This is a genomic window from Arenimonas sp. (assembly GCF_044353605.1).
Classification (GTDB): Bacteria; Pseudomonadota; Gammaproteobacteria; order Xanthomonadales; family Xanthomonadaceae; genus Arenimonas.
The window spans coordinates 1-56,724 of record NZ_JBILBO010000004.1 but is presented as its reverse complement, the minus strand read 5'-3'; the positions used below and the strand labels follow the sequence as shown (position 1 = coordinate 56,724).

Sequence of the window (56,724 nt, the reverse complement as noted above, 5' to 3'; positions counted from 1 at the left end):
TGGCCGGAGGCGGCACCCAACCCAAGCCCGGTGAAATCTCGCTCGCACATCAAGGCGTGCTGTTCCTCGATGAGTTGGCCGAGTGGGACCGCAAAAGCCTGGAAGTATTGCGGCAACCCTTGGAATCCGGCACGGTCAGCATCTCGCGGGCCGCCACCAGCGCAGACTTTCCGGCGCGCTTCCAGCTGGTCGCGGCCATGAATCCCTGCCCCTGCGGCTGGTTCGGCGACAGCTCGGGCCGCTGCCGCTGCAGCCCGGACGCCATCGAACGCTATCGCGGCAAGCTCTCCGGCCCTCTGCTCGACCGCATTGACATCCACTTGGCGATGACGCGCCTGAGCCACGAAGAGCTGCATCTGAACGCGCCCTTGGGTGAACCCAGTTCCACCATCCGTCAGCGAGTGATTGCGGCCCGCGCCCTGCAGATGCAACGCAGTGGCGTGTGCAATGCGCATCTGTCTCAGGCCGATCTGAAAACACACTGCCAACTGGATTCAGGCAATCAGGAGCTGCTCGACAAAGCCATGAATGCACTCCAGCTGTCGGCACGGGCGACCTATCGGATTCTGCGGGTGGCCCGCACCATCGCTGACCTGGCCGGCAGCACGGCCATCGAAACACCGCATCTGGCCGAAGCCATCCAGTATCGGCAACTGGACCGGGCATTGGCCGTTCCGAAGCGGCGGCCCTGACCGGAAGCCCTTCTATTGACTGGAAATTCCATGGAATTTGGCTAGAATAGTCTGATGAATAAGAATCATTCCCCTTTTGCCGCCGATGCCATGGTTGCCCAGTCGGAAGCCGCCGCCGAACTGTTGAAAGCCATCGCCAACGCGCAACGGTTGCGCATCCTGTGCATGCTGATCGAAGGCGAGATGAATGTGTCGCAGCTGAACCAGCGACTGGCCCTCAGTCAATCCGCGCTGTCGCAACATCTGGCAGTGCTGCGTGAAAAAAATCTGGTCAGTTACCGGAAAAATGCGCAAACTGTCATTTACCGCGTTGCCGAAGGGCCGGTCACGACCATCATCCAGACCCTTCACGACGTGTATTGTCCGCCCAAATAAATCCGCCACCTGGACATCATGTGATACCGAAATTTCTCAAAAGGATGTTCGCCATGCCGCTATCCGTCCCGGTAAAAGAAGCCGCTGAACGCCATCAGAATGGCGCCACGCTGGTCGATGTGCGGGAGATCGATGAGTTCGAAGCGGTGTCGGCACCCGGTGCCATCAACGTACCGCTTTCGCTGATCCAAAAGCATGGCAAAAAGGCGTTTACCAAAGCCGGTGTCGATCCCGATACGGACGGCCTGCTGGTCATCTGCCGCAGCGGCGGCCGTAGCGCCATGGCCTGCCAGATGCTCGGCGCCCATGCCATCAATGTCGATGGCGGCATGCTGGCTTGGGTCACTGCAGGGCTGCCGACTTCCTGATGACGCATGCGCACGGCACGTGTCTGTGCGGCGCATTGACGTTTTCCGCCGCAATGCCCACGCTGTGGGTTGCACACTGCCACTGCACGCTTTGCCAAAAAAACGCCGGCGCCGCTTTCGTCACTTGGGCCGGATTTTCCGAAGCGGATGTCACCATCGGCGATGACGCGGGCGTATTGCGCTGGTACAGCGCTACCGAAAACGCTTACCGCGGCTTCTGCGAAAACTGCGGAACGACGGTATTCTTCAAATCGGCGCGTTGGCCCGGAGAGCTGCACATCACGGTCGTCAATTTCTCCGAGGCGCTCGACCGTGAACCCCAGGCACACGTGAACTGGGAAACGCACCAACCTTGGTTGCATCTCGACGACGGCCTTCCTCGTCAGCAGGCATGAAAAAAGGGATGGCCGAAGCCATCCCTTTTTTTGGTACCGCAAAAGCCTTATTTCTTGGCCATCGACTTCTTGATGAAGCCGACGATGGCCAGCAGGATCGCGCCACCGGCTCCGCCGCCGACGATGTTGCCAATCATGCCTTCGAGCTGGCCGGATGCTGCCATCGAGCCGAGCAGGCCGCCGATGGCACCAACCACCGAATTGCCGGTATTGCCGAGCGACAGGTTTTTCAAGGCGGCGCCGGCGGCATTGCCGCCGACCGCGCCACTGACCAGCTGGATAATCATCGGAAGTAAACTTTCCATACCCTCTCCTCAATATTGTTGGATTTGTAATTTACGGAAGTTCAAACGACTACGGTACTACTCACCCAGTGCTTTACTGGGCAATCGGCACCAAGGTGATTTCCACCCGGCGATTGTTGGCACGTCCGGCATCGGTGTCGTTGGTATCCACCGGCTGGGTTTCGCCCCGACCCGAGACCACCAATCGCTGCGCGGCGACGCCGTGCGACTGCAGATAACCGGCCACACTGCGGGCACGGCGCTCCGACAGGGCCTGATTGGCGGCTTCACTGCCGATGCTGTCGGTATGTCCGACGACATTGACCGTGGTCTGGTTGTATTCACTCAGGGTTGCCGCGACCTTATCGAGCACCGGATAGAACTGGGCGTTGACATCCGAACTGTTGAAGCCGAAGGTGATGCCGCTGGGCATGTCGAGCGTGATGTTGTCGCCTTCGCGGACGACATCGACACCGGTTCCCTGCAGCTGCTTGCGCAACGCGGCTTCCTGCTTGTCCTGATAATGACCGACACCGGCACCGACGCCGGCACCGATGGCGGCACCGACCATGGCATGCTGACGGCGCTCGGTGGCGCTGTCGCCGGTCAACAGGCCGGCTGCCGTACCGATGGCGGCACCGATGGCCGCTTTCTGTTTGGCCTTGGCATTCGGATCGTCCGGGCTGGTGGCGCAACCGGCAACGAAAGCGGTCAGCGATGCGGTGATGAGTAGATGTTTGATTTTCATAATGTGGTCCTTGGAAACAATGATGGGCTTGCGCGGCCTGCTTACCCTGCGTACACAGAGCCTGTTGCCATTGAAACAGAATCCTCAGCGCGAATTGTGAATAATTTGTAATGCGTAAAACGGATAAACGCCGGCAAAGTCCGGCGTTTATCAGGGCATGCTAAACAGGGTTTCAGGCGGCCTGGGTGAACTGCTCTTCTTCGGTCGATCCTTTCAGGGCGGTGGTGGAACTGGTGCCGGCCTGGATGGTCTGGGTCACCGTATCGAAATAGCCGGTACCGACCTCGCGCTGATGCTTGACCGCGGTGAAGCCGCGGTCGGCTGCGGCGAACTCGCGCTCCTGCAGCTCAACGAAAGCGCTCATCTGACGGCGGGCATAGCCATGTGCCAGATCGAACATGCCGTAGTTCAGGGCATGGAAACCGGCCAGTGTGATGAATTGGAACTTGTAGCCCATGGCGCCGAGTTCTTTCTGGAATTTGGCGATGGTGGCATCGTCGAGATTCTTCTTCCAGTTGAAACTCGGCGAGCAGTTGTAGGCCAGCAGCTTGCCCGGATATTTGGCATGGATGGCTTCGGCAAATTGACGCGCAAACTCCAGATCAGGTTTGCCGGTTTCACACCAGACCAGATCGGCATAGGGCGCATAGGCCAGACCGCGGGAGATGGCTTGATCAATGCCCGGACGGGTTTTGTAGAATCCTTCAACGGTACGCTCGCCGGTGCAGAACGGTTTGTCGTTGTCATCGATGTCGGAAGTGATCAGATCGGCGGCTTCGGCATCGGTGCGCGCGACCAGAATCGTTGGCACGCCCATGACATCGGCAGCCAAACGTGCGGCGATGAGTTTCTGCACGGCTTCCTGGGTCGGTACCAGCACCTTGCCGCCCATGTGCCCGCATTTTTTCACCGAAGCCAACTGGTCTTCGAAATGCACGCCGGCGGCACCGGCCTCGATCATCGCTTTCATCAATTCGAAAGCGTTCAGCACACCGCCGAAGCCGGCTTCGGCGTCAGCCACAATGGGCTGCAGCCAATCGATATCATCCTTGCCTTCGGCATGGTGCAGTTGGTCGGCGCGCAGCAGGGTGTTGTTGATGCGTTTGACCACCAGCGGTACCGAGTTGGCCGGATACAAGGATTGATCGGGATACATTTCACCGGCGACATTGGCGTCAGCCGCCACCTGCCAGCCCGAGAGGTAAATGGCTTTCAGCCCGGCCTTGACCTGTTGCATGGCCTGATTGCCGGTCATCGCGCCGAGCGCGTTGACGAACTCGGTACTGTTGAGGCTGTTCCAGAGTTTGCCGGCACCGAGTCGCGCCAGACTGTGATCGATGGCGACTGTGCCGCGCAGACGCACCACTTCCTCGGCGCTGTAGCCGCGGGTGATTCCGGCCCAACGGGCGTCGGTTTGCCAGTGCTGTTTCAGTTGTTCGGTGCTGAGGGTCTGTGTGTTCATGGTGGCTCTCCTGGGGGAATGAAGGGGGGAATTAAAGACGGTCATACGCGGGAAGGGTGAGGAAATCGGCGAGTTCGGGTGATCGCACCAGGGACTCCAGCAGAGCGATGGCCTCATCGACCCGCTCGTGTCCGACCACGGCCTCTCGGTGCAATCGATTCGGCAGCGCCAGCAGCGCAGCATCGAATTGCGCCCAGCACAGGCGCGTGCCGTCACTGAGATGAAGGTCCTGTTTATTCAACCAGAGCCAGAGCTGGCTTCGGCAGATTTCAGCCGTTGCGGCATCTTCCATCAGGCCATGGATGGCCACGCAGCCGGCACCCGAAAGCCAGGCCGCGAGATAACGCACGCAGACTTCTACGGTGTCGTTGAATCCTTCCGGCGTGATGCTGCCATGACAGGGCTTGAGCAGATCACTCGCACCGATATCGGCCACGGGTAGAACCTGCAATTGATTCGGGCCCGGCATGACGGCATCGAATGCGCCGCGGGCGATGGGAATCAATCCCGGATGTGCGACCCAGGTGCCGTCATGGCCGAGCGCTGCTTCGCGTTGTTTGTCAGCGCGCACTTTCGCCAGCGCGCTTTCATTGGCGGCCGCATCGTGGCGGTTCGGAATCTGCGCCGCCATGCCGCCCATGGCCAGAATGCCGCGACGGTGGCAGGTTTGAATCAGGCGCGTGGCATAGCTGTTGAGGAAGGGCGTCGCCATGGTGATCTGGCTGCGCTCGGGCAACATGAAACCGGGCAGCCCGTACAGGGTTTTGATCGCCGAGAAGATGTAATCCCAGCGGCCGCAGTTCAGGCCAGCGATGCGTGTGCGCAGGGCATGGATGATTTCATCCATCTGGAAGGCGGCTGGCAGGGTTTCGATCAAGACAGTGACTTTGATCTGCCCCGCGGGCAAGCGAAGGGTGTTTTCGATTGAGGACAGCACCGCATCGATCCACTGCGCCTCTGCATACGATTGCAGTTTCGGAATGTAAAAAAACGGTCCGCGTTGCTGAGCAGCCAACACCCTGGCGTTATGGAACGCGAACAGGCCCAGATCGAACAGAAGGCCGGACATTGGTTCTCCGTCGATACGCAAGTGACGTTCCGGCAAATGCAGGCCGCGCGGCCGCACCATGAGCACGGTGCGTCGTTCCGGTTTCAGGCGATAGACCGGAGATTCCGAGTCCCCAGCACTGAACTGCAGGGTGCCCCGTACGGCAGCGTGCAACACCTGTTGCCCGGCGAGCACATTGCGCCACGTCGGGGCGGTCGAGTCCTCGAAGTCGGCCATGAACACTTCAGCCTCGGAATTGAGGGCGTTGATTACGGTCTTGGCATCGACCGGCCCGGTGATTTCCACCCGGCGGTTCAGCAAAATTTCCGGTAACGGCGCGGTCCGCCATTCAGAGTCACGCAGGTTTGCGGTATCCTCGTTGAAATGTGGCGCCACGGTTTCTTGCTGTGCGCGCGCGGTCAAAAGCTGCTGACGGGCGGGTTCGAAACGGGCATGCAGCTCCCCCAGAAAATCCAAGGCACCCTCTGTCAACACGCCGGTGCCGGCCAATTCCGGAAGCAGGTCATGGTCGATGCGGGGCAGGCTTGCAGGGGAGTGTTTTTGGGCGAGGGTCATGGCGATCTCCTTTGCCAAGACCGTAGACCTCCGGCAAATATTTGACAAACTAAATATTTCAATAAATAATATTAACAATTGTTATAGTTATGGAAATTACGGGGAAAATCATGACGAAAGCGCCGAAGAAAAAAGCCCAGCCCCGCTTTTACTACAAGGGTGATCGCCTCAAACCGCTGCGCGCCTTCTGCCAAACCGCCCGTCTGGGCTCGGTTTCGCGCGCGGCGGAATCCCTCTTTCTCAGCCAACCCGCGGTCACCCTGCAATTGCAGGCCTTGGAGCGCGAGTTCGGCACCCGTCTGTTCGAGCGCTTCGGCCGTCGCTGGACCCTGACCCAGGAGGGCGGCGCCCTGTATGATCTGGCGCGCCCGCTGGTGGAGGGCCTGGACCGGATCGACAAGGATTTTCACGAGAAAGTCGGCAACCAGGAAACTGCCGAGTTGCATATTGCCGCCGGGAGTTCGACGATTTTGTACCTTCTTCCTGAAATTGTGTCTAAATTCAGGGAAAAACACCCTAAAGTGCAGTTATTTCTGCATAACGTGACAGGCCAAGATGGCCTCGGATTGCTTCGCAATGACGGCTGCGACCTGGCCGTCGGATCCGTCTTGGACGTTCCCGGCGATCTGGTTTACAACCCCGCCTACAGCTTCGACCCGATGCTGATCATGGCCAAAGACCACCCCCTAGCCAAAAAAGACAATATCAAGCTTGCCGACCTGTCGCCCTATGGCCTGATTCTGCCGCCCAAGCGTTTGAGCACCTGGCGCTTGGTGGATCTGGTATTCCAGAAAAACCGCGTGCCGTATACGGTGGCGCTGGAGGTGGGCGGCTGGGAGGTGATCAAGCAATACGTGGCCATGGGCCTGGGCATTTCCATCGTCACCGGCATCTGTCTGAATGCACAGGACCAGGAGCGCCTGGTGGCGCGCAACATGAAGGAATATTTTCCCTCGCGCAGTTACGGTGTGGTCATGCGTAAGGGCAAGTTATTGTCACCGGCAGCGCAGGCTTTTGCGGAACTGGTCAAGCCAGGCACGATTCCGGCCCGCGGCTATTTCGAAACCGGGCACTCGGAACGCTGAGGTTTATTTTTCGGGCGCACACACCGGGTCACGCCCGAGCATTTTATCCATGCGGCTCTGCGGCTCACAAACCGGTGCGGGCGCCGGTTTCGGGCGCTTGGCTTCCTGCGCCGCCAATTGTGTTTTCTGCCATTCGGCGATGCGGGCGCGAATCTGTGGCAGTGCCGCCTGCGCCGCACGCTCGCCCTCCAAAATGGCCTGATGCCGTTGCTCGAATTCCGCCGGCCCGATGGCGGCAACACGCGGCCGGATGATAACCTCGGCACGCGCAAGTTCCTGCTCACCCAGCTTCTGACCCATGATTGCCACCGATTGATTGACGATGCCGAGCATGCCGTCCGGCGTCTTGCCATTGGCTTTGCTGGAGATATCGACGGCAATGACCACATCGGCACCGAGCTGGCGCGCGGCATCCACCGGCACCGGACTCACCACGCCGCCATCGACATAGGTTTTGCCGCCGATTTTGACCGGCTCGAACACGCCGGGAATGCTACTGGAGGCACGCACGGCCTGACCGGCGTTGCCGCGGTTGAATACCGTGCGCTGGCCGGTCTCCAGTTGCGTCGCCACCGCCGCGAAGGGTTTCGGAAGGCGCTCGATCGGCTTGCCCCCGATCTGGCCGTTCACGTAATCCTGGAGCTTCTGACCTTTGACCACGCCCCCGGAAAACAGACTGACATCGCGGATCTGGGATTCATCAAGCGCCACCGCGCGTTGTTGCAGACGGTAGGGATCCATGCCGCTGGCATACAGCACGCCGACCACGCTGCCGGCACTGGTGCCGGCTACCACTGTTGGCGTGATGCCATTGGCTTCCAGCATCTTGATGACGCCGATGTGGGCAAAGCCCTTGGCGGCGCCACCACCGAGGGCGAGCCCGATGCGGGGTTTCGGCAAGGGCGCCGGCTTCGGTGCCGTGACAACAGTGGCTGGTTCCGCTTTCGGCGGCGGCGTGCTGCTGCAGGCGGCCAAGAGCGCAAGTAGCACCGTCGCGGCGACACCGTGGGGGCGGAAGACGAATAGGGACATGCGCCGGAGTGTAGCACGCAGGCCGGTGCCATCTTTTCCCCAAACACGGGCGGCGGGCGTAAAATACAGCATCCATTCATCCAGAATCCCCGCCATGACCACTGATGCCCCGCCAGACCGTCTCGCCCTCGACAACCGTAGCCCTTATTTCAACGAGGCCGCGCTCGACCGCGGAATCGGCATACGCTTTAAAGGCGTGGAATACACCAATGTCGCGGAGTACTGCGTGTCGGAAGGCTGGATCCGGCTTCCGGTCGGCAAATCGCTCGATCGTCGCGGCAATGCGATGACCTTCAAACACATCGGCCCGGTGGAAGTCTGGTATCTGACCTGAGTGTGACGGCTTACTGAAAAAAACCGCCCTTCCGGGCGGTATTTTTTTGCGTCATCGGATTACTTCTGTTTGTCTATCCATTGCTGGACGCGGCGTTCAAGCAGGGCCATCGGCATGCTGCCGCCGGTCAACACCACGTCATGAAAAGCCTTCAGATCGAATTTCGGGCCGAGTTGCTTTTTGGCGCTCTCGCGCAGATCGAGAATTTTATTCATGCCGACCTTGTAGGCCAGCGCCTGTCCGGGCATCACCAGATAGCGTTCGATTTCAGCAACGACGTCGGTTTCCGGCATGCCGGTTTTTTCCAGCATGTAGGCAATGGCCTGTTCGCGGGTCCAGCGCTTTTCATGCATGCCGGTATCCACAACCAAACGCACGGCACGGAACATTTCCGCCTGCAGACGGCCGAGATTATCGAGCGGTGCTTTTTGGAAGCCGGCCTCCCAGGCCAAGCGCTCGGAATACAGGGCCCAGCCTTCGGCATAGGCTGTAAACGGCAGCACCTTGCGGAAAATCGGCACGCCGGACAGCTCCTGCTGGATGGCGATCTGGAAATGGTGTCCGGGAATGCCTTCATGATAGGCCAGCGTGCGCATTCCGAATTTGGCGACTTCACCGGTGTTGCGCAGGTTGATGTAGAAAACGCCGGGCCGCGAACCGTCGAACGCCGGCGGGTTGTAGTAGGCCCCGGGCGCGGTGGCTTCACGGAATGCCGGAACGCGTTCGACCTTGACACCGGATTTCGGACGCACGTTGAAATACGGTGTCAGTCCCTTATCGATGTCGTCAATGATGGTTTGGAAATCATCGATGATCTGCTGACGGCCGGCATCGGTATTGGCATAAAGCTGGTCGGGGCGCTTGGAGATGCCCTGCACGCGCGCGCCGACCGAACCCAGTGTCAGGCCTTCCGCCTGCAGGATGGTTTCCATTTCCGCTTCAATCCGCGCCACTTCGGAAAGACCGAGCTGATGCACTTCATCCGGCGTCATATCGGTGGTGGTATGCATCTTTACGGCATAGGCATAAAACGCCTTGCCATCCGGCAGCGCCCAAACGCCGTTATTGCCCGTGGTTTTCGGCAGCAACTGTTCATAATAGGCAATGAATTTGCCATACGCCGGATACACTTTGTCACGGATGGCGACTTCGGTTTCCGCCAGTATGGCTTTGCGCTGACCGGCGCTGATGGCTTTTTCTCCGGCCTTGTCGATTTTTTCGACCAACGAGGTATACAGGATGTTCTTGGACGGCTCGGCCGCCACGAACGCGCGCATTTCCTTCAAGACCTTTTCCACAACGAAGGTCGGCGGAATGATGTTTTCGCGTTCGCGCAGTAAAACGCCTTCCATAACCTGATCGACCATGACCGGGGCCTTGCCCAGACGCGCCATATAGTCTTCCGCTTCGGCCGGTGAAGCCACCGGATGCTGCGTGGCCATGAAGGTCGGGAATTCATTCTGGATGCCGAACAACTGGTTCAAGGGGTAATTGTGGTGCGCATACTTTTCGCCCTCGGCCTGCAAGGCCAGGAAATATTCGAGCATGTCGTAATTCAGGGCATCGGCTTCGTTCATGCCAGCACGGTCGTATTGGCGCAGCGTTTCCAGATCAGCGCGCAGTTTGTCCTGCAGTTTCTTTTCCTGCGCCAGACTCTGGTCGGTCAAATCATCGCTGTACCAATCCGCCCAGCTGGGCAGCATGCGCATCGAGCTCATCATTTGCGGGTCCTGGAACCCGTACTCCATGAAGACCCGGTCATAGAACCAATTCGGTTTGAGGGGCTTGAACCAGAGCGTATGGATGAGCAGCAGGGCCAAGACGGCAAGGAGCACAAGAATTAAACGGAAAGCCCAGCGGAATGCGGTGCGCATGATATGTCCTCGGAAACAAAGACCCATCCTAGCCCCCGCATACGACCCTGTAAAGGCGCAACCGGGCTTGATAGTGGCGATGAAAAGCGCGTGGGCGGCTCAGTCTACGGCCATCAGCTTGTGTAGAAGCCTGCGGCGCTTGTTCAAAGCTGCGGCAAGATAGGAAAAGCCGGAGAGCTTCTGGAACGGCATGTGGCCACCGGGGCCATCGGCAACGCGGCTGACGTAGAGGTGCGACGGCGCGGCCAGTGCGAACAAATCGGTCAGCATGTCGCGGTTCAACTTCTCTGCCGGAATGCCCGCCGCACGGGCATGTACATGGATCGGTCGCCCGCCCAAGTCCGGCACCTCGCTCACCGTGACGATTTCAGCGCGCTTGAACGTTTTCCTCGCCAAAGCGATCACTTCGGCGTTGTCACTACACACAAGGACACGGCGACCGGCAAGCGTGCCGGCCAGTGTGCCGAAAAAATGACCGACATCGGTAACGTAATCGGTATACCGGACATGGATGGCGTCATAATCGGCGCCAAGCTCGGCAATGCGTTCGCGGATGTACTTCGCCAAATCCGGCTGCAGACGCAAACGGCGCAGGGCATCCAATGACACGGTGCCGCCGCCATGCTGATGATGCAGCAGGCACACGTGGGGATAACGGCGCCCAGCATCGAAGCTCAGTGGTTCGTGACTGACGGCATCGACAAACCCCCAGGCATGATCGCTCCAGATTTTTTCGTAATCCGCCAGCCGGCCTTTTACCGCTTCGGGAAACGTAGTGGCCGCATTCAACTGCTGCAGGCGCTCCGGGCTAAGCTGCAGTTCAGCGTGCTGGCCATCGGCAAGACGGAAGTACCTGGCGAAATCATCGCCGAAGCCGGTCACCGCAGAATCCACGATCAGCATCCGTCCGTTCGCTTCGGCATAACGCCAGCACAGTTCAATCTGGCACAGCATGTCGTTGAAGCCGCCTTCCGGGCGGCACAGCAGATAGCGTTCAGACACCGCGGTGCTTGCCCTGATACGGTGCGTACCAGGCCTTGATGGCGGCGATGTCGGCGGCCATGTCATCGCTGAGATGGAACACCCGGCCGACGCCGATGGTTTTGCTCGGATAATCGAAGTACACGCAGACCACCGGCACATCGGCTTTTTTCGCGATTTTCCAAAACCCGGTTTTCCACTGCGTGACCGCGCGGCGGGTACCCTCTGGCGCGAGCACGAACCACATGCGCTCGGCCGCAATCATCTGCTCGGCGACCTGATCGGCGATGCCGCCGGGATTGGCACGGTTGACCGGTATGCCGCCCAGCCATTTCAACAGGCTACCCAACGGCCAGAAAAACACTTCCTGCTTGCCCATGAACACGATATGCAGATCCATCGCCACTTTCGCGATCAGGCCGTGGATGGCATCCCAGGCTGAGGAATGCGGCGCGCCGACAACGACCATCTTTTTCAGATCCGGCCATTCTCCGACCATTTTCCAGCCACTGATCGACAGCAGGCGTTCGGCCAGCCGACGCAACCAGGGTGGCGTATTGGCGGGCGGGGCATTGGGTGGCAGCGGCAGTACGTTCGACATCAATCCTCGCTGGCGCCGGGCGTTTGGCGCTGCTGCTTGAGTGTGCCATGCGCCCGCTTGTTTTCCAAGCGCCGGCGCTGCGAAGAGCGCGTCGGCTTTGTGGCCACGCGCGGTTTGGGTGGTTCCAGCGCCGAACGTATCAACACAGCCAAGCGCTGGCGGGCGTCGTCGCGGTTCTGTTCCTGACTGCGGAAGCGCTGGGCCTGGATAATGATTTCCCCAGACTCGGCGATGCGCTGGTCGCGCTTTTTTGCCAGCCGTTGTTTGACCGCATCCGGCAGAGCAGCGCAGCCCCAGATGAAGAAGCGCAGCTCGATGGCGGTCGACACCTTGTTGACGTTCTGCCCGCCCGGGCCGCTGGAGCGGATGGCGCGCTCGATGATGTCCTGCTCGGGAATGACGATGCGCTCGTTGACCGCAATCATGCCGGATCCGGAATATGGAAGAATGCGCGGGCGGTGGCGGTGCTGGCAGCGGCGGTCTGTTCCGGCGTTTCACCGCGGTCACGCGCCAGTTCTTCCACGATGTGTTGCAGGTACATCGGTTCGTTGCGGCGGTGCGAGGGCATCGGCCGGACCGTGCGCGGCAGCAGATACGGCGCGTCGGTTTCGATCATCAGGCGATCGGCCGGAATGTTCTTGACGATCTCGCGCAGATGGCCACCGCGGCGCTCGTCGCATAGCCAGCCGGTAATGCCGATGTAGAAATCGGCATCGAGGCAATCGAACAGTTCTTCCCGCGTTCCGGTGAAACAATGCACCACAGCCGGGCCGATGCGGCCTTCGAATTCCTTCATCACGCCCATGAAATCGGCATGGGCATCGCGCTGGTGCAGGAATAAAGGCTTGCCGAATTCGGCCGCCAGCTCAAGCTGCTGTTCGAACGCGCGGCGCTGCGCATGGCGCGGGGCCAGATCGCGGAAATAATCCAGACCGCACTCGCCGACCGCCAGCACCTCGGGATGCGCGTGCAAGGCGCGCAGTTCAGCCAAGCCCTCGGCAGTAACTTCCAGCGCGTGATGCGGATGCACGCCGGCGGTGGCGTACAGAAATCCGGGGTGCGCCTGTGCCAATGCCAACGCTTTCGGCGAACCCTCGCGGGAGGCGCCGGTCACGAGCATCTGCGAAATGCCGGCCGCACGCGCACGCGCCAGAACCGCGTCCAGATCGTGGTCGAAGCTTTCATGGCCGAGGTTGGCGCCGATGTCGATCAATTCCATGCCGCTATTGTACCGTTGCAGGCCGCGGCAAGCGGTCCAACGAGCGCATACAATAGCCGTATGCCTGATTTCCCGATCCAGACCCTGCTGCCGGACATTCTCGATGCACTGGCGAATCACCCGCGTCTGGTGTTGGAAGCGCCGCCCGGCGCGGGTAAAACCACGCAGGTACCGCTGGCCTTGCTGAGCGCACCCTGGCGTGAGGGCCGGAAAATCCTGATGCTGGAACCGCGTCGCGTCGCGGCACGTGCGGCTGCCGGCTTCATGGCCCAGCAGGTCGGCGAGGCGGTGGGGCAACGCGTCGGTTACCGCATCCGTTTCGAATCCAAGGTTTCCGCGGCCACCGAAATTGAAGTGCTGACCGAAGGCCTGCTGACCCGGCGCATTCAGGACGATCCGATGCTGGAGGATGTGGCGGCGATTCTGTTCGATGAATTCCACGAGCGCCATCTGGCCGGCGACCTGGGCCTGGCCATGGCGCGCGACATTCAACAACAGCTGCGTCCGGATCTGCGGCTTGTGGTGATGTCGGCCACGCTCGACGGCGAGCGTTTGGCGAAACAACTCGACGCACCGCGCCTGAGCAGCGAGGGTCGCAGCTTTCCGGTCGAGACCACACACTTTCCGGCGCGCAAGGATGAAGCCTTGATTGCGCAATGCCGGCGCGCCGTGGAACAGGCCCTGCAGCAGCATCCCGGCGATGTGCTGGTGTTTCTGCCTGGACGCCGTGAAATCCAAACCCTGCAGGATGCCTTGGCGCCACTGGCCTCGGCGCAGCTGGAGGTGCTCGCGCTGCATGGCGATCTGCCGGTTGAACAGCAGAGCCGCGTTCTGCTACCGGCCGGCAACGGCATCCGGCGCGTGGTGGTGGCCAGCAATGTCGCCGAATCCAGCGTGACCTTGCCCGGCGTGCGCGTGGTGATTGATTCCGGGTTGGCGCGCGAACCGCGTTTTGATCCGAGCTCGGGCTTTAGCCGTTTGCAGACCGTGAGCATTTCGCAGGCCTCGGCTGATCAACGCAGCGGCCGCGCCGGACGCGTCAGTAGCGGATGGAGTTATCGGCTATGGCCGGCCTCGCAACGCCTGGAACCGATGCGCCGCGCCGAAATTCAGCACAGCGAGCTGAGCCCGCTGGCGCTCGAACTGGCGGCCTGGGGCGGTACGGAACTGCCTTTCGTCGACCCGCCGCCGACCGGTGCCCTGCAGGCGGGGCGTGATTTGCTGATGGCACTGGGCGCACTCGATGGCGATCGGCGCATCACCACGCTCGGCCGGCGCATGCTCGGCTTGGGCACGCATCCACGCTTGGCCGCCATGTTGCTGGCCGTGCATGACGACACCGAAAAAGCACTGGCCTGCGATCTGGCCGCGCTGATCGAAGCCCGTGATCCGCTGATCGGCACCCGCCGCGACGATTGGCAAGCACGCTGGCTGGCCTTGGCCGATTTGCGCGCACGTCGCGCGCCGCAGGGTGCCAGCAACAGCGGCCTGAAGCTGATCGATGCTGCCGCAGCGCAATGGCGTCGCCGACTGCGCTGCGAAACCTTGGCGCCGGCATCGGTGCCGGCGCATGCACTCGGCGATGTGCTGCTGCATGCGTTTCCCGACCGCATCGGCAAACAACACGAACACGACCCGCTGCGCTATGCATTGGCCAGTGGCAAGATGGCACGCATTCATGCCGACAGCGCCCTGTATGGCGAACCCTGGCTGTGCGCCAGTGAACTGAAATTCGAGGCCAAGGAAGCGCTGATTCTGCGGGCCGCGCCGCTTGATCTGCACCGTCTCGAACAGGATTTTCCGGAACGCTTCGTCAGCAGCGACAGCGTGCGCTGGGATGAACGCAGCAATGCCCTGATTGCACGCCGCGAACGTCGCTTTGATCAGATCGTGCTGTCCAGCCAGTCTGGCGGCAAAGTGGATCCCGAGCAGGCCGCCGCCGCGTTGTGCGCCTTGGTGCGCCTGAAGGGTCTGCACATCCTGCCCTGGACCGAGAAGGCGCAGCAATTCCGCCTGCGGGTCTGCCGCCTGCGCGAATGGTTGCCGGAACTGGCATTACCGGATTTAGCGGAACCGGCGCTATTGGCGACGCTGGAAGCTTGGCTGCAACCGGCGCTGCGCGGCAAATCGCGCTTGGACAGTCTGGATGCGGCGGCACTGGGCGATGCGCTGTTCGGGCTTTTCGACTGGAACACGCGCCAGCAGATCGACCGGCTGGCGCCGACGTCCTTGAAAGCGCCGTCCGGCATCGAACGCACGATTGCCTATGCCGAAGACGGTCCGCCGGTATTGGCAGTCAAACTGCAGGAACTGTTCGGTCTGGCCGAATCGCCGCGCATTGCCGACGGCCGGGTGACGGTGATGCTGCATCTGCTTTCCCCGGGCGGCAAGCCACTGCAGATCACACAGGACTTGAAGAGTTTCTGGAACAGCACCTATGCGGAAGTACGCAAGGAAATGAAAGGCCGTTACCCGCGCCATCCCTGGCCGGAAGATCCGTGGAATACACCGGCCACCCACCGCGCCAAGCCACGGGGAACCTGATCGGCTGAATGCTTTCTCGTAGTGGCCTCAACAAAAACCCGCCAATGGGCGGGTTTTTTGATTCATCCGGCTTCGCTGCGCCATTGCCCCGGCGCCAAGCCGTCAAGCCGATGCGGACCCACCGAGATGCGCACCAGGCGAAGGCAGGGCAGACCGACCGCGGCGCACATGCGGCGCACCTGCCGATTGCGACCTTCCTTGATGGTCAGTTCCAGCCAGGATTCCGGCACGCTCTTGCGGAAACGTACCGGTGGATCGCGCGGCCACAGCCAATCGGGCGCTTTTTCGAGCAGACGTGCGGTGGCTGGCTGGGTCGGTCCGTCGTTCAGCACCACGCCGGTACGCAACTGGGCCAGATGGGTTTCATCGGCCACGCCTTCAACCTGCACCAGATAGGTTTTCGGCCATTTGAATTTCGGCGAGGAAATCTGTGCGATGCGGGCACCGTCATCGGACAACAGCAACAAGCCTTCGGAGTCGATGTCGAGCCGGCCGGCGGCATACACATCTTTCGGCAAGCCGAACCCGGCGAGCGTCGGCCGCGGCGGCATGCTCTGGTCGGTGAATTGCGTCAGCACGCCGTAGGGCTTGTTGAAAGCGATTAACATAACCCAGTGTAACCGCAAAAAGAGCTGGCCCGCCGATGATTTCCGTACATCCCCTGAAACGCCTGCGCCGTTTCGCCGAACCCTACCGCACCGCGATACGCCGTGGCGTGCTGTATTCGGTGCTGAACAAGGCGTTCGACGTGCTGCCGGAAATCCTGATCGGCGTCGCGGTCGATGTGGTGGTCAACCAGCGTGAATCGTTTCTGGCCAGTCTGGGTATTGCCGATCCGATGCAGCAGCTCTGGCTGCTGGTCGGTCTGACTGTGGTGGTGTGGGCCTGCGAATCGCTGTTCGAATATCTGCATCGTCTGGTCTGGCGCAATCTCGCGCAGAATCTGCAGCATGATCTGCGCCTCGAAGCGTATTCGCACATCCAGCGCCTGCCGCCGGACTTCATCCAGGAAGAACGTTCCGGCCGCTTGATGGCGGCACTGAATGAAGACGTCAACCAGATCGAACGCTTCCTCAACACAGGCGCCAACGACCTGATCCAGGTCGGCGTGTCTTCGCTCCTGGTCGGTGCGGTATTCTTCTCGCTCACCGCCAGCACCGCGGTGCTGGCCCTGCTTCCGATTCCGCTCATCCTGTTCGGCACCTTCTGGTTCCAAAAGCGCCTGTATCCGCGTTATGCCGCGGCGCGCGAAGCCGCCGCCGGCGTGTCCAACCGGCTGGCCAACAACCTGCAGGGCATGAGCATCATTCAGGCCTATACCGCCGAAAGCTTCGAGGCCGAACACCTGCGCGCGGCCAGCGACGGCTTCCGCGAACACAACCGCGATGCGATCCGCTACTCGGCGGCAATCACACCGGTGATCCGCATGGCGATTCTGGCCGGTTTCGTGATGACCCTGCTGTACGGCGGATCGCTGGTGCTCAAGGGCGAACTCGGCGTCGGCAGTTATTCGGCACTGGTGTATCTGACCCAACGCCTGCTGTGGCCGATGACGCGTCTGGCCGACATGACCGATCTGTACCAGCGGGCCATGGCCTCGGTCGACCGGGTCATGGATCTGCTGGACATCGCGCCGGCGGCCGACGGAACGGTGGTGGTGAAAGCACCGGTGCGCGGTGCGCTCGCGTTCGATGCGGTCGGCTTCGCCTACGGCGCCACCCCGGTGCTGCACAGCGTCAGCCTGAACATTCCTGCCGGCGCCACCATCGCCCTGGTCGGCGGTACCGGCAGCGGAAAAAGCACGCTGATCAAACTGGCGCTCGGTTTCATTGAAGCGCAATCCGGTGAAATCCGTTTTGACGGCGAGGATCTGCGCATGCTGTCGAAATCCTCACTGCGCGCCGCCATCGGCTATGTCACCCAGGAGCCGTTCCTGACCGACGGTTCCGTGGCGGAGAACATCGCCTACGGACAGACGCCGGATCTTGTCCGGGTTCAAGAAGCAGCCATGGCGGCAGAAGCGTACGGCTTCATCAGCGCGCTGCCGAAGGGCTACGACAGTCCGGTCGGTGAACGCGGCAGTCTGCTTTCCGGCGGCCAGCGCCAGCGCATCGCGCTGGCCCGGGCGCTGTACAAAAATCCGGCCCTGCTGATTCTGGACGAGGCGACATCGGCGGTGGATAACGAAACCGAAGCGGCCATCCAGCGTTCGCTGGCACGGCTCAATCACAGCCGGTCCTGCCTGATCGTGGCACATCGGCTGTCGACCGTGCGTTTCGCCGATTGCATCCATGTGCTGGACGGCGGCCGGATTGTCGAGTCCGGCACGCATGATGAATTACTCAAACAAAACGCCGCTTACGCGGCGCTTTGGAAACTGCAGACCGGCGAAACCGTTTAGGGTTTCACGAAGCGCAGGGTCATGCGGTCGCTTTCGCCGATGGCCTGGTATTTGGCGCGGTCCGTGTCGCCCTGGCCGTAGGTCGGCGGCAGAGTCCAGACGCCACCCGGATAATCCTTGGTATCTTTCGGGTTGGCGTTCACTTCGCTGCGGGCATCCAGCTTGAAGCCGGCCTTGGTGGCCAGCGCAATCACTTGCGCTTCCGACACGTAACCGGACCTGTCGTCATCGGCCACATCCTTGGCGGCGCGGTGTTCGACCACGCCGAGGGTGCCGCCTTTTTTCAACACCGCGAAGAAGCCGGCGAACATGCCTTCGGCCTGCTTGGCCATGCGCCAGTTGTGTACGTTGCGGAAGGTCAGCACGGCATCGGCCGAGCCGGGCGCGCCGAACTCCGGCTTGGCCGGATCATATTCATGCAGCGCGGCTTTGCCGTAGATTTCGGGCTTGGCGGCGAACTTGTCGCGCAGGGCCTGGTTCTGTTTCGCGAAATAGGCTTTCGAGCTTTCCTTTTCAATCACGGCCGGATTGGTGACTGCACCGGTGTAGCTGCCGTGTTTGGTGGCATACGGGGCGATGATTTCGGAATACCAGCCGCCGCCCGGCGAGATTTCGATGACCTTGCTGTGCGGGGTGACGCCGAAGAACGTCAGGGTTTCCAGCGGATGGCGGTATTGATCGCGGGCCGTGTTTTTCGAATCGCGCCAATCGCCCTTGAGGATTTCCTGCAGCATCTCGCGGTGATGCTCAGCCATTTTTTCCGGGCTCATGTTTTTCTCATGATCCATGCCGTGCTTGTCCGCCGCGGCGGTGCTGTGATCATGTTGGGCGAATGCGGCAGCGGATGCCAACACGCCGATGGCGGCTAAAAGATGGTACGGCTTCATGAAAATCCCCTTGGTTGACGGTAGGGCCACAGTCTAACGAATTTCGCTGCCGTCCGTCAGGGCTGCGGCGGATGCAGTTTGCCGCCGGTAAAGATTTCATTGGCCTTCTGGAACAGGGCCACGGCGCGGTCTTCTTGGGCCCCAAGACTATCCATTGGCGTTGGCCTAGCGGGCCGGCCTCGTAGCCTCGCATGCCGGTGCGAAACTCCAGCACAGGGCTTCGGGCAGGGCGGTGCGCCATGCCGCTTCGTTATGCCCGGCCTTGGCGGCGGCGGCAAACTGCAGTGCAGCCGTATCAGGAAGCTTGACCTTCCAGCGCGCGGCCATGGCTTCGGCATCGGACAGCATGCCGTCGCCCTCGGATCCGCCGACGTAAACATACACGCGCTGTCCGGGTTGCAAGGGAGTATTTGCAGTCTCTTGGGCGATGGCGGGGGAAAACCAGTAGCTGGGCGAAAAGACCAGGGCGCGACCGAATACCTCGGGGTGGCGCATCACGGCCGCATGCGCCATCAATCCGCCCATGGAGCTGCCGGCAATGACGGTGCTAGCAGCCTGTGCTTGCGTCCGGTAGCGTGCATCCACCGCCGGCTTCAGCGCACCGATGAGATCGGCCAGATAGGCTTCACCCTTGGCGGGTGCGAACTCGGGGTTGGACCACACACTGAGTTCCTGCATGCGTGCTTCGCCGCCATGGTCGATGGCCGCGGCAATCACCGCCAGGCCGTGTTTTTCATACAAGCCGTCGAGCACTTCATCGGCACCCCATTCGCCGGCATAGCTGGTCGCGGCATCGAAGACATTCTGTCCGTCCATGAAGTACACCACCGGATAGCGACAGTCCTTGCAGCCGGCATAAGCCGGCGGCAAATACACCCGCACGCTGCGATCCGCGCCAAGCGTCGGTAATGCTAAACCAAAGGTTTCGAAGCGCGGCAAATCGGCCACTGATGCGGCGCGCGGCGGCGCCTCCGGCGTCTGCTGGCGCATGAACACAAAGGCAACCGCCGCAGTGATCAACGCGCCGGCCAACAGGCCGACAAGGATGTAGCGCAAGGCGATGGATTTCATGGCAAGGGTTACCGCGCGGCCAAGGCTTCGTTCAGCGTGGCACTGGGGCGAAGCGCTGCCGCCATTTTTACCGCGTCCGGACGGTAATAGCCGCCGATATCCAACGCGTGGCCCTGCACGGCAAGAAGTTCGGCGACGATCTTGGCCTCGTTCTCGGTCAGGGCTTTGGCGATTGGCACAAAGCGGGCCTTCAGCGCCGCATCGGCGTCCTGCGCCGCCAGTGCCTGGGCCCAATACAGGGCGAGGTAGAAATGGCTGCCGCGGTTGTCAATGGTGCCGAGCTTGCGGCCCGGCGATTTGTCGGTGTCGAGGAAGCGGCCATTGGCGATGTCCAGCGCATCCGCCAGAACGCGCGCGCGGGCATTGCCGGTGGTTTCAGCCAGATGTTCGAGCGAGGCTGCCAAGGCCAGGAACTCGCCGAGCGAATCCCAGCGCAGGTAATTTTCGGCGGTGAACTGCTGCACGTGTTTCGGCGCCGAGCCGCCGGCACCGGTTTCGAACAGGCCGCCGCCGGCCATCAACGGAACGATCGACAGCATCTTTGCGCTGGTGCCGAGCTCCATGATCGGAAACAGATCGGTCAGGTAGTCGCGCAGCACATTGCCGGTCACCGAAATGGTGTCCAGGCCCTGGCGGGTACGTGCCAGCGTGTGGCGCATGGCATCCACCGGCGCCAGAATGTGGAGGTCGAGACCTGTGGTGTCGTGTTCTTTCAGATAGCGCTCGACCAAGGCGATGATGTTCCGATCATGCGGACGGGCGGCATCCAGCCAGAATACCGCCGGGGTGTTGCTCAGGCGCGCACGGTTGACCGCCAGCTTGACCCAATCGCGCACCGGCGCGTCTTTGGTCTGGCACATGCGCCAGATGTCCCCGGCTTCGACCGTGTGCTGCATCAGTACTTCGCCTTCGGCATCGAGCACGCGCACCACGCCATCGGCTGCAATCTGGAAGGTCTTGTTGTGCGAACCGTATTCTTCGGCGGCCTGTGCCATCAGGCCCACGTTCGGCACCGAGCCCATGCTGGCCGGTTCGAATGCGCCCTTGGCTTTACAGTCGTCGATGACGACCTGATAAATGCCGGCATAGCAACGATCCGGAATCACCGCTTTGGTGTCCTGCAATTTGCCTTCGGCATTCCACATGCCGCCGCTGTCGCGGATCATCGCCGGCATGGAGGCATCGACGATGACGTCGCTCGGCACATGCAGGTTGGTGATGCCTTTGTCGGAATTGACCATCGCCACGCCCGGGCGCACGGCATACTGCGCGGCCAGATCGGCTTCGATTTGGGCGTGTACGGCTTCCGGCAATTGCGGCAGGCGCGCGACCAGATCACCGATGCCGTTGTTGGCATCGAATCCGGCCTCGTCCAGCACTGCCGCGTGCTTGGCCAGCACATCGGCGTAGAAGCGTTTGACCGCAATGCCGAACATGATCGGATCGGACACCTTCATCATGGTCGCTTTCAGGTGCAGCGAGAACAGCACATTTTGGTTGCGTGCATCGGCGATCTGTTCATCGATGAAGGCCGCCAAAGCTTTGGCGCGCATCACCGAGGCATCGAGCAGTTCGCCGACACCGACCTTGAGGTCGCGCTTGAGCAGGAAGCGCTGGCCGTCGTTGCCGGTGAACTCGATGACCACATTGCCGGCCTGGCTGATCTGCACTGATTGCTCGCTGCCGTAGAAGTCGCCGTCAGCCATATGCGCCACGTGCGTTTTGGAATCGGAACGCCAGGCACCCATTTTGTGCGGATGCTTGCGCGCGTAGTTCTTCACCGACAGCGGCGCGCGCCGGTCGGAGTTGCCTTCGCGCAGCACCGGGTTGACCGCGCTGCCCATGACCCGGGCATAACGCGCCTTGATGTCCTTTTCCTCATCGCTGCGCGCTTCTTCCGGAAAATCCGGCAGCGCATAGCCCTGGTCCTGCAGTTCGGCGATGGCGGCTTTCAACTGCGGCACCGAAGCGCTGATGTTGGGCAGCTTGATGATGTTGGCTTCCGGCTGGGTCGCCAGCTGACCGAGTTCGGCCAGATCGTCGGCAATGCGCTGATTTTCCGGCAGGCGGTCAGTGAACTGGGCAATGATGCGGCCGGCCAGCGAGATGTCGCGGGTCTCCACGGACACGCCGGCGGCGGCGGTGAACGCGCTCACAATCGGCAGCAGTGATTGGGTGGCCAAGAACGGAGCTTCGTCGGTCAGCGTGTAAATGATTTTGGAGGTATCGGACATGGTTTCGGCGTCTCGTTGTGCGGGCGGCCGGCATCGGCACGGATTGGCCGTGCGCCCTGCCAAGCCGGGGTTCATGAAGTGGGCTTATTGTCGTTGATTTCAGGGGTTTTGGGAAATAGCGAACAGCGCGGATGCCGGTTCGACGGCCGCTTGTACTATCATGACCTTTGAACCGTTCCGGACTGTGATGCGCAATGCACCAATTCGCTTTCGTAACCACCTGTAAAGGCCGGTTGCACCATCTGCAGCAAACCCTCCCCCTGATTGTCGCGCAAGCGCCGGATGAAATCGTCGTCGTCGATTACGGCTGTCCGCAGAACAGCGGCGACTGGGTGGAAAACAATTTCCCGGATGTCAAGGTGGTGCGGGTGACCGATGATCCCGGTTTCTGTCTGCCGCGCGCGCGCAATCTCGGAGCCGCCGCCTGCCAAGCGCCCTGGATCTGTTTCATCGATGCCGATATCCGGGTCGGTGACGGCCTGGTGGCCTGGATGCGCAAACATGCGCGGGAACGCCATTTCTACCGGCAGGCGCCGGTGGATGGCATCCGTGATTTCGAGGCGTACGGCACCGTGTTGTGTCCGCGCCGCGCGTTCCGCAGCGTTGAGGGTTATGACGAACTGTTTACCGGATGGGGCGGCGAGGATGATGACATGTATGACCGCCTGAGCATCACCGGGCTGGCCACAGGCCACTATCCGGCGGAACTGGTCGATCCGATATCCCATGATGATTCGGAGCGCATGGCTTTCCATGAGATCAAGCAGAAGGACCTCCAGCATTGCATCAACAGCTTCTACCGCGCTGCCAAACTGCAGGTCATGGGTTTTCATGGCATCCGCACAGAACTAACACTACCGGTGAGAAAGGAGTTGCGGGACGCGGTGGTGTCGGCGGTGATGGAATGGGGAGGCGATGAAGACAAGCCGTTTCCGAATATTACCTTCCAGCTGAAAAGCGCCAGCTGGATGCCACCGCCCTACCGGCTTGTGAGCAAGGCTCGGCTTTTACTGACCATGGATAAGCCGGAGCAGATATGAAAGACTTTTCCGGACGCAAACGCATTCTGGTCACTGGTGGTGGCGGTTTCATCGGCTCGCATCTGTGCGAACGGCTGTTGACCGACGGCCATGACGTCATCTGCCTTGATAACTTCTTTACCGGGGTCAAGCAGAATATCGCGCATCTGCTTGACCATCCGTATTTCGAGCTCATGCGGCATGATGTGACCTTTCCGCTGTATATCGAGGTCGATGAAATCTACAATCTGGCCTGTCCGGCTTCGCCGGTGCACTATCAGTTCGATCCGGTGCAGACCACCAAGACCTCGGTGCATGGCGCCATCAACATGCTCGGCCTAGCCAAGCGCCTGAAGGCGCGGATCTTCCAGGCCTCGACCAGCGAGGTGTATGGCGATCCGCAGATTCATCCGCAACCGGAAGCTTACTGGGGCAATGTCAATCCGATCGGTCCGCGCAGCTGTTACGACGAGGGCAAGCGTTGCGCGGAAACTCTGTTCTTCGATTACCATCGGCAGTACGGGTTGGACATCAAGGTGGCGCGCATCTTCAATACCTACGGCCCGCGCATGCACCCGAACGACGGCCGCGTGGTTTCGAATTTCATCATGCAGGCACTGCGCAATGAGCCGATTACGCTTTACGGTGACGGCAGCCAGACCCGTTCGTTCTGTTATGTCGATGATCTGGTCACCGGCATCCTGCAGCTGATGGACAGCCCGAAGGGCTTCACCGGCCCGGTCAATCTCGGCAATCCAGGCGAGTTCACCATGATTGCGCTGGCCGAAACGATCCTGCGTCTGACCGGCTCGTCTTCGCCACTGGTGATGAAACCCCTGCCCGTAGATGATCCGCGCCAGCGTTGCCCGGATATTTCACTGGCCCGCGATACCTTGGGCTGGCAGGCAAGCACGCCGCTGGAAGATGGTCTGAAAAATACCATTGCTTATTTCGAGGCTTTGTTGGCCTCAGATTAAGACCGGCTTCAACGAAGCTCACTTCCCGATACAGAAACTCGAAAAAATCCGGCCCAACAAGGCGTCGGCATCCATATGTCCGGTAATCGAACCGATGGCGTTGTGCGCGAGGCGCAGTTCTTCGGCGGCCAGTTCGGCCTGGGTTTGATTGCACAATGCCGTGGCGGCCGCCAGATGGCCGACGGCCTGATCCAAAGCGTCGATATGGCGTGCCCGGGCACTGAAACTGCCGGTCCCGCTTTCGCCGAATCCAGCGGCCTGTGCCAGCTCATGACGCAGCGCATCCAAGCCTTCGCCGCTTTTGGCCGACAACCAGAGATGCACGCCGTCATCGCGTTGTTCGCGGGCAATGGCGTGCCCGCTCAAATCGGATTTGTTGTGCAGCCAGAGAATGCGGGCGGCGCTGCCCTGCAAGGCTTCGGCCAGAGACGCGAAGGCGTTGCTGGTGTCGTCGAGCACGGCCAGCACCAGATCGGCCTTGGCCAGCTCGCCGCGGGCGCGGCGGATGCCTTCGGCTTCCACGGTTTCCTCGGTTTCGCGCAGCCCGGCGGTGTCCGCCAAGGTCAGCCACAGGCCATCGACCTGGATGGTTTCACGCAACACATCGCGGGTGGTGCCGGCGATGTCGGTGACGATGGCGCGGTCTTCGCCGGCCAGGGCATTGAGCAAAGACGACTTGCCGGCATTGGGCGCACCGACGATGACCACATGCAGGCCGTCCATCAGACGCTTGCCCTGCTCGGCCTCGGCACGCAGCTGCGCCAGATCGGTCCTGCAACGCTCCAGCAGATTGCGGATTTCCGGCGCGGCGAGGAAATCGATTTCTTCATCGGGAAAATCCAGCGCCGCTTCCACGTAAACGCGGGCGTGCACCAGCTGTTCAGCCACGGCATGGCAACGCTTCGAGAACACGCCGTCCAACGAACGCCGGGCGGAACGCGCCGCGGTTTCCGACTGCGCGCTGATCAGATCGGCCACGGCTTCGGCCTGGGCCAGATCGAGTTTGTCGTTGAGGAAGGCGCGTTCGGTGAACTCCCCCGGGCGCGCATCGCGCACGCCCAAGCGGCGGCATTCGCGCAGAAGGGCATTGAGCAAGGATGGATTGCCGTGCGCCTGCAATTCCAGCACATCTTCGCCAGTATAGGAATGCGGCCCTTGGAAAAAAATCAGCACGGCGTCATCGAGCACTTCGCCGCTGCCATCGCGTAGGTGTGCGTGCAGTGCATGGCGCGGCTTCAGGCTTTGTCCGCAAAGGCTTTCACCGATTTCACGCGCCTTCGGCCCGGACACCCGGACAATGCCGACGCCGGCCGGACCGAACGCGGTGGCGAGCGCGGCGATGGTGTCGGTCGGGGCGGTCATCGCACGCGCCGGATTATTTTGCCGGCGCGGGATGGTGGCCGTGCGTGCCGTATTTGCGGGTCATCCACCATTGCTGGGCCAAGCCGAGCAGACCGTTGGTCACCCAGTACAGCACCAGGCCGGACGGGAAGAAGGCCATCATCACGCCGAAAATCAGTGGCATGAAGGTCATCATCTTCTTCTGCAGCGGATCCATGCCCGGCATCGGCGTCAGCTTCTGGGTCAGGAACATGACGATCAGATTCAGCGCCGGCAGGATGAAATACGGATCGGCGTCGGTCAGGTTCTGGATCCATCCGATCCACGGCGCCTGGCGCAGCTCGACCGACTCCACCAGCACCCAGTACAGTGCCAGGAAAATCGGAATCGGAATCAGCATCGGCAGGCAGCCTGCGGCCGGATTTATTTTTTCCTTTTTGTACAGCTCCATCTGCGCGACCGCGAATTTCTGTCGGTCGTCACCGTAGCGTTCTTTCAAGGCTTCGATGCGCGGCTGGATGGCACGCATTTTCGCCATGCTCTGGTACTGCTTGGCCGACAGCGGGAACAGCAGGGCCTTCAGCACGATGACTATGGCGATGATGGCCCAGCCCCAGTTGCCGAGCATGTCGTGCAGCTTGGACAACAGCCAGAACAAAGGCTGCGCGAGGAAACTGAAAATGCCGTAATCCACGCTCAGATCAAGCGTCGGATGCACACCGGCCATCGGCTTCTGTTCTTTCGGGCCGACCCACAGGCGATCTTCACGGCTGTGGCTGGCGCCGGGCGCCAGCACGGTTTCGCCGGAAACGCCGCGCACTAGATAATAGGCCTGCGACAACGGACCCTCGGTGGCGATGGAATAGGTCTGGGTGTCCCCTTTGGCAGGCAACCAGACCGTTACGAAGTGATGCTGCAGCATGCCGAACCAGCCATCGGTGATCGGCTTGTTCGGACTCTGGATCACGCCGTCATCGTAGTAATCGGCGAAGCTGATCTTTTCGTATTTGTCGGGCTCGCCGTACCAGGCCGAACCGATGAAGCTGAAAGATTCCGGATTGGTGAAGCCGGCGTGTTTCGGCGGCGGTGGCGGCGGAATGCGCTTGAGTTGTTCGTAAGCAAAACCCGACCACGGCGCGGTGCCGGTATTGCGCAGGGTCTGCTGGACGCCAATCTCGAACTTACCGCGCTGCAGGATCAGGGTTTTGGTCAGGCTGATGCCGCTGGCATCGGTCCACACGAACGGTACCGACAGGCTGTCCTGGCCGGATTTCAATTCGTATCGGCTCTGGGTATCGGCTGTGGTGAAAATCGCATTATGGTTCGGCTCGGAGGTATGCGTGCGGGTCAGCCATCCGGATTCGGCAACGAAGAAATCGGTGCTGCCGTTATCCAGCAACATGACATTGGCGCTGCCGGCCTTTTTTTCGATCGGGTAGGTCAGCAATTCGGCACGGATGATGCTGACGCCTTTCAGATCCACGGTCAGGCGGTACACATCGGTGACGATTTCCACCGTTTGCGCGGTACTTGCGGCAGTGGGTAATGCCGGCAAGGCTGGAGCTCCAGCCATGGGCGCGGCGGGCAGTGCCGGCAAAGCGCCTACGGCAGCCGGCGTTGGTGCAAGCGTTGCAGGGGTGTTGGCCGCCGGTGTCGGAGGTGTCGACGCCGGGGTTTGCCATTGCTGGAACAACAGAAAGGCGACCGCCAACCAGGCGATCAGAAGAAAAGTGCGTGTTTGATTCATGGGTGGTTTCAGCAAGCGGCAGGGCAAGTCGCCAATTTTACTGTGTTTGGGTGCCGTGCGCCTGTTTTACAAGGTGTCGGTTGACGTTATCACCGAAAACAGGCGGTTCAGCTCAGCGCGGACGGCGGGATTGTTGGCGTCCCGAGCGCGGGATTGTGCCACCAACACATAATCACCCGGAATTTTCGGAGCGCCCCGGAAGGCTTCACGACAAAGGCGTTTGAGTCGGTTGCGGGTGACCGAAAGCGGCACCGCTTTCTTCGGCACCGCCAGACCCAACCGGGCCGAGGCGCTTCCGGGCAGGAAATAGAGGCGAAAAAATACGCCCGAGTGCTTCAAGCCCGTTTTGAATACGGCTTGGAACTCAGGCGCTGCACGCAAACGTGCGGATTTTGGAAACGGCTTTGGCGACGGATCGGCCATGGCCAAAGGCAGCCCGGAGGCTGCCGGAGCGTTAGACGCAGAGGCGGGCGCGGCCCTTGGCGCGGCGGCGGGCCAGAACCTTGCGGCCATCGGCGGTTTTCATGCGGGCACGGAAACCGTGGTCGCGTTTGCGTTTCAGATTGCTGGGTTGGTACGTGCGTTTGGTGGCCATGACGGCACCTCGTTCAAAAGGGGGTGTAGTGAACTGAAAAGTATAACGGCTTCACGGGCTTGCCGTCAAGTGACAGAACGCTTGGCAGAACCTGAGGCAACAGGCTAGACTGGTCAACCGAGTGAGTTATCCACAGAAGATTTAACCCCGCATGAACGTTTGGTCGCAATGTTTGCAGCGCCTGGAGCAGGAATATCCAGCGGAAGATGTCCACACCTGGCTGAAGCCCCTTCAGGCCAGCCGAAACAGTGATGAATTGCAATTGCTTGCGCCGAATGCGTTCGTGGTCGACCAGGTGCGTGAACATTACCTGCCACGCATCCAGGAGCTGGCCAAACATTATTCAGGCACCAATCTGGTGGTGCGCATCCAAGTCGGATCCAGTTCGAAAGCGGCCGCCCCAGTCAAAACCGTTGCCAAAAAGGCCGCCGAGGCCGATTTTCAGGGCAATGTCGACGGCCATTACACCTTCGATAATTTCGTGGTCGGTAAATGCAACCAAATGGGCCATGCCATGGCTCTGCAGGTCGCCAAAAATCCGGGCAAAGCCTACAATCCGCTACTGCTATACGGAAGCACGGGCCTTGGTAAAACCCACTTGATGTATGCCGCCGGCAATTTCATGCGCGCCCACAATCCGAGCATGCGCGTGCTTTACCTGCGCTCCGAGCAGTTCTTCAACGCCATGATGAAAGCCTTGGCCGACAAGACCATGGCGCAGTTCAAGAAGCAGTTCCAGCAGGTCGATGCCCTGCTGATCGACGATATTCAGTTCTTTGCCGGCAAGAACACCACCCAGGAAGAGTTTTTCCATACCTTCAACTCCCTGGTGGACGGAAAACAGCAGATCATCATGACCTGCGACCGCTATCCGCGGGAGGTCGAAAATCTCGAACCGCGGCTGAAATCACGCCTGGGCTGGGGGCTTTCAGTGGTGCTGGAGCCGCCGGATGATGAAACCCGCGCCACCATTCTGATGGACAAAGCGCAGCGGCGCGGGATTGATTTTCCGGCCGATGTCGCTTGGCAGATCGCCAAGCGCTTGCATTCCAGTGTGCGCGATCTGGAGGGGGCTCTAAACACTCTGGCAGCCCGCGCCAACTTCACCGGAAAGCCGATTACGCTCGAATTCGCCCAGGAAACCCTGCGCGACCTGATGCGTGCCCAAGCCACCGTGATTTCTTTGAGCAATATTCAGAAAACCGTGGCAGACTACTATCAATTGAAGCTGTCCGATCTGCTGTCGGCGCGCCGCACGCGCTCCCTGGCGCGGCCGCGGCAGGTGGCGATGGCTTTGGCCAAGGAACTGACCGAACACAGTTTGCCGGAAATCGGCGAGGCGTTCGGTGGCCGAGATCACACCACCGTGCTGCACGGTTGCCGGGTTATTTCGGGCTTGCGCGAATCGGATGGAAAAATCAGGGAAGATTGGGATAAATTGGTTCGGAAATTGACGGAGTAATACAGGTGAGGAAGTTGTGGATAATTTGTGGTTGGAAATTGGTGGAATAACTTATCCACAAATGACCAACAGTTCTTATGGCCGCTTGTCACCACCCTTTTTTGTCTATTTTTTTGTTTAAAATCAATAAGCTATAGAGTTATCCCGTTATTTTCCGGACACTACCACCACCACCAGTTTGAATAATTAACCTTAGTCATTGGAATTCCACTATGCGTTTTAGCCTCTCCCGTGAAGCGTTTTTGAAACCCCTGCAACAGGTCGTCAATGTGGTTGAACGACGTCAGACTCTGCCGGTCCTGAGCAACTTGTTGGTCCAGGTGGAAAACGGGCAATTGAGCCTGAAAGGAACGGATCTCGAAGTTGAGCTGGCTGCGCGCTGCAGTATCGATGACGGTCAAGATGGCGAGGTCACCATTCCGGCACGCAAACTTTTCGATATCGTGCGTGCCCTGCCCGATGGCAGCAAAATCGTGCTAAGCCATACCGGTGACAAAGCCACCATCCAAGCCGGCAAAAGCCGTTACACTCTGGCCACCCTGCCCGCCCGGGATTTCCCGGAAAACGACCAGCTCGCCATAATCGAGCGCATCCGTGTACCTGAAGCCGCCCTGAAGGAACTCATCGAGCGAACAGCCTTCGCCATGGCCCAGCAGGATGTCCGCTATTACCTGAATGGTCTGCTGTTCGATCTGAAAGGCACAACCCTGCGTTGTGTGTCTACCGACGGCCACCGTTTGGCTTTGTGTGAAACCGAATTGAGTGAAAGCGTAGAGAACCGCAAACAGATCATCATGCCGCGCAAAGGCGTGCTCGAACTGCAACGCCTTCTGGAAGACGGAAGTGACGACATCGAGCTTGAGGTCGGTAACAACCATCTGCGCATCAGCCGCAGTGATGTCACCTTCAGCACCAAACTGATTGAAGGCAAGTTCCCGGATTACGAAGCCGTCATTCCGATCGGTGCCGACAAGGAAATGCGCATTGACCGCGATTTGCTGCGCAATGCCCTGCAACGCGCCGCGATTCTGTCGAACGAAAAATTCAAAGGCGTGAAACTGGACATCAACCCCGGCGTCCTCAACATCGTTGCGCATAATCCAGAGCAGGAAGAGGCCCAAGAAGAAATCAGCATCGATTCGGCCATCCAGGGCATCAGCATCGGCTTCAACGTCAACTATTTGTTGGAGGCCCTCTCGGCCCTGCGCGAAGACACCGTTCTCATCAAGCTGCGTGACGGCAACTCCTCGGCCTTAGTGCGTGAAGCCAGTCATGAGCGCAGCCGCCACGTGGTTATGCCCCTGCGCCTGTGATGCATTTGACTGAACTGCAGGGCGCCAACCTGCGATGCTTTACCGAGTTCTCATTAACGCCCGTTTCGGGCGTTAATCTTTTACTGGGTGAAAACGGTGCCGGTAAAACCAGCATCATTGAAGCCATTCACATCCTCGGCTATGGCCGCAGCTTCCGTGGGCGTGTTCGCGATGGCTTGATTAAACAAAGTACCGGTGCCCTCCAAATCACAACTCGCTGGCACGATCACCAAGGCACCCCCCATCAGGCCGGCCTTCAACACAGTGGCAATGATTGGCAGGCACGCCAGGATGGCGCCGATGTCGATAATCTCAGCCAATTTTGCAGCCATTTTCCGGTCTTGAGTTTCGAACCCGGCAGTCACGCCCTGATTTCCGGCGCCGCAGAAAACCGGCGGCGGTTCGTGGATTGGGCGTTGTTTCACGTGGAACCCGATTTTTTCCCACAGTGGCGGCGATTCAACCGCGCCCTGAAACAGCGCAATGCCTTACTGAAAACCCAGCCCGCGCCACAGACCTTGGCGGCCTGGGATATGGAATATGCGGAGTCCGGGGAAGCCATCCATTTTTACCGACAACGCTATCTGGACAGCTTGAATCCGGGCTTTCAGGCCATTTGCCATGAATTCCTTCCCGAGTGCGGGCCGGCAGCACTGACCTATAACGCCGGTTGGCGACAGGCTCAGATGGGTCTTTTGGATGCCTTGCGCCTGAACCAGGACCGCGATATGCAGACCGGCTTTTGCGGGGTTGGGCCACACCGGGCGGATTGGCAGGCCAATTTAAATGGGCAACTGCAGCAAGAGCACTTCTCACGGGGGCAAGCAAAACTTCTCGCCCTCTCTGCGCTTCTGGCCCAAGCCCAACAGTTTGTTGCTGAGAAAGACTTCTGGCCCATCCTGTGCTTTGATGATTTAGCCTCCGAACTGGATGCGGGTCATTTCCGACGGGTTCTGCAATGGCTTTCGGACACACACGCCCAAATTTGGATCAGCGGTACCGAAGCCCTGCCGATTTATGCCGAGATCTTCCCGGTTTTGAAGCTGTTTCACGTGGAACAAGGTCGGGTTTCAGACCTTCAATAAGGATGGTGGTTCAAGCGGATTTGGTGTATAATCAAGGCCTTGCCTATTTTATTAAAATAGCCATATAAAACAAACGCTTGAAGCGCTCTTTTGGAGTTTAAACGATCGCATGACGGAACAAGAACGCACGGGTTCGGAATCGACCTACGATTCCAGTCGCATTACCGTCCTACGGGGCTTGGAAGCGGTACGTAAACGCCCGGGTATGTACATCGGCGACGTCCATGATGGCACAGGCCTGCATCACATGGTGTTCGAGGTGGTCGATAACGCCATCGATGAGGCTCTGGCTGGCCATTGCGACACCGTGACAGTCACGTTGCACAATGATGGCTCCTGCTCGGTTTCCGATAACGGTCGCGGCATTCCGGTCGATATTCACAAAGAAGAGGGCGTGTCAGCCGCTGAAGTGATTCTGACCGTGCTGCATGCTGGCGGTAAGTTCGACGACAACAGCTACAAGGTTTCCGGCGGCTTGCATGGCGTCGGCGTGTCGGTGGTCAATGCGTTGTCATCCTCGCTCTGGCTGGACATCTGGCGCGATGGCGGCCACTACCAGCAGGAATACGCGCTCGGCGAACCGGTGTATCCGATCAAGAAGGTTTCCGATTCCAACAAACGCGGCACCACCCTGCGCTTCCTGCCCAGTGCCGAAATCTTCACCGACGTCGTGTTCCATTACGACATCCTGGCCAAGCGTCTGCGCGAGCTCAGCTTCCTCAACTCCGGCGTGCGCATCGAGTTGATTGACGAGCGTCCGGAAGGCAAACGCGATCTGTTCGAATACGAGGGCGGCATCGCCAGCTTCGTCGAACATCTGGCGCAGCTGAAGACGCCGCTGCACAGCAAGGTCATCGCCGCCAGCGGCGAGAAAGACGGCATCGTGGTCGATATCGCGCTGCAATGGACGGATTCCTACCAGGAAACCATGTTCTGTTTCACCAACAACATTCCGCAGAAAGACGGCGGCACCCACCTGATCGGCTTCCGTTCGGCATTGACCCGCACGCTCACCAATTACATCGAGCAGAGCGGCATCGCCAAACAGGCCAAGATCGCGCCGACCGGCGACGACATGCGCGAAGGCATGATCGCCGTGCTGTCGGTGAAAGTGCCGGATCCGAGCTTCAGTTCGCAGACCAAGGAAAAGCTGGTGTCCTCGGAAGTGCGTCCGGCGGTGGAAGCGGTCATCGGCCAGAAGCTGGAAGAATTCCTGCAGGAAAATCCGGCCGAGGCGAAAGTCATTGCCGGCAAGATCTGCGATGCCGCGCGCGCGCGTGAAGCTGCGCGCAAAGCCCGCGATCTCACCCGCCGCAAAGGCGCGTTGGACATCGCCGGCCTTCCGGGCAAGCTTGCTGACTGTCAGGAAAAAGATCCGGCACTCTCGGAACTGTTCATCGTCGAGGGTGACTCCGCCGGCGGCTCCGCCAAGCAGGGTCGTAACCGCAAGACCCAGGCCATCCTTCCGTTGAAAGGCAAAATCCTCAATGTCGAGCGCGCCCGCTTCGACCGCATGCTCGGTTCCGCGGAAGTCGGTACGCTGATCACCGCGTTGGGCTGCGGCATCGGCAAGGAAGAATACAATCCGGACAAGCTGCGTTATCACCGTATCATCCTGATGACCGACGCCGACGTCGACGGCTCGCACATCCGCACCCTGCTGTTGACCTTCTTCTACCGGCAGATGCCGGAGCTGATCGAGCGCGGGCATATCTACATCGGTCTGCCGCCCTTGTTCAAAATCAAGCAAGGCAAGAACGAGCTGTACTTGAAAGACGTGCCGGCGCTGAATGCCTACCTGGTCAGCAATGCCGTTGAAAACGCCGAGCTGGTTCCCGGCGAAGGCGCTCCAGCCATCCGCGGCGAGGCGCTGGAAAAACTGATGCTGCAGGTGGTCGCCGCACAGGAAGTGATGGAGCGCTTCGCTTACCGCGTCGATGTCGATGTGCTGCAGGCTGTGCTCGACAGCCGCGCTTTGCGCATGGATGATTTCGAAACCGCCGGCGCGCTGAGCGACTGGGCCGCGGCACTCGGGGCCAAGCTCAATAACCGTGGCGCCGGCAAGGCGCGCTATGCCGTCTCGGTTCAGACGGCCAGCGACGAACAGCAGGGCGCGCTCGTCATCGAAAAGCAGCACAACGGTCTACAGGTCATCCAGACGGTCGCCGCCAGTCAGCTGGTCAATGGCGAGCTGCGTCTAATCAATGAGGTTGCGCAGGTTTTGCATGGCCTCATACAGCCAGGCGCCAGCGTGCAGCGCGGCGGCAAAACCTTGTCCATCAGCCGCTTTGCCGAAGCGCAGGCCTGGTTGTTGGACGAAGCCAAGAAGGGCCGCACCATCCAGCGCTTCAAAGGCCTGGGTGAAATGAATCCGGAACAGCTCTGGGAAACCACGGTCAATCCGGAATCCCGCCGCCTGTTGAAAGTGAAGATCGAAGACGCCGTCGCCGCCGACCAGATTTTCTCGACCCTGATGGGCGAGTTGGTCGAGCCCCGCCGTGACTTCATCGAAGAGAACGCGCTCAAGGTCGGCAATCTCGATATTTGAATATGAACGGCCCCGGGCCTGCCCGGGCCGACCACTTGAGTGAATCGACGAGAGCAATTACTCTATCCTTCCGGTTATATGGCATTAGGAAAATCCATGAACAAGCAGAAATTCTGGGCAGCGGTTTCGGTCATGATGATCGCTTCGGTTTCGGTGCAGGCACAGACAGGCGGTACCCGTGATCGGCTCAAGGCGGAAAAATGCTACACCGCTGAAGGCAAGACCGTTGACTGCGACGCTCAGGCCAATGCCGCCGCGGCGGTCGTCAGCAAGTATCCGAATGCGACGCGCCCCGAACCTGCGGCGGCGCCTAGTAAAATCAAGAAAGAGTGGGAAGCGATGGTGAAGGCGTCCAATGGTCAGGATCCGGCGCTTTTGACCGCCACCGCCGATGCCGTGCTCGCCAATCCCGATGCCAGCAACGAAGAAAAGTCCGAAGCCTATTTCCAGAAATACGTTGCCCAGATCCAGCGTGATCCAACCAACTACGCGGAAATGTCACGACAGGCTGAAGCGGCAGTCAAACAGGGCGGTCTCAGCAACAATAAGCATTATGACTTGATGCGCAATCTGGGCCTGTTGAAAATCAACGACAAGAAATATGCCGAAGCCCTCGACTATCTCAATCGATTCTCGGCCGAAACAGGCGTTGTCGATGACCTTCAGGTGCTCAAGAACAAGGGCAATGCCAACTACCGGCTGGCCAAATATCCGGATGCGATTTCAACGCTGAAGCCCGCCTATGTCCTCGACAAAGGCGCCGACCCCAACATCGCCGTCATGCTGATGGATGCATACAACAAAACCGGACAGAAAGCCGAGGCCAACAAAATCGCCGATGAAGTGGCCAAGACCGCCAGTGCCAGTGCGGCCACCGGAGACAGTGGCGCGCAGGTCAAACAGCTCCTGGTTCTAGCCAATGCAAAGCAGTATGACAAGGCTGCAAAAATCTTCGACGACCTGTATGCCAAAGGCCAGATTAAGACGCTTGCAGAATACGAAGCCGGCTATGTGTCCTATTCCTACCTCGAGGGCAAGGAGGCGCAGGCCATTAAAATCATCAATGACGGCATGGGCAAAGGCATCATCAAGCCGGATGCCGGGGTCTACAATATTCTTGCCCAGTCCTACTACTACACGGATCAGCCCAAATCGGCCATCGAATCCTGGGGCAAGGCGGCTTACCTGTCCCCCAAGGGGGCGTATGACGTCCTCCAGGCCCGTGTCTATGCTGAAGAAAGCGATTATGCCAAGGCCAAGGCTGCGGCTCAGCGGGGGTTAAGCAAGGGTGTTGACAATAAGGGTGATGCTTATTTGATCATCGCGGAGTCGGAGTCGGAGTTCGGGCTTGATAACCGGGCCGCGATGATTGCGGCACTGAAAGAGGCCGCCAAGGACCCTGAAACCCAGGCCGAGGCCAATAAGCGCTTGAAACAGGCCGGCGCCAAGTAGGTGCTTGGCAGGGCTTTGGAAACTGTTGTAAACTTCTAGGTTCCCGCGTGTTTGCGGGTCACGGCGCAGAAGCGTCATTGAACATCCATTAAGCAGAGCCGCCGCCACATGACGGATTTGAATTCTAAATACGAGCAGAAGAACAAGATCAGCGTGCCACGCGTGTCGGCAAACGCCGCCGCCATTACCGTGCATGTGCTGATATTCATGATGCTCATGGCCCCTGTTTCTGCGCCGGACACCAAAAAAGGCGAAGACACCATCACCTTGGTTTCGTTTGCCGAGCCACCACCACCACCACCACCACCACCACCACCGCCGCCGGATCCGCCGAAAGAATTGAAAAAACAGATTATCCAAACGACGCCGCAGAAAACGCCGCCGCCGCCGGATGAGCCGCCAATGGTTTATGACACCCCGGGTCCGATGGACACCCAGTCGCCGCCGACCCCGCCCGCCCCACCCGCCGGCCCGCCGGCAGATTTCGGCGGCGGTGATGTCGATGCCTCGACCCGCGCCCAGTATCCGATTAAATACCCACCGGCCGCGGCCCGTGCTGGCGCCACGGGTACCGTTGTCATTCAGGTGACTTACGATGCCAACGGTACGGTACTCGATGCCTCGGTGCATAGATCCAGCCGAAACCGCGATTTGGACCGTGCGGCCTTGGCCGGCATCCGGAAATGGAAAATCAATCCAGGTAAAAAGAATGGTCAGCCGGTTGGCGGCACTGCTCTGGTAAGCGTTGACTTCACGATGTAAATTGACAGTTGTACCGTATTTTCTTCATTAACTAACTTATAAAGGTATTCCTTATGTTGCAGGACCTCATTTTAACCGCTACTGCCGCCGCTTCCGCTGCGGGCGGATCGTCCAACAACGCTGAAGCCCTGCAGCAAATGGGTTTCAGCCACATGGTGCAGAACATGGACGTGGTCGGCTGGGTGGTGCTCATCACCCTGATCGTCATGTCCATCGGTTCATGGTGGTACACCGTGATGAATGCGATCAACAATGGCCGTATTGCCGCCAACGCCGATCGCATCATTGAGACCTTCTGGTCCATCAAGAACCCGCGGGAAGCCCGTCAGTTTCTGGAAGAGCAGAAGTCCAATGAGCCGTTCTCGAAAATTGCTCTGGACTCCATCGAGGCCGCTTCCCACCAGGAAGGCAATGCTTTGGCCCAGAGCCTGAGCAAATCCGAGTTCGTCGACCGCGCTCTGCGCCAAGCCGTCACCCGTGAAAGTGCCAATATGGAAAACGGCCTGACCTGGCTTGCCACCGTCGGTGCGACCGCCCCGTTCGTCGGCCTGCTCGGTACCGTCTGGGGCATTTACCACGCCCTGATCCGCATCGGCGCCACCGGCCAAGCATCGATTGATGCCGTTGCCGGCCCGGTCGGTGAAGCCTTGATCATGACCGCTTTCGGTCTGTTCGTCGCGATTCCGGCGGTGGTGGCTTACAACGCCTTCAATCGCAGCAACCGCAACATTTACTCGAAGTTCGACACCTTCGCACACGATCTGCACGATTTCTTCGCGACCGGCTCACGCGTCGGCAGCAAGTAATCCACTCTCCGTCCGAGGACTCCAGTCATGGCTTTCAGTTCAAATTCCAGCGGTGGCCCGATGGCCGAAATCAACGTGACCCCTCTGGTCGACGTGATGCTGGTGCTGCTCATTATCTTCATGATTACCGCGCCGTTGATGGCGCACAAAGTGAAGGTTGAGTTGCCGACCGCATCGCTGGACAAGAAGCCGGAAATCCTCGTGCCGCCGGTCACCGTCGCCATCAGCAACAATGGCGACGTGTTCTGGAACGATCAGCCGATGGGCAGCGTCTCCGATCCGCAAGGCCTGAAAAACCGATTGGAGGTCAATCTGGCCACCAATCTGGCCAAGGAGCCGCAGCCGCAGGTTGATATCCGTGCCGACGAAGACACCAAGTACGAGAAGATCAAGACGGTCGTCACCATCATCAGGGAGTCCGGCATGCGTAAAGTCGGCTTCGTGTCGATGCCCGAGCGTAACTAAGGAAGTAAGACTATGGCATTCAGCTCCAACTCATACGGCGGCGCAATGGCCGACATGAACGTGACCCCCTTGGTCGACGTCATGCTGGTGTTGCTGATCATCTTCATGGTGACGGCGCCGCCGCTGTCGTATCAGATCCAGGTCGATCTTCCGCAGAAGTCGACGGTAGATCCGCCGAAGGAAAAAGAGCCGCCGGAGCCGATTGACATCCATGTCCAGGCCGGTGGCACCGTGGCCTGGAACGGCAGTCCGGTACCGATGGCGACTCTGCAAGCGCAATTCAACGTGGAAGGCGCGCGTGACGTGCAGCCGACCATCAACATCACCATCGACCCAGAAGCGGAATATGAAACTCTGGCGAAGGTGTTGGCGCGGACCAAGAACGCCGATCTTAAAAAGATCAGCTTCCAGGAATGAGAACACGCCCCGCAAGGGGCGTTTTTTTTAAGATGAACTTTTCCTATAAACTTGGCCTCGTACTTTTGACGGTAGTTCTGACGGGCTGTGTTGCCGTCAGCAAAAAACCGGATCTGGAGGCGCTGTACAGCACGGCCTACATGAATGAAACGGGCGCGCCGCTGATTGTCATTCCCGGCATCATGGGCAGCACCCTGGTCGATGCCTCAGGAAAGGAAGTCTGGCCGGTATCGGTCAATAATCTCGCATTCACCCGCTATGACGAACTCATGCCCAATGCCACCGATGGTGTCCGGGCAGGGCGCCTGTTCGATGAGATGGCCGGCATTGATTTCTACGGCAATCTGGTCAGCGTATTGGAAAGTGCCGGAAAATACCGGCAGGCGAGCCTCGGCCAGACCGTTGCCGATAAAAGCCAGCGCCGCCTTTATGTATTCACCTATGATTGGCGCAAGAGTAATTTCGAAGCGGTTGATGGCCTGCATGCCTTGATCGAGCAGATCCGCCGTGATTACCGTGATCCGGGCTTGAAGGTCGACATAATCGCCCACAGCAACGGCGGCTTGATCTCCCGCTACTATCTGCAGTATGGACCGCAAAGCGTCGATAAACGCCCGGCCCCGAAACCCTGGTCCGATGGTGGCCAGCGCATCCGTCGGCTGGTGATGCTGGGAACACCCAACTTGGGATCCATCATCAGCGTCAAGCGACTGTATCAGGGCTATGACATGGGTTTGCGCACCGTGCCGGCCGACATCATGGCGCATTTTGCCACACCCTTTGAAACGCTGCCCTTGCCGGGCACGGTTGCTCTGATCGATGCCAACGGAACACCGGTGCCACTTGATCTTTATGACATCGGTCTCTGGGAGCAGAACCGCTGGTCGGTTTTTTCGGTGGAAACCGAAGCCCGCATGAATACTCGCGCGCTGGCCGCCGCCCAAGCGGTGTTCCGAAACAATTTGAAACAGGCCCGTCACTTCCAGGCCGCGCTTGCCATACCGATGGTCGACACATCAGCCGAGGTCGCCCTGTTCGGCGGAGATTGCAACCAGACCGAGTCGCGAGCAGTGCTCGAAGGGGCTCGCGGAAGTTATCATCTTGCCTTCAGTGAAGAGAAAATCAAGTCCCGGCGCCAGAACGTCAATTATCAAGGGCTGCTGTCTGCTGCGGGCGACGGCCTGGTCACCCGTGAATCGGCATCGGCACGCAAGGCCTTCGATTATCTTTCGACAGCTCCGCGCCAGGAGCTGTTTCCGGTGGCCCAGACCACCTTCTTCTGTGAGCGCCACAGTTTGCTGACCGGCAACCCGTTCTTCCAGAACAATCTACTCTATTTCATCTTCCACTGAAAATCGATGCAATAACCGCTTTATTCAGCACCCAAGCCCCGATATAATAGGGTGTTCCCCAGATTCGGGCCACGGCCCAGACAGGTGTTTTGTGCGTAATCACGATCTAGTGTTCATGAAAAATTTTGCCCAAATCATCGCCGCTTTGGTGCTGATTACCGTCCTGCTGATTATTGCCGGCATTTATTTCAATGGAAAACGCCCTGCCGAAATAACGCCGGCGCAACAAGCTGCGACCCAGGCGCGCATTGCACCGGTTGGCGCCGTGTATGCCGGACAGACCGGCGCCGCGGCACAGGCTGCCGCCGTTGCCGCCGCTGCCGAAGCAGCCAAAGGCCAGGTGGCCTATGGCGGCACCCTTGATGGCGGTGAAATCTACGGCCAACTCTGCGCCGGTTGCCATACCGCCGGCGCTGCCGGCGCTCCGAAACTGTTGAAAGCCGAGTGGGGCGCACGTCTGGCCCAGGGCAACGATCTGCTGCACAAACACGCCATCGAAGGCATCCGCGCGATGCCGGCCCGGGGTGGAAATCCGTCACTCACGGACGAACAGGTCATTGCTTCCGTCGATTGGATGATCGGCAATCTGAAGTAATTGTCCCGCCTCTGATGCAACGCCGCCTTCGGGCGGCGTTTTTGCATGCTTTATACTGGAATGATGATGGCTTTTCCCGTCGCCAATGCCGAAGTCATGTTGCCCGGGCCCGCAGGTGGCTTGCAGGCGCTTGTCGAATTTCCCCAGGATTCAACGGAGTCGACTCCGGTTGCGGTGATCTGCCATCCGCATCCGCCGGATGGCGGAAGCATGCACAACAAAGTCGTCAGCACGCTTGCAAAAGCGTTTACCGACAGCGGCTACATCGCTGTGCGTTTCAACTTCCGTGGCGTCGGCGCTTCCGAGGGCCGCTATGACCAAGGCCGTGGCGAGTTGGCAGACTGCAGGACCGTCATCGACTGGGCGCTCGCCCAGCGCCCTCAATCGCCCTTGGCCTTGGCCGGATTTTCATTCGGCGCGTGGGTGGCACTGAAAGCCGCAGAATTCTATTCGCCGGTGCGGATGGTTTCCATTGCGCCGCCGGTCGGTTTCCGCGACTTCGGCGACGTCCGTCCGCCCTCTTGCCCTTGGCTCGCCGTGCAGGGCGAGGCCGATGAAATCGTACCTCCGGCCGGGGTGCTGGCATGGTTGAATGCGCAGAACCCTGCACCGGAAATCGTCGCAATGCCGGAGACCAGTCACTTTTTCCATGGCAAATTGGTGCCCTTGCGGGAACACGTGAAACGCTTTCTGCAGGCCTTGCCGTTATGACGCCCCGCCCCGCCGGACAGCGCTATGCGGACATGGTCGCCACCGGCGAGATCCATGCCGACCCGGCACAGCTGGAAGTCCTTGCCTATCTTGAAGCGTTGGCTAAAGGATTGCGCAAAGCACAGCACCGGCCGTGGTGGAAGCGTTTTTTCGGTCCGCCGGCAGCAGTCAAGGGGCTTTATCTTTGGGGGCGTGTCGGGCGCGGAAAAACCCTGCTGACCGAACTGTTTTTGGAAGATCTGGGCGATATCCCGCATCAGCGATGGCACTTCCATCGCTTTATGAATCATGTCCATCAGCAGCTTGCCGGCATGCCGGAGACCGCCGATACACTGGCGGTACTCGCGAGCAATATCGCACGGGAATGCCGTTTGCTGGTTCTGGACGAGTTCTTCGTTTCCGATATCGGCGATGCCATGATCCTTCACCGCCTGCTCGATCAATTGATCCGCAGACAGGTTACTTTCATCACCACGTCGAATGTGCCGCCGGACGAACTTTACCCGAACGGCCTGCAGCGCGAGAGCTTCCTACCGTGCATTGCCCTGCTCAAGCGCGAATGTGCGGTGATGGTTCTGGAAAGCGCGCAGGATTATCGGCTGCGCACCTTGAACCAGGCGCGCACCTATGCACTTACGGCCGATGCCGACAGCAGGACGTTGCTTGCCGAGCAGTACCGGCGGCTGAGCGGTCGTGCGCCTCTGGCGGGGTTCATCGAAATCAACCAACGTGATATTCCCGTGCTTGCGCTGAGTCCAGGCGTCGCCTGGTTCACGTTCGACGCACTCTGCAACGGGCCGCGTTCGAGTGCCGATTACATCGAAATCGCCCGTGATTTCCATACGGTGTTGTTGTCGGATGTGCCGCTCTTCAATGAAAGCAACGAAGATGCCGCGCGACGCTTCGTCTATCTGATCGACGAACTGTACGACCGTCACGTGAATCTGTTGTTGAGCGCGGCCGCCGATCCTTTGTCGCTTTATGCCGGCCAGCGCCTTCAGCGCGAGTTCGAGCGTACGGCGTCACGCCTGATGGAAATGCAATCGGAAGCCTATCTGGCCAGCGAACACCGGCCCTGATCGGCCGTATTGCGTGCTCGGTCACAGAAAGCCGACACGCCGCACCGCGCCGTTTTTCCCTGTGATAGCATGGCAGAATCCATCTGTGGAGAGTTTCTATGCGTCTGAACTTCCTTGTCCTCGCCGTGACCGCAGCAATGCTGCCGCCCGCCGCCGTGCACGCCTTCGATGTCGATGCCTGGGCCAAGCCGGTTGATGCCAAGGTGCTGGAATGGCGTCGCGATTTCCACCAGTTCCCCGAGCTCGGCAACCGCGAGTTCCGGACCTCCAAGCGTGTTGCCGAACATCTGCGCAGCCTCGGCCTGGAAGTGACCACCGGCGTCGCGCACACCGGCGTCATTGCCGTGCTCAAAGGCGGAAAACCCGGCAAGCGCATCGCCCTGCGCGCCGACATGGATGCGTTGCCGGTCACCGAAAACTCCGGCCTTCCGTTCCAGTCCAAACAGACCGCCGAATTCCGTGGCGAAAAGGTCGGCGTGATGCACGCCTGTGGCCATGATTCACACACTGCCATTTTGATGGGGGTGGCCGAGGCCATGGCCAAAAACAAAGCCGAGATTGCCGGCGACATCCTGTTTATTTTCCAGCCGGCCGAAGAAGGTCCGCCCGATGGCGAAACCGGCGGCGCCGATCAGATGTTGGCGGAAGGAATTTTCAAATCCTTCAAACCGGAAGCGGTGTTCGGCCTGCATGTGTTTTCCACGCTCAATGCCGGCCAGCTCGGCTATCGTTCCGGCCCGCTGATGGCCGCTTCCGACCGCTTCAATATCGTGGTCAAGGGCCGGCAGACGCACGGTTCACGCCCCTGGGGCGGCGTTGATCCGATCGTGGCCGCCGCGGAAATCGTCACCAGTGCGCAGTCCATCGTGTCGCGCCGGCAGAATCTGACCAAGCAGCCGGTGGTCGTCAGTTTCGGCGCCATCAAGGGCGGTATCCGTTACAACATCATTCCCGATTCGGTGGAGCTGATCGGTACCATCCGCACCTTCGACGACGAGATGCGTACACAGGTGTTCAAGGATCTGGCCAATGTCGCCGAGCACGTGGCCGCCGCACATGGGGCCACGGTAGTCACCAAGATTCCGGATACCGTCGGCAATCCGGTCACCGTCAATGATCCGGCATTGACGGCCAAAGTGCTGCCGAGCCTGCAGAAAGTCGCCGGCAAGGATGTCGTGGAAATGACGCTGACCACCGGCGCCGAGGATTTCGCCTATTACGCCAAGGAAGTCCCGGGCTTTTTCTTTTTCGTCGGCGCTACGCCGAAAGGCCAGAATCCGAATACAGCCCCCAGCAATCATTCGCCGCAGTTCTTCCTGGATGAGTCCGCACTCCCGCTCGGCACCCGCGCGATGCTGCAGATCAGTCTCGATTATCTCGCCGGGACGCCCTGATGTTCCAAGACAGTCTTCTCGGTAAACCGGCCGAATACACCGGCCGCTACGATCCGCGCCTGCTGTTTCCCATCCCGCGCGCCGATGCCCGAGAAGGCCTGGACATCCTCGAGCCGTTGCCGTTCTTGGGTCAGGACATCTGGAATGCCTATGAATTGAGCTGGTTGGATAAGTCCGGTCGGCCACGTGCCGGCCTTGCCGAAATAGTGGTACGTGCCGACTCCAGCCACATCATCGAATCGAAAAGCTTCAAGCTCTATCTCAACAGTTTCAACCAGACGCGCGTCGGCGACAGCGAACGACTGCGCCAGATGCTGGTACAGGACCTGTCCGAGGCCTGCGGTGTGCCGGTCAACGTAACGATTCTGCCGGCGACCGCCAATCACGCCTTCCCCGTCGATCTGTTCAATGGTGAAGTCATCGACGATCTGGAAGTCGACATCAATTATTACGGTCCGCCAGAGCCCTTGTATCTTTCAGTCAGCGGCGACAACCAGATCAGCGAGTCGCTGGTCAGTCACGTGTTCCGCTCCAACTGTCCGGTCACCAACCAGCCGGATTGGGCCAGCATTCAGATCCGTTACCTCGGCCGCCGCATCGAGCGAGAAGGCCTGCTCCGCTATCTGGTGTCGTACCGCACCCACAACGGCTTCCATGAAAACTGCATCGAGCACATCTTCATGGATTTGATGCGGCAGTGCCGGCCCATGCAGCTGTCGATATACGGCCGTTTCACCCGGCGTGGCGGACTCGACATCAACCCCTACCGCTGCACCGAAGGCATGGGTATGCCGGGCAACATCCGCTTGATCCGCCAATAGCGGATCAGCGGTCGCGGCTGCTCAGATAGCGTTCGATTTCGATGCTGTTATGCCAATGCAACAGCCCGCTGCCGGCCGCGATCAGCCCGAGCGTCGCGGAAAGTACGATGAAAGCGATGTTCATGGCGCGCCCTCCTTTGAGGATTAACGCCATTCGGCGCTCATTGTCTAGAGCATACAATCCAATCTGAATGACGGCCTGGCGCAATGGCCGAAATACGGTCTGAACTCCGCTATCATGGAATGCCCAGTCCCTGATCTTCAATGACCATGTTCAAAGTGATTGCTGCGCTTGCCAGCGCCCTGTTCATCAATTCCGTGTTTGCCGCCGACACCGTCAATTACCAATTACGCATCAGCAATGCCGCCCAGCACACGGCTGAAGTCCGTGCCCGCTTTCCGGGCAGCGCGAAACCCAATCCGATCGTACAGCTGCCGAACTGGCGGACCGGACGCTACGAAATCCTGCCACTGGCCAATGGACTGCGCCATGTCGCCGCGAAAACCGCTGATGGCAAGACCGTGGCAATCCGGAAAACCGATAAGGCGAGTTGGCAACTTGATCTGCCGGCCGGTGTCCCGTACGAAGTGTCTTATGAGCTCTACGCCAACGAGCTCGGTCTGCGTACCCGCCACATTGATGATTCCCATGCCTATCTGAATGCCAGCGCGGTGTTTGTGTACAGTCCGGAGTTTCGCACCAACCCGATAACGGTCTCGCTCTCGGTGCCGGACGGCTGGCAATCACGCTCGGGCATGCCTTCGGGGAGCTGCGGCCATTGTTTTACCGCCGCTGATTACGATGTGCTGACCGACTCACCGATTGAAACCGGCATCCACCGCTTCTACCAAACCAAGGTCGATGGCAAGCCCATCGAGCTGGCGATCTGGGGCAACGGCAATCACGATGGCGAAGCCATGCTGAAGGATTTCGCGGCGATCAGCAAAACCACCAACGCACTGTTCGGCAGCACTCCCTATGACCGCTATCTGTACATCGTGCACGCTACCGACGGCGCCCGCGGCGCCACTGAGCACGTGAATTCCACGATTATCCAGGTCGAGCGCTGGAGTTTTCAGCCGCGCAGCGAATACCTGAAGTTCGCGCGCACCGCCGCCCATGAGTTTTTCCACACCTGGAACGTGAAAGCCTATCGGCCTTCCGAAATGGTGCCTTACGATTACCAGAACGAAAACCACAGCAACCTGCTGTGGATTTCCGAGGGCCACACCAGTTACTTCGAGAACCTGATTGCACTGCGCGCCGGCGTGCAAGATGAAAAGCAGTATCTGGGCGATGTCTCCAGTACGCTGGACGCTTATTTGCGAACGCCGGGCCGCTTCGAGCAGAGCGCCAATGAATCGAGTTTCGATGAATGGATTCAGCCGAACGGCGACCGACACGCCAATGCCTCGGTCAGCATTTATCCGAAAGGCGAGATGCTCGGTTTGGCCATGGACCTGATTCTGCGCAAGGAAAGCGGCGGCAAAAAAAGCCTGGCCGATGTCCACCGCGGGCTCTGGCAGAAACATAAAGTTTCCCAAGGTGGCTTTACCGAGGCCGATGTACTGGCGCTGCTGCAACAGGCGTCCGGCCGAAGCTGGCAGGATTTCTGGAACCGCTATGTGATCGGCACCGAAGAGCTGCCACTGCTGGCGCTGCTGAAAGATGCCGGTATCGATTTCGTTGCCGACAAGAAACCCGATGACGGCAAGCCGTTCTATGCCTGGGGCTTGAGTATTGCGCCCGGCGATGATGGTGCGTATGCCAAGGTGACGGCCGTTGAAAAAGACGGTCCCGCCTGGAAAGCGGGCATCACTGCCGGTGATACCCTGATTGCGGTCAATGGCAACCGCTTGAGTGCGAAGAATTTCGCGGCGCGCAGCCAACAGTTCGGCGGCGGTGCGTTGACCGTCGATTATTTCCGCCGGGACGCCAAGGCCAGCGCCGTGCTCACGCCGAAGCGCCAGGACGGCGCCGCCATGAAGCTGCAGTTCAATGATAAGCCGAGTGCCGCGCAGCTGGCCCTGCGCAAGGCCTGGCTCGGAAACTAGTTGGGCGTGTTGAGGTGGCCGGTTTTGGCCACCACTTCCGCCATCGCCAGCTTTTCGATCTCGGTCAGATGCGGATTCCAGGTGTCCATCAGCAGGATGACGCGCGGCGCAGTGCTACGGTTCCAGGCTTCGTGCAAGTAGGTGTCGTCGAAAGCGGAGCAGCTGCCGGCCTTGCCCGGAATTTCGGTGTCGAGCACCTTCAGCGCGCAGTCCTTGGGTACGATCAGGGGCAGATGCACCACCGAACGGATGTTGCTGGTGCCGTAATGCGGCAGGATATGGCTGCCGGCACCCAATACAGAAAAACAGATTTCCGGGGCATGACCCACGATACGCACCAGCGGCAGGGATTCCAGCGCCGCTGACGTCTGCGGGCAGGTGGCATGATGGGCATCGTAGCGCTCGCCGTGGCGGTAGAAGAAAAAGGCATCCCAGGCCGGTTGCGCGCCGCCCAGATAATCGGCCGCGCGGTCGTTCTCGCCCAGGGCCAGAAACGGCGACAATCCGTCCTTCGCCACCAGCACAGCATCGGCTTCGGCACGTATTTCGGTAAAGGATGCTTCCAGAGCGTCGAACCAGGGAAACAGCTCGCGTGCGAATACGGGCGAATCTGGCAATCCGGGGAAATACAGGAAGGTCGGCTGCTGTTTCGGATTCGGTGAGTGCACCGTTTCAAATCCGAGTATGCCGCGAACAGCTTGTTCAACACGCTGCAGTTCGTTTGCGGCAAAGCGGGCGCGTAACGGCGCCATCAGGGCTTCGTGGATTTCCTGTCGGCCGCGATTGGCTACTGTGATTGCATGGGCGATGCCATCAGCCAGCCATTCCGGTGTGCTGGCGGCATCCAGCCAAAGGCCGGCACGCTGCGCTTCACTCAGTGCCTGCAAGTAGGCTTTAGTCGCTTCGTCATGGCGGTGTTGCCGCTCCAAGCACTGGCCAAGATGCAGTCGCGCGGCATGCATTACCGGTGCCAGTTGCAGACAGTGCTCGAATGCTGCCGTCGCCTCCGGCCACTGCTCCAGTGCCATCCGCGTCAGCCCCATGCTACGCCACAGCGCAGGCTTGCCGGGCGCCACCCGCAGGGCTACCGACAAATGCTCGATGGCGATTTCCGGTTTTGCGGATTGCATCGCCACGCGTGCCAGAAATGTCCGAGCTTCGACATTGAAGGCATCGTTTTCCAGCACCAGCGCGAACGCTTTTTCGGCCCGTGCATCGCCATTGCCCGCATATTGGCGGGCCTGCTCGAGCAGGGCGACGTTCAGTGCCGACATGCTTATTCCTTGATGGCTTCGATGAACAGCGAGTAGTGACGGTCGCCGTGTTTGGCACTGGCGATTTGGCTGTGTTCGTCCACACGTAGCGCGCTATGAGTGCTGGCCATATAAGTCGAAGGCAGGATGGTCTTGAAGCCGGCGCGCTGCAAGGCCCGTATCAGTGTCTCTTGGTCGTAACCGAACTTGTGTGCCTCGAACAGCCAGGCCGGATCCGGTCCGGCACCGGCGTAGGCGAGGAAGTGTTCCAAGCGTGTGGCTTGACCGTCGCCTGCGCCCCAGTGTTCGACGCGGTCGCGGAAAAATCCGGTATCGCCGTCCTGATAGGCGGCGATGCACTGCGCGATATCCGGCACCACGATGCGCACTACGCCACCTGGCTCGAGAATTCGGTGGATATCCTGTAGCAGCGCCATGGCGTCAGTCGGATAAAACAGATGTTCCAGCAGGTGCGAGAGGAATACATAACGGCATTGGCCGTCTACGAACGGCAGACCCCAGAGCACATTGGTCGACAGCTGGGCCGGGAATACATCAAGATTGATCCAGCCATCGAGCACGTAAGGGCCGCTACCGATATGCAGTTGCAGAGCACGACTGTGCTGGTCCACGCCCAGACCTTGCAGTTGTTGCATCAAATATGGACCGCGCAGACCTTGCAGATCAGCACGCAGCTGTTCGATCAGCTGTTGGATCTGCATCAAGCGTGCGTTGACGGGCGCCGTGCCGCGGGCTTTGGCGGCCTGTTCGGGAAACGGTCCGAGGCCGGACAGATCGCAGGCCAGTTCGAACACCGACTGCATCATCGCCTTGCTGAGCTGCCGGTTACGCTCGGTCAATGCCGCGAACTCGTCCATGCTCAGAACAGGAAGTAGGTGGACAGGATGTATTTGTCGTTGCTCACCGGCTTCTGGCCGATGTGCAGGAACATCCAGTAGGGAGGGAAAATCACCAAGCGTCCGGCTTTGGCTTGCACGGTGATGCCGAGTTCGGGAAACTCGGTGCCGCCGCCGACTTCGACATCGTTCAAATACCAGAGGAACACCAGGTAGCGGTGCGCGACCTGTCCAATCGCGTCGAAATGTAGCTGAAAGCGCTCGTCACCGGTGGCGCGGTAACGCTTCATCACCAGTTCGCTGATTTTATCGGTCATCGGAATCGGAATCGGCAGTTGCAGCGCTTGGTTGTAGAGCCCGGCGTGCCGGTGCATGTTTTCCAGAATCATCACCCGGAAGGCCGCATCCGACAGCGGGTCCAGATTCAGTTCGGTCCAGCCACTGTCCTCATGGCCGGGCCTAACGCCGCGACCATTCGGGCGCTGGAAGCGGGCCAGAGCATGGAAGGAATCGAGCATTTTTCGGCACAGTTCCGGACTGAACGCGCCATCGAACACCTGGATGTGGCGACTCAAGCGGTCGGTTTCGGTCAGTGTGTTCACGGTAAACTAGTCTTCCCAGAATGCTCTGCCAATCATAACTCCTTTTGCCATGACCAAAGCGCCGCCATCCGTGCCGAGCCTGCCGGAAGCCTATCAGGCACTGGCTGCGGGACATGTCGCCGAGGTGCTGATCTGGAGCGAACGTGTCCAAGCCACGGGTGCCGCAGCATTGTCGTGGAAGACCCTGCGTGCCGTGGCTTTGAGTCTGTCGCAACGTCCACAGGACGCGCTGCCGGAATACCAGTGGCTGTGCGCGCAGGAGCCCGGCAATCCCGCGCACTGGTCGAATCTGGGCAATTGCCTGTGCGAACTCGAACGCGAGCGTGAAGCGCTCGAGCCCTTGCAGAAGGCATTGCTGCTGGGCGCCACCGAGCCCGCCCTGCATTTCGGTCTGGCGCGTGCCTATGCCGCCGACGGTCAATTGGAACTGGCACGGCGCCATATCGAAACCGCCATCGCGCGTGACCCGGCCGATGCCGAATTTCCGCTGCTGCAGCTGCGCATTCTGCAGGCGCAGGACCGCTGGCCGGAAGCGCAGCAACTCGCCGAACAGCTGCAGGCGCGGTCTTTGCACGAAGGTCAACGCATCGATCTGGGCTATCTGCTGTTCCGCGGCCAATGGTACGCGCAGGCCATCGCCCAGTTCAGCTCGCCGGTGCCGGATTCCAATCTCGCCATCGATGCCCGCATCGGTTTGGTGATGGCCTTTGAGCGTACCAACCGGATGGCCGAGGCCGAGACCTTGCAGGCGACACTGCATGAAACCGCCGTCAGCCATCATCCCAAGCTGTTGGACAACTTCCTGCAGATGCAGGCCAAAATGGCCATGCGCCGCAAAGACTACCCGCAGGCCCGCATGCTGTTCGAACGCATCCTGACGGCGCTGCATGCCGATCCGGTCCTGAAGCTCGGTCTGCAATTCGAATACGCGGCCGCTTTGGACAGGTGCGGTGACCGCGATGCCGCCATGGCGGTGCTGCAGGCCGCACATGCAATGCGCCGCGGCCTTATCAGCCGTAGCCATCCGGCATTGCAGGACAGTACCGAAGCTTTCGCGGTGCTCGAGCACCCGGTGCCGCCCTGGAATCCGGCCGTACACGTCCGCGATACCCACACCGATCCGGTGTTCGTGGTCGGCTTTCCGCGCTCGGGCACGACCTTGCTCGAACAGCTTCTGGATGCGCATCCGGAATTGGTGTCGTTCGACGAGCAGCCGTTTCTGCAGCATCTGGTGCGACGCATCGGCGGGGATGGCGGTGATGTCTGTCAGTGCATAAACGCATTGACGCCCGAACAGGCGGCCGCCGGGCGTGCCGCCTATTTTGCCGAAGTGGCCGAGGTGGCGCCGGGCGTAATCAGTCAGCGCGCCGTTGACAAGAATCCGCTGAACATGGTGCGCCTGCCGCTGCTGCAGAATTTCTTTCCGCGCAGCCGCATCATTCTCGCCGTCCGCCACCCCTGTGATGTGGTGTTGAGCTGTTACATGCAGAATTTCCGCGCGCCGGCCTTCGCGCTGACTTTTGAAACCCTGGAAAGCACCGCCCAGATGTACGACCGCGTATTCGCGCATTGGACTGCCGCCGCCGAGCAGCTGCAGCTGCCGGTGCTGGCTTGGAAATACGAAGATCTGATCGCCGACAACGAAGGCCGGTCGCGCGCGCTATTCGATTTCCTGCAGCTGCCTTGGCAGGATTCCCTGCTGGCCTTCACTGAGCGCGCCAAAGAGAAAGGCGCCATCAAGACGCCTTCGTATACGCAGGTGGTGGAACCGGTCAACGCCCGCGCGGTCGGGCGCTGGCAGGCGTATGAAGCCTATTTCACACCGGCCGTGATGGCGCATTTGGCACCGTGGATCGCCCGCTTCGGTTACTGAGCCGCCTGCGCCGCCATCCATGCGTCCATATGTTTTTCCAGTGCATCGAGTGGAATCGAGCCGGTGCCGAGCACTTCATCGTTGAAAGCGCGCAGATTGAAACGGCTGCCGAGGCGGCCTTGCGCGCGCGCGCGCAGTTCTGAAATCTTCAGCTGGCCGATCTTGTAGGCGAGGGCCTGTCCGGGCCAGCCGATGTAGCGGTCGATTTCATTGACGATGTCCTGTTCGGTTTTCGGTGCATTGGCCTTGAAGTAATCGATGGCCTGTTGGCGCGTCCAGCCTTTGGCATGCATGCCGGTATCCACCACCAGTCTTACCGCCCGCCACATTTCGTAGGTCAGTTGGCCCATGCGGTCATACGGGTCATCGTACAGGCCCATGTCGTAACCGAGCTGTTCGGCATACAGCCCCCAGCCTTCACCATAGGCCACGAAGTAGGCAGTACGCCGGAACATCGGCATTTCCGGCAGCTCCATCCCGCGTGCGAATTGGAAGTGATGGCCGGGCACGGCCTCATGCAGGCTCAGCGCCATCATTTCCCATTTCGGCCGGACTTCCGGTTTGTACAGATTCACATAATAGAACCCAGCCCGACTGCCATCGGTGGCGCCGGGCTGGTAATAGGCGGTGGTCACATCCGGGGCGATGCTGGCCGGAATCGCCCGTACGCCATAGGTCATGCGCGGCAATACGTTGAATACTTTCACCAGCTCCGGATCGATGCGTTTCGACATCGCTTGATAGGCTTCGAGCAAGGCCTCCGGGGATTTATAGAAGAAGCGCGGATCGCTGCGCAGGTAGTTGAAGAATTCCGGCAGACTGCCTTTGAATCCGGTTTCGGCCTTGACTGCTTCCATGCGCGCGCGGATGCGTGCGACTTCCTTCAGGCCGATGCCGTGGATCTCATCGGCGCTGATATCGGTGGTGGTGTAATAACGCGCCAACAGGTCGTAATAGGCTTTGCCATCGGGCAGGTCGGCAGCAGCGATGCTGGTGCGCGTGGCTGGCAGGTATTCGTCATTGAAATAGCGCCCGAGCGCGGCATAGGCCGGCACGACTTTCCCGGTGATGACCGCACGGGCTTCCTTGGACAGTGCCGCGCGCTGCGTGGCGGTGAACGATTCCGGATAGCGTTTGAACGGCGCATAGAAGCCGCTTTTCTCCGGATCGGAAACGACCTGCGCTGCGATCTGCGCCGTTACCCGGGCCATGATTGCCTTCGGCGGCGTGCGCCCGCTGCGCACGCCTTCACGCATCAGCGTGATGTTCTGCTCGATCAGGGCCGGCAGTGCATTCAAGCGTGCCAGCCAGTCGCGGTAATCCTTTTCGGTCGTGAAGGCCAGCAGCTCAGTGATGCCGTCGGCGGTCTGCACCCCGCCCTGGTGGGTCATCGGCATCAGGTATTCGCGGAAGGGCTGGCGTTCGATGTCTTTTTTCAGCAGCCATTCGAAGGTGTCGTAATGGAGCTGGTCCGCTGCACTCAGGCTCTTGCGGTCGATGGCGTGCAGACGGTCCATGGCGGCGCGATCGGCGGCCTCGCTGTCGGCAATCGCCTTCAGGCTCAGATCGGACCAGCGGTCGTTGAAGCGTGTGTCGCCATTGTAGGAGGCGTTCTCCGGGCTTTCGCGCATGCCGCGTTCCCACTCATCGGCGAACAGCCGGTGCAATGCGGGGTTGCCCGTATCGGCATGTGCCGCCGGTATCAGCGTGAAGAGCAGGAACAAAAGGGCCGTAAATCGCATGAGTGAGCCTCCCGGGTTGGTTTCCAAAGTGTATCAGCAACGCCCGAAAAAAACCGCAGCCCTAAGGCTGCGGTTTCGTTTCGGATCATGGAGGATCAGAAGTTGACGGTCAGGCTCGACCAATAGTAACGGCCGACGGTGTCGAAGGTGCGTTCGTCGGTGTTGCCATTGAGCGAATTGTTCTGGTACAGAATCGGCGGTTGCTTGTCGAACAGGTTGTCAATGCCGAAACGCAGCTTGATCTTGTCGATGGAAACGCCAGCCTGCAGGTTGTGGTAGGTCACAGCGCCGATGGAGAACTGGCAGCCTGGGCTGCCGGAAGGCAGGCCGAGATTGGCACAGGTGCCGTCCGGTTCGGTGCTGCCGACGGTGAAGCCATCAACGAAACGCATGGTCCAAGACACGTCGAAGATGTCCTTGCTCCAGCCCAGGTTGGCCAGCGCGCGCCACTGGCTGTAGTTGCCGAGCCCGCCGTTGGCCGAAGACAGGAAGGTACCTGCGTTTTCCTGCTGCTGTAGCACATCGCCGTTGTAGATCACGTCCACATCGAACTTGTCGAGGTAGGTCGCATCCAGGTTGGCACGGAACTTGCCGAACGAGGTGTCTTTGCGGTATTTGAAACCGATATCGACACCGGAGGTGTCGTACTTGCCGACGTTGGCTTTGCGGTCGAAGATGATTTCCATTTCACCGTTCGGACGGCGGCTGAACAGCGAGCACAGCGGCGATGGATCGGCGGTACTGCTGTTGAAGCAGATGTTCAGGATGTTCTGCGAGCCGATCGGATTGATGGCGCCGTCGAGCTCGGCATTCCAGAAATCGACGGTAGTCGAGAAGCCATCGAACCAGGACGGTTCATACACGAAACCGACCGTGATCACTTCGCCTTCTTCCGGCTTCAGGGTGGCATTGCCGCCCTTGATGGCGTTCAGCTGGGTGTCGGTCTGGCCGAACGAACCGTCGGCGACGACATTGGTACAGGCCGGGTTGGTCGAGAGGCCGCCGCCGGTCTGAGTGATGCCGTTACAGGGATCCGCGAACGTATCCGACGACGCGAACTGGCCGCCGTACAGATCATTGATGGTCGGTGCCCGGAACACTTCGGCGTAGGTACCGCGGAACAGCAGTTGTTCCGAGGGGCGCCATTCCAGACCCAGCTTGCTGTTGATCGAGTTGCCGAAAGCCGAATAATCCGACCAGCGGGTGCCGATCGAGGCATTGAAGGTTTCAGTGACCGGAATCAGCACTTCGCCGTAGATTTCCTTGACGGTCAGCTCGCCCCTGGTCGCTGAGGTACACAGTTCCGAGGAAATGCCGCAGGTGTAGCCGGCGTTCGGATCAATGATGGCCGCATCGAAGGGGTTGAAGTCGAGGAAGTTCTTGCGGTATTCCACGCCCACGGCGGCCTGCACGGTGCCGGCGCTGAGTTCGAACAGGTCGCCGCTGAAGTTGGCCTGGAAGCCCTTCTGAGTTTCCAACGATTTGTGCAGCACGTCCAGACTGATGGCATCGAGAGCCGCCAGTTGGGCCTGACCGGCTGCGGTGGTCGGGTCGAAATTACCGACGAAGTCAATCGGCGTGCAGCCCGGAATCGCGGTGGTGAAGGTGCCGTCGGTGTAGCAGATGCCACCCTGCGACGGGCCGAGGCCTTTGGCCAGCGCAGCGTAGTCGATGTAGCCCTGATTGTCGTTCTTCTGGTTGATTTTCCCATAGCCCACACTGAAATCCCAGGACCAGGAGCTTTCACCGATGCCGCCTTTCAGGCCGGCATTGAATTGCGACACGTCGGTCACGTATTCATAGCGACGGTTTCCAAGGCGGCTCAGACGCAGGCGGATGTCGAATACATCCTGACCCCAGACATTGTATTGGTTGTACTGCGACAACGAGATGCCGTCGGAAAGGCCATCGAACGGCAGCGGTGCAATCTGCGAGGCCGAGCGGGTCTTGTTGGCGAAGGCATCGACATACGCGGTGATGTTGTCGGTGATGTCGAAGTTGGCGGTTACAAATAAGCCCGAACGTTCTTGCGGCGTCAGCTGCAGATTGCCGACGGCTTGATAGTTGAACGCATCACGCCCGAAGTTCCAGCAGCGGAAATCTCCGGTGGTTGTCCCCGGCGTTGCCGGATCGAGGGTCACCGAACCGCAGGGGTAGCCGGTTACGAAATAACGGCCGGTAATGGCGCGGCTGGAACCGCCCTGCACCACGCCGGTGCTGGAGGTCGAGCCCAGCGACAACGCATAGTAGGAATAGGCGCGGGCCGAGGCACGCACTTCGTCCTGCTTGTTGTAATTGGCGCTGACGATGATGTTGCCGCGATCACCCGAGGCGCCCCAGGTGACGCTGGCGCCTTGGCGCTGACCGTCGTGGCGCGAGGAAATGCCGAAATCGACGCGGGCCTCAAGGCCGTCGAAATTGGATTTCAGGATGAAGTTGACCACGCCGCCGACCGCGTCGGAACCGTAAATCGCCGAGGCGCCGTCTTTCAGCACTTCCACGGTCTGCACCATCGACATCGGGATGGCGTTGACGTCGCGGGTGACGATACGGCGGCCATTGACCAGGATCAGAGTGCGCTCGTCGCCAAGGCCGCGCAGGGACACGGTAGCGGCACCGGTGCCGCCGGTGTTGTTGACGGCCGGATTGGTGGCGGCGCCGGCAACGGCCGGAATATCCTGCAGGAAGTCGCCGATGGTCAGCGCGCCGGTCTTGTCGATGGCTTCGCGTTCAAGCTGGAATACCGGGCTGGCAGTTTCGGCGTCCACGCGCTTGATGCGCGAGCCGGTGACCTGCACGGTGTCGATGGTTTTAGCTTCTTCTTGGGCCTGGGCCTGGGCGGAAGGCGTCAGCATGGCGCCGGTACCCAGAATCAGGGCACTGTGCACGGCAGCACTGAGCTTTTTACGATTGATCATGAGATATCACCCTACGCAGATATAGTTGTGGTTGAAGCGCTCGCCCGGATGCGGGCGAAAATAAAATAAAGACAGGTCTTGCAGTTCATTATCAAGAGTTTTTTAACACTTTGTCGAGCGCATGCCGTAAAAAACCGTTAAATTCCTTGACAAGCTCGTTAAAATTGACTGTTCTATAGGGTCTACGGGGGAATAAACCAATGAGCGATCACAAGACTTCGGCGCGTACCGGATTGAATGCACTACTGATTCTGGCATTTTGTCTGGCGTTGGCGGCGTGTTCTGACAAGAAAGACGAACAGGTCGCCGCCGAAGGGACCGCGAAAGTCCATAAACAGAAAATTCAGACGTCAATTGACCGGTTGGTCCAGTTCCCGGAAAAAGACCTGCGCGCGAATGCGCGAACTGCTGTCATGGAGCAACGTTGGGTCAAGCCCAGCGGCAACAGCGCTTTGGAGTATTACCTTGCCTTGCGCCAGAAACTGAAAACCCCGGATGAGTCGGTGGAAACCGCGATTACTGACATTGTCCCGTATGCCGTTATCGGCATGGATCAGGCCATCGCCAAATTCGACGACCGCGAGGCCCTGCGTTTGGAGGGCTTGATTCGTCTCGCTGACCCCAATGCCCCGGCCTTGGCGCGTGTCAAAACCGATTTGGAAAAAATGAAAGCTCGTGAGGCCGAAGCGGAAGCGAACGCGGCAAGCGAAGAAGAAGACAAGGCCGCTACTGATGCCAAAGCCTTGGCCGATGCCGCCAAAGCCAAGGAAGAGGCCGCTAGAAAAGCCAGAGAAGCCGCAGCGGAGAACCAGCCCGTTGCCCAAGCGCCGGTCGTACAAGCACCAGCCCCGGTGGTGCAGGCCCCGGTACCTGTCGTGCAGGCGCCGCTGGAACCGGTGGCTCAGCAACCGGCCGCCAAGGCCGCCGTGGTGCCAATCAGCACGCCGCAGCCGCCCTATCCGCGTGAAGCCTTGGCATCAGGCACCAAGGGCGAAGTGGTTGCCGAGATCACCATCAACGGCGCCGGCGATGTGACCGGTGTGCGCATCATCAGCGCTTTGCCGCGCAATGTCTTCGATAAAACCGTGCAGACCACCGTTCGTCGCTGGAAATTCCGCGGCAATGGCGAGACCACCACCATCCGCCGCACTTTTGCATTCAACTGATGCCCGAAGTCCACTTTGAGTTGGAAGGTGAATTCATCGAGCTCAACCAGCTGCTGAAGCTGGTCGGGCTGTGCGACAGCGGCGGCATCGGCAAGCAGATTGTGGC

At 59.8% G+C, this 56,724-nt stretch carries 52 protein-coding genes (1 of these 52 only partly in view); 29 read left to right on the top strand and 23 right to left on the bottom strand.

The window, feature by feature from the left end; genetic code table 11:
- The 4 genes in view from ACIQ1A_RS03715 to ACIQ1A_RS03700 are tightly spaced (at most 54 nt apart) and all read left to right on the top strand, a layout consistent with a single transcriptional unit that may run on beyond the window.
- Positions 1–692: the end of a YifB family Mg chelatase-like AAA ATPase gene (locus tag ACIQ1A_RS03715; protein WP_395769720.1), read on the top strand. 832 nt of this gene lie to the left of the window's left edge; 692 of the gene's 1,524 nt are visible here — the last part of the coding sequence; the start codon falls outside the window, past its left edge; it ends in the stop codon at positions 690–692.
- 54 nt (positions 693–746) lie between these two features.
- The gene (locus tag ACIQ1A_RS03710) at positions 747–1,067 is read left to right on the top strand and encodes an ArsR/SmtB family transcription factor (RefSeq protein WP_395769719.1); all 321 of its coding nucleotides are present in this window, start codon (positions 747–749) and stop codon (positions 1,065–1,067) included.
- 53 nt (positions 1,068–1,120) lie between these two features.
- Entirely contained in the window at positions 1,121–1,435 is a 315-nt protein-coding gene (locus tag ACIQ1A_RS03705; protein WP_395769718.1) for a rhodanese-like domain-containing protein, read from the top strand.
- Positions 1,435–1,830 (top strand): GFA family protein, encoded by a 396-nt coding sequence (locus ACIQ1A_RS03700; RefSeq protein WP_395769717.1) that lies wholly within the window; start codon positions 1,435–1,437, stop codon positions 1,828–1,830. The genes ACIQ1A_RS03705 and ACIQ1A_RS03700 overlap by 1 nt, the downstream gene beginning before the upstream one ends.
- 47 nt (positions 1,831–1,877) lie before the next feature.
- Here the strand turns inward: ACIQ1A_RS03700 and ACIQ1A_RS03695 are convergent, their stop codons facing one another.
- The 4 genes from ACIQ1A_RS03695 to aceB form a co-directional block, all read right to left on the bottom strand.
- Positions 1,878–2,135, bottom strand: a complete 258-nt coding sequence (locus tag ACIQ1A_RS03695; RefSeq protein WP_395769716.1) for a hypothetical protein — start codon at positions 2,133–2,135, stop codon at positions 1,878–1,880.
- Between the two features lie 73 nt (positions 2,136–2,208).
- Positions 2,209–2,862, bottom strand: coding sequence for an OmpA family protein (locus ACIQ1A_RS03690; protein ID WP_395769715.1), 654 nt, complete (start codon positions 2,860–2,862; stop codon positions 2,209–2,211).
- A 172-nt stretch (positions 2,863–3,034) separates the two neighbouring features.
- Positions 3,035–4,324 carry an isocitrate lyase gene (gene aceA / locus ACIQ1A_RS03685; protein WP_395769714.1) on the bottom strand — a complete coding sequence of 430 codons (1,290 nt, stop codon included), beginning with the start codon at positions 4,322–4,324 and terminating at the stop codon, positions 3,035–3,037.
- Positions 4,325–4,355: 31 nt separating this feature from the next.
- Positions 4,356–5,948: a malate synthase A gene (gene aceB / locus ACIQ1A_RS03680; protein WP_395769713.1), complete on the bottom strand. Its 1,593-nt coding sequence runs from the start codon at positions 5,946–5,948 to the stop codon at positions 4,356–4,358.
- Positions 5,949–6,058: 110 nt separating this feature from the next.
- Here aceB and ACIQ1A_RS03675 point away from each other — a divergent pair, with 110 nt between their 5' ends.
- Complete coding sequence (locus tag ACIQ1A_RS03675) at positions 6,059–7,033, top strand: LysR family transcriptional regulator (protein ID WP_395769712.1); 975 nt, start codon at positions 6,059–6,061, stop codon at positions 7,031–7,033.
- Positions 7,034–7,036: 3 nt separating this feature from the next.
- On the opposite strand, the gene ACIQ1A_RS03670 is transcribed toward ACIQ1A_RS03675, so the two are convergent.
- Positions 7,037–8,065: a patatin-like phospholipase family protein gene (locus ACIQ1A_RS03670; protein ID WP_395769711.1), complete on the bottom strand. Its 1,029-nt coding sequence runs from the start codon at positions 8,063–8,065 to the stop codon at positions 7,037–7,039.
- 94 nt (positions 8,066–8,159) lie between these two features.
- On the opposite strand from ACIQ1A_RS03670, the gene ACIQ1A_RS03665 reads away from it, so the two are divergent.
- Positions 8,160–8,399, top strand: coding sequence for a DUF3297 family protein (locus ACIQ1A_RS03665; RefSeq protein WP_395769710.1), 240 nt, complete (start codon positions 8,160–8,162; stop codon positions 8,397–8,399).
- A 59-nt stretch (positions 8,400–8,458) separates the two neighbouring features.
- On the opposite strand, the gene ACIQ1A_RS03660 is transcribed toward ACIQ1A_RS03665, so the two are convergent.
- The 5 genes from ACIQ1A_RS03660 to ACIQ1A_RS03640 all read right to left on the bottom strand — a co-directional run bounded on the left by ACIQ1A_RS03660 (position 8,459) and on the right by ACIQ1A_RS03640 (position 13,074).
- A complete protein-coding gene (locus ACIQ1A_RS03660) occupies positions 8,459–10,273 on the bottom strand; it encodes a DUF885 domain-containing protein (RefSeq protein WP_395769709.1) in 1,815 nt (604 codons plus the stop codon).
- A gap of 99 nt (positions 10,274–10,372) precedes the next feature.
- Positions 10,373–11,275, bottom strand: coding sequence for a hypothetical protein (locus ACIQ1A_RS03655; protein WP_395769708.1), 903 nt, complete (start codon positions 11,273–11,275; stop codon positions 10,373–10,375).
- A complete protein-coding gene (locus tag ACIQ1A_RS03650) occupies positions 11,268–11,855 on the bottom strand; it encodes a 1-acyl-sn-glycerol-3-phosphate acyltransferase (protein ID WP_395769707.1) in 588 nt (195 codons plus the stop codon). Before ACIQ1A_RS03650 ends, ACIQ1A_RS03655 begins: the two co-directional genes overlap by 8 nt.
- A complete protein-coding gene (arfB, locus tag ACIQ1A_RS03645) occupies positions 11,855–12,280 on the bottom strand; it encodes an alternative ribosome rescue aminoacyl-tRNA hydrolase ArfB (RefSeq protein ID WP_395769706.1) in 426 nt (141 codons plus the stop codon). The genes ACIQ1A_RS03650 and arfB overlap by 1 nt, the downstream gene beginning before the upstream one ends.
- Positions 12,277–13,074 (bottom strand): TatD family hydrolase, encoded by a 798-nt coding sequence (locus ACIQ1A_RS03640; protein ID WP_395769705.1) that lies wholly within the window; start codon positions 13,072–13,074, stop codon positions 12,277–12,279. Before ACIQ1A_RS03640 ends, arfB begins: the two co-directional genes overlap by 4 nt.
- 60 nt (positions 13,075–13,134) lie before the next feature.
- Here ACIQ1A_RS03640 and hrpB point away from each other — a divergent pair, with 60 nt between their 5' ends.
- Positions 13,135–15,618, top strand: a complete 2,484-nt coding sequence (hrpB, locus tag ACIQ1A_RS03635; protein ID WP_395769704.1) for an ATP-dependent helicase HrpB — start codon at positions 13,135–13,137, stop codon at positions 15,616–15,618.
- A gap of 62 nt (positions 15,619–15,680) precedes the next feature.
- Here the strand turns inward: hrpB and ACIQ1A_RS03630 are convergent, their stop codons facing one another.
- Positions 15,681–16,226, bottom strand: a complete 546-nt coding sequence (locus tag ACIQ1A_RS03630; RefSeq protein ID WP_395769703.1) for a pseudouridine synthase — start codon at positions 16,224–16,226, stop codon at positions 15,681–15,683.
- A gap of 35 nt (positions 16,227–16,261) precedes the next feature.
- Here ACIQ1A_RS03630 and ACIQ1A_RS03625 point away from each other — a divergent pair, with 35 nt between their 5' ends.
- Entirely contained in the window at positions 16,262–18,019 is a 1,758-nt protein-coding gene (locus ACIQ1A_RS03625; RefSeq protein ID WP_395769702.1) for an ABC transporter ATP-binding protein, read from the top strand.
- Here ACIQ1A_RS03625 and ACIQ1A_RS03620 read toward each other — a convergent pair.
- The 3 genes from ACIQ1A_RS03620 to ACIQ1A_RS03610 all read right to left on the bottom strand — a co-directional run bounded on the left by ACIQ1A_RS03620 (position 18,016) and on the right by ACIQ1A_RS03610 (position 22,211).
- Positions 18,016–18,807, bottom strand: a complete 792-nt coding sequence (locus ACIQ1A_RS03620; RefSeq protein ID WP_395769831.1) for a class I SAM-dependent methyltransferase — start codon at positions 18,805–18,807, stop codon at positions 18,016–18,018. The genes ACIQ1A_RS03625 and ACIQ1A_RS03620 overlap by 4 nt on opposite strands.
- A 264-nt stretch (positions 18,808–19,071) precedes the next feature.
- Positions 19,072–19,977: an alpha/beta hydrolase gene (locus ACIQ1A_RS03615; protein ID WP_395769701.1), complete on the bottom strand. Its 906-nt coding sequence runs from the start codon at positions 19,975–19,977 to the stop codon at positions 19,072–19,074.
- An 8-nt stretch (positions 19,978–19,985) separates the two neighbouring features.
- Complete coding sequence (locus ACIQ1A_RS03610) at positions 19,986–22,211, bottom strand: NADP-dependent isocitrate dehydrogenase (RefSeq protein WP_395769700.1); 2,226 nt, start codon at positions 22,209–22,211, stop codon at positions 19,986–19,988.
- A gap of 194 nt (positions 22,212–22,405) precedes the next feature.
- Between ACIQ1A_RS03610 and ACIQ1A_RS03605 the strand changes: the two genes are divergently transcribed.
- Together ACIQ1A_RS03605 and ACIQ1A_RS03600 are read left to right on the top strand one after the other, a co-directional pair.
- Complete coding sequence (locus tag ACIQ1A_RS03605) at positions 22,406–23,251, top strand: glycosyltransferase family 2 protein (RefSeq protein ID WP_395769699.1); 846 nt, start codon at positions 22,406–22,408, stop codon at positions 23,249–23,251.
- Positions 23,248–24,207: a UDP-glucuronic acid decarboxylase family protein gene (locus tag ACIQ1A_RS03600; protein ID WP_395769698.1), complete on the top strand. Its 960-nt coding sequence runs from the start codon at positions 23,248–23,250 to the stop codon at positions 24,205–24,207. Before ACIQ1A_RS03605 ends, ACIQ1A_RS03600 begins: the two co-directional genes overlap by 4 nt.
- 18 nt (positions 24,208–24,225) lie before the next feature.
- Here the strand turns inward: ACIQ1A_RS03600 and mnmE are convergent, their stop codons facing one another.
- From mnmE to rpmH, 4 genes are all read right to left on the bottom strand, one after another.
- Positions 24,226–25,569 (bottom strand): tRNA uridine-5-carboxymethylaminomethyl(34) synthesis GTPase MnmE, encoded by a 1,344-nt coding sequence (mnmE, locus tag ACIQ1A_RS03595; protein WP_395769697.1) that lies wholly within the window; start codon positions 25,567–25,569, stop codon positions 24,226–24,228.
- Positions 25,570–25,582: 13 nt separating this feature from the next.
- Positions 25,583–27,295 (bottom strand): membrane protein insertase YidC, encoded by a 1,713-nt coding sequence (gene yidC, locus ACIQ1A_RS03590; protein WP_395769696.1) that lies wholly within the window; start codon positions 27,293–27,295, stop codon positions 25,583–25,585.
- Between the two features lie 66 nt (positions 27,296–27,361).
- Positions 27,362–27,718: a ribonuclease P protein component gene (gene rnpA, locus ACIQ1A_RS03585; RefSeq protein ID WP_395769695.1), complete on the bottom strand. Its 357-nt coding sequence runs from the start codon at positions 27,716–27,718 to the stop codon at positions 27,362–27,364.
- A 31-nt stretch (positions 27,719–27,749) separates the two neighbouring features.
- Positions 27,750–27,890 (bottom strand): 50S ribosomal protein L34, encoded by a 141-nt coding sequence (rpmH, locus tag ACIQ1A_RS03580; RefSeq protein WP_188449585.1) that lies wholly within the window; start codon positions 27,888–27,890, stop codon positions 27,750–27,752.
- Between the two features lie 151 nt (positions 27,891–28,041).
- On the opposite strand from rpmH, the gene dnaA reads away from it, so the two are divergent.
- The 16 genes from dnaA to ACIQ1A_RS03500 all read left to right on the top strand — a co-directional run bounded on the left by dnaA (position 28,042) and on the right by ACIQ1A_RS03500 (position 46,207).
- Positions 28,042–29,352, top strand: coding sequence for a chromosomal replication initiator protein DnaA (gene dnaA, locus ACIQ1A_RS03575; protein ID WP_395769694.1), 1,311 nt, complete (start codon positions 28,042–28,044; stop codon positions 29,350–29,352).
- Between the two features lie 212 nt (positions 29,353–29,564).
- On the top strand, positions 29,565–30,665 hold the full coding sequence (gene dnaN / locus ACIQ1A_RS03570) for a DNA polymerase III subunit beta (RefSeq protein WP_395769693.1): 1,101 nt from the start codon (positions 29,565–29,567) through the stop codon (positions 30,663–30,665).
- Positions 30,665–31,750, top strand: a complete 1,086-nt coding sequence (recF, locus tag ACIQ1A_RS03565) for a DNA replication/repair protein RecF (protein ID WP_395769692.1) — start codon at positions 30,665–30,667, stop codon at positions 31,748–31,750. The genes dnaN and recF overlap by 1 nt, the downstream gene beginning before the upstream one ends.
- Positions 31,751–31,859: 109 nt before the next feature.
- The gene (gene gyrB / locus ACIQ1A_RS03560) at positions 31,860–34,298 is read left to right on the top strand and encodes a DNA topoisomerase (ATP-hydrolyzing) subunit B (RefSeq protein ID WP_395769691.1); all 2,439 of its coding nucleotides are present in this window, start codon (positions 31,860–31,862) and stop codon (positions 34,296–34,298) included.
- Between the two features lie 96 nt (positions 34,299–34,394).
- Positions 34,395–35,750, top strand: coding sequence for a tetratricopeptide repeat protein (locus tag ACIQ1A_RS03555; protein WP_395769690.1), 1,356 nt, complete (start codon positions 34,395–34,397; stop codon positions 35,748–35,750).
- 108 nt (positions 35,751–35,858) lie between these two features.
- Complete coding sequence (locus tag ACIQ1A_RS03550; protein WP_395769689.1) at positions 35,859–36,512, top strand: energy transducer TonB; 654 nt, start codon at positions 35,859–35,861, stop codon at positions 36,510–36,512.
- A gap of 53 nt (positions 36,513–36,565) precedes the next feature.
- Entirely contained in the window at positions 36,566–37,318 is a 753-nt protein-coding gene (locus ACIQ1A_RS03545; protein ID WP_395769688.1) for a MotA/TolQ/ExbB proton channel family protein, read from the top strand.
- 27 nt (positions 37,319–37,345) lie between these two features.
- Positions 37,346–37,783, top strand: coding sequence for an ExbD/TolR family protein (locus tag ACIQ1A_RS03540; RefSeq protein WP_395769687.1), 438 nt, complete (start codon positions 37,346–37,348; stop codon positions 37,781–37,783).
- 12 nt (positions 37,784–37,795) lie between these two features.
- A complete protein-coding gene (locus tag ACIQ1A_RS03535; protein WP_395769686.1) occupies positions 37,796–38,200 on the top strand; it encodes an ExbD/TolR family protein in 405 nt (134 codons plus the stop codon).
- Between the two features lie 32 nt (positions 38,201–38,232).
- Positions 38,233–39,552: a hypothetical protein gene (locus ACIQ1A_RS03530; protein WP_395769685.1), complete on the top strand. Its 1,320-nt coding sequence runs from the start codon at positions 38,233–38,235 to the stop codon at positions 39,550–39,552.
- Positions 39,553–39,643: 91 nt separating this feature from the next.
- Positions 39,644–40,147, top strand: coding sequence for a c-type cytochrome (locus tag ACIQ1A_RS03525; protein WP_395769684.1), 504 nt, complete (start codon positions 39,644–39,646; stop codon positions 40,145–40,147).
- Positions 40,148–40,192: 45 nt separating this feature from the next.
- Entirely contained in the window at positions 40,193–40,858 is a 666-nt protein-coding gene (locus ACIQ1A_RS03520) for an alpha/beta hydrolase (protein WP_395769683.1), read from the top strand.
- Complete coding sequence (zapE, locus tag ACIQ1A_RS03515) at positions 40,855–41,937, top strand: cell division protein ZapE (protein WP_395769682.1); 1,083 nt, start codon at positions 40,855–40,857, stop codon at positions 41,935–41,937. The genes ACIQ1A_RS03520 and zapE overlap by 4 nt, the downstream gene beginning before the upstream one ends.
- A gap of 137 nt (positions 41,938–42,074) precedes the next feature.
- Positions 42,075–43,331, top strand: a complete 1,257-nt coding sequence (locus ACIQ1A_RS03510; protein WP_395769830.1) for a M20 family metallopeptidase — start codon at positions 42,075–42,077, stop codon at positions 43,329–43,331.
- On the top strand, positions 43,331–44,152 hold the full coding sequence (gene queF, locus ACIQ1A_RS03505; RefSeq protein ID WP_395769681.1) for an NADPH-dependent 7-cyano-7-deazaguanine reductase QueF: 822 nt from the start codon (positions 43,331–43,333) through the stop codon (positions 44,150–44,152). The genes ACIQ1A_RS03510 and queF overlap by 1 nt, the downstream gene beginning before the upstream one ends.
- Positions 44,153–44,416: 264 nt before the next feature.
- Complete coding sequence (locus ACIQ1A_RS03500) at positions 44,417–46,207, top strand: M61 family metallopeptidase (protein WP_395769680.1); 1,791 nt, start codon at positions 44,417–44,419, stop codon at positions 46,205–46,207.
- Here the strand turns inward: ACIQ1A_RS03500 and ACIQ1A_RS03495 are convergent.
- Genes ACIQ1A_RS03495 through ACIQ1A_RS03485 form a run of 3 tightly spaced genes read right to left on the bottom strand, consistent with a single transcriptional unit; the run spans position 46,204 to position 48,919 of the window.
- Positions 46,204–47,481: an aspartyl/asparaginyl beta-hydroxylase domain-containing protein gene (locus ACIQ1A_RS03495; protein WP_395769679.1), complete on the bottom strand. Its 1,278-nt coding sequence runs from the start codon at positions 47,479–47,481 to the stop codon at positions 46,204–46,206. The two genes, ACIQ1A_RS03500 and ACIQ1A_RS03495, sit on opposite strands and share 4 nt — an antisense overlap.
- Before the next feature lie 2 nt (positions 47,482–47,483).
- Positions 47,484–48,338, bottom strand: a complete 855-nt coding sequence (locus ACIQ1A_RS03490; RefSeq protein WP_395769678.1) for a class I SAM-dependent methyltransferase — start codon at positions 48,336–48,338, stop codon at positions 47,484–47,486.
- A 2-nt stretch (positions 48,339–48,340) separates the two neighbouring features.
- Positions 48,341–48,919: a 2OG-Fe(II) oxygenase gene (locus ACIQ1A_RS03485; protein WP_395769677.1), complete on the bottom strand. Its 579-nt coding sequence runs from the start codon at positions 48,917–48,919 to the stop codon at positions 48,341–48,343.
- Positions 48,920–48,968: 49 nt separating this feature from the next.
- Here ACIQ1A_RS03485 and ACIQ1A_RS03480 point away from each other — a divergent pair, with 49 nt between their 5' ends.
- Entirely contained in the window at positions 48,969–50,792 is a 1,824-nt protein-coding gene (locus ACIQ1A_RS03480) for a tetratricopeptide repeat-containing sulfotransferase family protein (protein ID WP_395769676.1), read from the top strand.
- Here ACIQ1A_RS03480 and ACIQ1A_RS03475 read toward each other — a convergent pair.
- Both ACIQ1A_RS03475 and ACIQ1A_RS03470 read right to left on the bottom strand, forming a co-directional pair.
- Positions 50,786–52,534, bottom strand: coding sequence for a DUF885 domain-containing protein (locus tag ACIQ1A_RS03475; RefSeq protein ID WP_395769675.1), 1,749 nt, complete (start codon positions 52,532–52,534; stop codon positions 50,786–50,788). The genes ACIQ1A_RS03480 and ACIQ1A_RS03475 overlap by 7 nt on opposite strands.
- A gap of 95 nt (positions 52,535–52,629) precedes the next feature.
- The gene (locus ACIQ1A_RS03470; protein WP_395769674.1) at positions 52,630–55,452 is read right to left on the bottom strand and encodes a TonB-dependent receptor plug domain-containing protein; all 2,823 of its coding nucleotides are present in this window, start codon (positions 55,450–55,452) and stop codon (positions 52,630–52,632) included.
- 200 nt (positions 55,453–55,652) lie between these two features.
- On the opposite strand from ACIQ1A_RS03470, the gene ACIQ1A_RS03465 reads away from it, so the two are divergent.
- Positions 55,653–56,618, top strand: coding sequence for an energy transducer TonB (locus tag ACIQ1A_RS03465; protein WP_395769673.1), 966 nt, complete (start codon positions 55,653–55,655; stop codon positions 56,616–56,618).
- The coding region (locus ACIQ1A_RS03460) for an RNA-binding S4 domain-containing protein (protein WP_395769829.1) at positions 56,618–56,724 on the top strand (107 nt) is incomplete at its 3' end. The genes ACIQ1A_RS03465 and ACIQ1A_RS03460, both read left to right, overlap by 1 nt.

Excerpts from the sequence above, each read along its gene's own strand:
- ACIQ1A_RS03620 (WP_395769831.1), bottom strand. The coding sequence starts at position 18,807 with ATGGATCATGAGAAAAACATGAGCCCGGAAAAAATGGCTGAGCATCAC.
- recF (WP_395769692.1), top strand. The coding sequence starts at position 30,665 with ATGCATTTGACTGAACTGCAGGGCGCCAACCTGCGATGCTTTACCGAG.
- ACIQ1A_RS03545 (WP_395769688.1), top strand. The coding sequence starts at position 36,566 with ATGTTGCAGGACCTCATTTTAACCGCTACTGCCGCCGCTTCCGCTGCG.
- ACIQ1A_RS03600 (WP_395769698.1), top strand. The coding sequence starts at position 23,248 with ATGAAAGACTTTTCCGGACGCAAACGCATTCTGGTCACTGGTGGTGGC.
- ACIQ1A_RS03480 (WP_395769676.1), top strand. The coding sequence starts at position 48,969 with ATGACCAAAGCGCCGCCATCCGTGCCGAGCCTGCCGGAAGCCTATCAG.
- ACIQ1A_RS03475 (WP_395769675.1), bottom strand. The coding sequence starts at position 52,534 with ATGCGATTTACGGCCCTTTTGTTCCTGCTCTTCACGCTGATACCGGCG.
- rpmH (WP_188449585.1), bottom strand. The coding sequence starts at position 27,890 with ATGGCCACCAAACGCACGTACCAACCCAGCAATCTGAAACGCAAACGC.
- ACIQ1A_RS03520 (WP_395769683.1), top strand. The coding sequence starts at position 40,193 with ATGCTTTATACTGGAATGATGATGGCTTTTCCCGTCGCCAATGCCGAA.
- ACIQ1A_RS03490 (WP_395769678.1), bottom strand. The coding sequence starts at position 48,338 with ATGGACGAGTTCGCGGCATTGACCGAGCGTAACCGGCAGCTCAGCAAG.
- queF (WP_395769681.1), top strand. The coding sequence starts at position 43,331 with ATGTTCCAAGACAGTCTTCTCGGTAAACCGGCCGAATACACCGGCCGC.
- ACIQ1A_RS03610 (WP_395769700.1), bottom strand. The coding sequence starts at position 22,211 with ATGTCCGATACCTCCAAAATCATTTACACGCTGACCGACGAAGCTCCG.
- ACIQ1A_RS03495 (WP_395769679.1), bottom strand. The coding sequence starts at position 47,481 with ATGTCGGCACTGAACGTCGCCCTGCTCGAGCAGGCCCGCCAATATGCG.
- ACIQ1A_RS03540 (WP_395769687.1), top strand. The coding sequence starts at position 37,346 with ATGGCTTTCAGTTCAAATTCCAGCGGTGGCCCGATGGCCGAAATCAAC.
- ACIQ1A_RS03625 (WP_395769702.1), top strand. The coding sequence starts at position 16,262 with ATGATTTCCGTACATCCCCTGAAACGCCTGCGCCGTTTCGCCGAACCC.
- ACIQ1A_RS03710 (WP_395769719.1), top strand. The coding sequence starts at position 747 with ATGAATAAGAATCATTCCCCTTTTGCCGCCGATGCCATGGTTGCCCAG.
- yidC (WP_395769696.1), bottom strand. The coding sequence starts at position 27,295 with ATGAATCAAACACGCACTTTTCTTCTGATCGCCTGGTTGGCGGTCGCC.
- gyrB (WP_395769691.1), top strand. The coding sequence starts at position 31,860 with ATGACGGAACAAGAACGCACGGGTTCGGAATCGACCTACGATTCCAGT.
- dnaA (WP_395769694.1), top strand. The coding sequence starts at position 28,042 with ATGAACGTTTGGTCGCAATGTTTGCAGCGCCTGGAGCAGGAATATCCA.
- ACIQ1A_RS03630 (WP_395769703.1), bottom strand. The coding sequence starts at position 16,226 with ATGTTAATCGCTTTCAACAAGCCCTACGGCGTGCTGACGCAATTCACC.
- ACIQ1A_RS03550 (WP_395769689.1), top strand. The coding sequence starts at position 35,859 with ATGACGGATTTGAATTCTAAATACGAGCAGAAGAACAAGATCAGCGTG.
- ACIQ1A_RS03615 (WP_395769701.1), bottom strand. The coding sequence starts at position 19,977 with ATGAAATCCATCGCCTTGCGCTACATCCTTGTCGGCCTGTTGGCCGGC.
- ACIQ1A_RS03465 (WP_395769673.1), top strand. The coding sequence starts at position 55,653 with ATGAGCGATCACAAGACTTCGGCGCGTACCGGATTGAATGCACTACTG.
- dnaN (WP_395769693.1), top strand. The coding sequence starts at position 29,565 with ATGCGTTTTAGCCTCTCCCGTGAAGCGTTTTTGAAACCCCTGCAACAG.
- mnmE (WP_395769697.1), bottom strand. The coding sequence starts at position 25,569 with ATGACCGCCCCGACCGACACCATCGCCGCGCTCGCCACCGCGTTCGGT.
- ACIQ1A_RS03695 (WP_395769716.1), bottom strand. The coding sequence starts at position 2,135 with ATGGAAAGTTTACTTCCGATGATTATCCAGCTGGTCAGTGGCGCGGTC.
- ACIQ1A_RS03700 (WP_395769717.1), top strand. The coding sequence starts at position 1,435 with ATGACGCATGCGCACGGCACGTGTCTGTGCGGCGCATTGACGTTTTCC.
- hrpB (WP_395769704.1), top strand. The coding sequence starts at position 13,135 with ATGCCTGATTTCCCGATCCAGACCCTGCTGCCGGACATTCTCGATGCA.
- ACIQ1A_RS03665 (WP_395769710.1), top strand. The coding sequence starts at position 8,160 with ATGACCACTGATGCCCCGCCAGACCGTCTCGCCCTCGACAACCGTAGC.
- ACIQ1A_RS03670 (WP_395769711.1), bottom strand. The coding sequence starts at position 8,065 with ATGTCCCTATTCGTCTTCCGCCCCCACGGTGTCGCCGCGACGGTGCTA.
- ACIQ1A_RS03510 (WP_395769830.1), top strand. The coding sequence starts at position 42,075 with ATGCTGCCGCCCGCCGCCGTGCACGCCTTCGATGTCGATGCCTGGGCC.
- aceB (WP_395769713.1), bottom strand. The coding sequence starts at position 5,948 with ATGACCCTCGCCCAAAAACACTCCCCTGCAAGCCTGCCCCGCATCGAC.
- ACIQ1A_RS03470 (WP_395769674.1), bottom strand. The coding sequence starts at position 55,452 with ATGATCAATCGTAAAAAGCTCAGTGCTGCCGTGCACAGTGCCCTGATT.
- rnpA (WP_395769695.1), bottom strand. The coding sequence starts at position 27,718 with ATGGCCGATCCGTCGCCAAAGCCGTTTCCAAAATCCGCACGTTTGCGT.
- aceA (WP_395769714.1), bottom strand. The coding sequence starts at position 4,324 with ATGAACACACAGACCCTCAGCACCGAACAACTGAAACAGCACTGGCAA.
- ACIQ1A_RS03535 (WP_395769686.1), top strand. The coding sequence starts at position 37,796 with ATGGCATTCAGCTCCAACTCATACGGCGGCGCAATGGCCGACATGAAC.
- ACIQ1A_RS03675 (WP_395769712.1), top strand. The coding sequence starts at position 6,059 with ATGACGAAAGCGCCGAAGAAAAAAGCCCAGCCCCGCTTTTACTACAAG.
- zapE (WP_395769682.1), top strand. The coding sequence starts at position 40,855 with ATGACGCCCCGCCCCGCCGGACAGCGCTATGCGGACATGGTCGCCACC.
- ACIQ1A_RS03530 (WP_395769685.1), top strand. The coding sequence starts at position 38,233 with ATGAACTTTTCCTATAAACTTGGCCTCGTACTTTTGACGGTAGTTCTG.
- ACIQ1A_RS03660 (WP_395769709.1), bottom strand. The coding sequence starts at position 10,273 with ATGCGCACCGCATTCCGCTGGGCTTTCCGTTTAATTCTTGTGCTCCTT.
- ACIQ1A_RS03650 (WP_395769707.1), bottom strand. The coding sequence starts at position 11,855 with ATGTCGAACGTACTGCCGCTGCCACCCAATGCCCCGCCCGCCAATACG.
- ACIQ1A_RS03555 (WP_395769690.1), top strand. The coding sequence starts at position 34,395 with ATGAACAAGCAGAAATTCTGGGCAGCGGTTTCGGTCATGATGATCGCT.
- ACIQ1A_RS03640 (WP_395769705.1), bottom strand. The coding sequence starts at position 13,074 with ATGGAATTGATCGACATCGGCGCCAACCTCGGCCATGAAAGCTTCGAC.
- ACIQ1A_RS03605 (WP_395769699.1), top strand. The coding sequence starts at position 22,406 with ATGCACCAATTCGCTTTCGTAACCACCTGTAAAGGCCGGTTGCACCAT.
- ACIQ1A_RS03500 (WP_395769680.1), top strand. The coding sequence starts at position 44,417 with ATGACCATGTTCAAAGTGATTGCTGCGCTTGCCAGCGCCCTGTTCATC.
- ACIQ1A_RS03690 (WP_395769715.1), bottom strand. The coding sequence starts at position 2,862 with ATGAAAATCAAACATCTACTCATCACCGCATCGCTGACCGCTTTCGTT.
- arfB (WP_395769706.1), bottom strand. The coding sequence starts at position 12,280 with ATGATTGCGGTCAACGAGCGCATCGTCATTCCCGAGCAGGACATCATC.
- ACIQ1A_RS03705 (WP_395769718.1), top strand. The coding sequence starts at position 1,121 with ATGCCGCTATCCGTCCCGGTAAAAGAAGCCGCTGAACGCCATCAGAAT.